56 protein-coding genes (2 of these 56 only partly in view) are annotated in these 55,328 nt (G+C 66.4%); 26 read left to right on the top strand and 30 right to left on the bottom strand.

Features of this window, described 5'->3' with window-relative positions:
- The 9 genes from rplB to rpsL all read right to left on the bottom strand — a co-directional run.
- Positions 1–315, bottom strand: partial view of a 50S ribosomal protein L2 gene (gene rplB / locus ACETII_RS09750; RefSeq protein ID WP_472787895.1) — the 5' portion only. The gene continues 525 nt to the left of window position 1, outside the view; the window shows 315 of its 840 coding nt (coding positions 1–315); its start codon is at positions 313–315; its stop codon lies off the left edge, out of view.
- 23 nt (positions 316–338) lie between these two features.
- Positions 339–635 (bottom strand): 50S ribosomal protein L23, encoded by a 297-nt coding sequence (locus ACETII_RS09745; RefSeq protein ID WP_363351051.1) that lies wholly within the window; start codon positions 633–635, stop codon positions 339–341.
- Complete coding sequence (gene rplD / locus ACETII_RS09740) at positions 632–1,252, bottom strand: 50S ribosomal protein L4 (protein ID WP_472787894.1); 621 nt, start codon at positions 1,250–1,252, stop codon at positions 632–634. Before rplD ends, ACETII_RS09745 begins: the two co-directional genes overlap by 4 nt.
- A gap of 3 nt (positions 1,253–1,255) precedes the next feature.
- Positions 1,256–1,984 (bottom strand): 50S ribosomal protein L3, encoded by a 729-nt coding sequence (rplC, locus tag ACETII_RS09735; RefSeq protein WP_363351282.1) that lies wholly within the window; start codon positions 1,982–1,984, stop codon positions 1,256–1,258.
- Positions 1,985–2,036: 52 nt separating this feature from the next.
- On the bottom strand, positions 2,037–2,345 hold the full coding sequence (gene rpsJ / locus ACETII_RS09730) for a 30S ribosomal protein S10 (RefSeq protein ID WP_003613511.1): 309 nt from the start codon (positions 2,343–2,345) through the stop codon (positions 2,037–2,039).
- 121 nt (positions 2,346–2,466) lie between these two features.
- Positions 2,467–3,657 (bottom strand): elongation factor Tu, encoded by a 1,191-nt coding sequence (tuf, locus tag ACETII_RS09725; RefSeq protein ID WP_363348256.1) that lies wholly within the window; start codon positions 3,655–3,657, stop codon positions 2,467–2,469.
- A 46-nt stretch (positions 3,658–3,703) separates the two neighbouring features.
- The gene (gene fusA, locus ACETII_RS09720; protein WP_363351046.1) at positions 3,704–5,779 is read right to left on the bottom strand and encodes an elongation factor G; all 2,076 of its coding nucleotides are present in this window, start codon (positions 5,777–5,779) and stop codon (positions 3,704–3,706) included.
- Positions 5,780–5,812: 33 nt separating this feature from the next.
- Positions 5,813–6,283, bottom strand: a complete 471-nt coding sequence (gene rpsG / locus ACETII_RS09715) for a 30S ribosomal protein S7 (protein ID WP_363351044.1) — start codon at positions 6,281–6,283, stop codon at positions 5,813–5,815.
- 119 nt (positions 6,284–6,402) lie between these two features.
- Positions 6,403–6,774, bottom strand: coding sequence for a 30S ribosomal protein S12 (gene rpsL / locus ACETII_RS09710; protein ID WP_026015930.1), 372 nt, complete (start codon positions 6,772–6,774; stop codon positions 6,403–6,405).
- Positions 6,775–7,386: 612 nt separating this feature from the next.
- Between rpsL and ACETII_RS09705 the strand changes: the two genes are divergently transcribed.
- A complete protein-coding gene (locus tag ACETII_RS09705) occupies positions 7,387–7,626 on the top strand; it encodes a YdcH family protein (protein WP_363351042.1) in 240 nt (79 codons plus the stop codon).
- Between the two features lie 64 nt (positions 7,627–7,690).
- Here the strand turns inward: ACETII_RS09705 and ACETII_RS09700 are convergent, their stop codons facing one another.
- Positions 7,691–8,437, bottom strand: coding sequence for a HugZ family pyridoxamine 5'-phosphate oxidase (locus ACETII_RS09700; protein WP_472787893.1), 747 nt, complete (start codon positions 8,435–8,437; stop codon positions 7,691–7,693).
- A 312-nt stretch (positions 8,438–8,749) separates the two neighbouring features.
- On the opposite strand from ACETII_RS09700, the gene ACETII_RS09695 reads away from it, so the two are divergent.
- The 6 genes from ACETII_RS09695 to ACETII_RS09670 all read left to right on the top strand — a co-directional run bounded on the left by ACETII_RS09695 (position 8,750) and on the right by ACETII_RS09670 (position 13,114).
- Entirely contained in the window at positions 8,750–9,448 is a 699-nt protein-coding gene (locus ACETII_RS09695; RefSeq protein WP_363351038.1) for a response regulator transcription factor, read from the top strand.
- Between the two features lie 12 nt (positions 9,449–9,460).
- Positions 9,461–11,356 (top strand): stimulus-sensing domain-containing protein, encoded by a 1,896-nt coding sequence (locus tag ACETII_RS09690; RefSeq protein WP_472787892.1) that lies wholly within the window; start codon positions 9,461–9,463, stop codon positions 11,354–11,356.
- Positions 11,353–11,832 carry an HPr kinase/phosphorylase gene (locus ACETII_RS09685; RefSeq protein WP_472787891.1) on the top strand — a complete coding sequence of 160 codons (480 nt, stop codon included), beginning with the start codon at positions 11,353–11,355 and terminating at the stop codon, positions 11,830–11,832. Before ACETII_RS09690 ends, ACETII_RS09685 begins: the two co-directional genes overlap by 4 nt.
- Positions 11,833–12,027: 195 nt before the next feature.
- Positions 12,028–12,429: a PTS sugar transporter subunit IIA gene (locus ACETII_RS09680; RefSeq protein ID WP_363351032.1), complete on the top strand. Its 402-nt coding sequence runs from the start codon at positions 12,028–12,030 to the stop codon at positions 12,427–12,429.
- Positions 12,430–12,436: 7 nt separating this feature from the next.
- The gene (locus tag ACETII_RS09675; protein ID WP_363351030.1) at positions 12,437–12,739 is read left to right on the top strand and encodes an HPr family phosphocarrier protein; all 303 of its coding nucleotides are present in this window, start codon (positions 12,437–12,439) and stop codon (positions 12,737–12,739) included.
- Positions 12,740–12,895: 156 nt separating this feature from the next.
- On the top strand, positions 12,896–13,114 hold the full coding sequence (locus ACETII_RS09670; RefSeq protein WP_472788145.1) for a TMEM175 family protein: 219 nt from the start codon (positions 12,896–12,898) through the stop codon (positions 13,112–13,114).
- Here ACETII_RS09670 and ACETII_RS09665 read toward each other — a convergent pair.
- The 3 genes from ACETII_RS09665 to ACETII_RS09655 are packed head-to-tail and all read right to left on the bottom strand — an operon-like array spanning position 13,089 to position 16,883.
- On the bottom strand, positions 13,089–15,320 hold the full coding sequence (locus ACETII_RS09665) for a xanthine dehydrogenase family protein molybdopterin-binding subunit (protein WP_472787890.1): 2,232 nt from the start codon (positions 15,318–15,320) through the stop codon (positions 13,089–13,091). The genes ACETII_RS09670 and ACETII_RS09665 overlap by 26 nt on opposite strands.
- A gap of 7 nt (positions 15,321–15,327) precedes the next feature.
- A complete protein-coding gene (locus ACETII_RS09660; protein WP_472787889.1) occupies positions 15,328–16,344 on the bottom strand; it encodes an FAD binding domain-containing protein in 1,017 nt (338 codons plus the stop codon).
- A complete protein-coding gene (locus tag ACETII_RS09655; protein ID WP_363351024.1) occupies positions 16,341–16,883 on the bottom strand; it encodes a (2Fe-2S)-binding protein in 543 nt (180 codons plus the stop codon). Before ACETII_RS09655 ends, ACETII_RS09660 begins: the two co-directional genes overlap by 4 nt.
- A gap of 175 nt (positions 16,884–17,058) precedes the next feature.
- Between ACETII_RS09655 and ACETII_RS09650 the strand changes: the two genes are divergently transcribed.
- From ACETII_RS09650 to smbP, 5 genes are all read left to right on the top strand, one after another.
- Positions 17,059–18,876: a glucan ABC transporter ATP-binding protein/ permease gene (locus ACETII_RS09650; protein WP_363351022.1), complete on the top strand. Its 1,818-nt coding sequence runs from the start codon at positions 17,059–17,061 to the stop codon at positions 18,874–18,876.
- A gap of 108 nt (positions 18,877–18,984) precedes the next feature.
- Positions 18,985–20,160, top strand: a complete 1,176-nt coding sequence (locus tag ACETII_RS09645) for a hypothetical protein (protein WP_472787888.1) — start codon at positions 18,985–18,987, stop codon at positions 20,158–20,160.
- A gap of 113 nt (positions 20,161–20,273) precedes the next feature.
- On the top strand, positions 20,274–20,540 hold the full coding sequence (locus tag ACETII_RS09640) for a hypothetical protein (RefSeq protein WP_472787887.1): 267 nt from the start codon (positions 20,274–20,276) through the stop codon (positions 20,538–20,540).
- Between the two features lie 180 nt (positions 20,541–20,720).
- Positions 20,721–21,941 carry a cytochrome-c peroxidase gene (locus ACETII_RS09635; RefSeq protein ID WP_472787886.1) on the top strand — a complete coding sequence of 407 codons (1,221 nt, stop codon included), beginning with the start codon at positions 20,721–20,723 and terminating at the stop codon, positions 21,939–21,941.
- A gap of 84 nt (positions 21,942–22,025) precedes the next feature.
- Positions 22,026–22,361 carry a small metal-binding protein SmbP gene (gene smbP / locus ACETII_RS09630; RefSeq protein ID WP_363351014.1) on the top strand — a complete coding sequence of 112 codons (336 nt, stop codon included), beginning with the start codon at positions 22,026–22,028 and terminating at the stop codon, positions 22,359–22,361.
- Positions 22,362–22,384: 23 nt separating this feature from the next.
- Here the strand turns inward: smbP and murI are convergent, their stop codons facing one another.
- On the bottom strand, positions 22,385–23,185 hold the full coding sequence (gene murI / locus ACETII_RS09625; protein ID WP_363351012.1) for a glutamate racemase: 801 nt from the start codon (positions 23,183–23,185) through the stop codon (positions 22,385–22,387).
- A gap of 155 nt (positions 23,186–23,340) precedes the next feature.
- Here murI and ACETII_RS09620 point away from each other — a divergent pair, with 155 nt between their 5' ends.
- From ACETII_RS09620 to truB, 7 genes are all read left to right on the top strand, one after another.
- The gene (locus ACETII_RS09620; RefSeq protein WP_363351010.1) at positions 23,341–24,381 is read left to right on the top strand and encodes a linear amide C-N hydrolase; all 1,041 of its coding nucleotides are present in this window, start codon (positions 23,341–23,343) and stop codon (positions 24,379–24,381) included.
- Between the two features lie 329 nt (positions 24,382–24,710).
- Positions 24,711–25,478 carry a ribosome maturation factor RimP gene (rimP, locus tag ACETII_RS09615; RefSeq protein ID WP_472787885.1) on the top strand — a complete coding sequence of 256 codons (768 nt, stop codon included), beginning with the start codon at positions 24,711–24,713 and terminating at the stop codon, positions 25,476–25,478.
- A 3-nt stretch (positions 25,479–25,481) separates the two neighbouring features.
- Complete coding sequence (gene nusA, locus ACETII_RS09610) at positions 25,482–27,080, top strand: transcription termination factor NusA (RefSeq protein WP_472787884.1); 1,599 nt, start codon at positions 25,482–25,484, stop codon at positions 27,078–27,080.
- Between the two features lie 4 nt (positions 27,081–27,084).
- Positions 27,085–27,831, top strand: coding sequence for an RNA-binding protein (locus ACETII_RS09605; RefSeq protein ID WP_363351004.1), 747 nt, complete (start codon positions 27,085–27,087; stop codon positions 27,829–27,831).
- A complete protein-coding gene (infB, locus tag ACETII_RS09600; RefSeq protein WP_363351002.1) occupies positions 27,824–30,427 on the top strand; it encodes a translation initiation factor IF-2 in 2,604 nt (867 codons plus the stop codon). Before ACETII_RS09605 ends, infB begins: the two co-directional genes overlap by 8 nt.
- Before the next feature lie 161 nt (positions 30,428–30,588).
- Entirely contained in the window at positions 30,589–31,011 is a 423-nt protein-coding gene (gene rbfA / locus ACETII_RS09595) for a 30S ribosome-binding factor RbfA (RefSeq protein ID WP_472787883.1), read from the top strand.
- Positions 31,012–31,017: 6 nt separating this feature from the next.
- A complete protein-coding gene (truB, locus tag ACETII_RS09590; RefSeq protein ID WP_472787882.1) occupies positions 31,018–31,920 on the top strand; it encodes a tRNA pseudouridine(55) synthase TruB in 903 nt (300 codons plus the stop codon).
- 18 nt (positions 31,921–31,938) lie between these two features.
- Here truB and ACETII_RS09585 read toward each other — a convergent pair whose 3' ends face one another.
- From ACETII_RS09585 to ACETII_RS09560, 6 genes are all read right to left on the bottom strand, one after another.
- Positions 31,939–32,667: a 4'-phosphopantetheinyl transferase family protein gene (locus tag ACETII_RS09585; protein ID WP_363350996.1), complete on the bottom strand. Its 729-nt coding sequence runs from the start codon at positions 32,665–32,667 to the stop codon at positions 31,939–31,941.
- Between the two features lie 5 nt (positions 32,668–32,672).
- A complete protein-coding gene (locus ACETII_RS09580) occupies positions 32,673–33,722 on the bottom strand; it encodes an NAD(P)/FAD-dependent oxidoreductase (protein WP_363350994.1) in 1,050 nt (349 codons plus the stop codon).
- Positions 33,723–33,947: 225 nt separating this feature from the next.
- Complete coding sequence (locus ACETII_RS09575) at positions 33,948–34,337, bottom strand: 2Fe-2S iron-sulfur cluster-binding protein (RefSeq protein ID WP_363350992.1); 390 nt, start codon at positions 34,335–34,337, stop codon at positions 33,948–33,950.
- A gap of 238 nt (positions 34,338–34,575) precedes the next feature.
- On the bottom strand, positions 34,576–35,481 hold the full coding sequence (locus ACETII_RS09570; RefSeq protein ID WP_363350990.1) for an MlaD family protein: 906 nt from the start codon (positions 35,479–35,481) through the stop codon (positions 34,576–34,578).
- 11 nt (positions 35,482–35,492) lie between these two features.
- Positions 35,493–36,302, bottom strand: coding sequence for an ABC transporter ATP-binding protein (locus ACETII_RS09565; RefSeq protein WP_363350988.1), 810 nt, complete (start codon positions 36,300–36,302; stop codon positions 35,493–35,495).
- Between the two features lie 11 nt (positions 36,303–36,313).
- On the bottom strand, positions 36,314–37,456 hold the full coding sequence (locus tag ACETII_RS09560; RefSeq protein ID WP_472787881.1) for an MlaE family lipid ABC transporter permease subunit: 1,143 nt from the start codon (positions 37,454–37,456) through the stop codon (positions 36,314–36,316).
- Positions 37,457–37,582: 126 nt separating this feature from the next.
- Here ACETII_RS09560 and dgcA point away from each other — a divergent pair, with 126 nt between their 5' ends.
- Positions 37,583–38,566 carry an N-acetyl-D-Glu racemase DgcA gene (gene dgcA / locus ACETII_RS09555; protein WP_472787880.1) on the top strand — a complete coding sequence of 328 codons (984 nt, stop codon included), beginning with the start codon at positions 37,583–37,585 and terminating at the stop codon, positions 38,564–38,566.
- Between the two features lie 13 nt (positions 38,567–38,579).
- Here the strand turns inward: dgcA and ACETII_RS09550 are convergent, their stop codons facing one another.
- Positions 38,580–38,915: a rhodanese-like domain-containing protein gene (locus ACETII_RS09550; protein WP_472787879.1), complete on the bottom strand. Its 336-nt coding sequence runs from the start codon at positions 38,913–38,915 to the stop codon at positions 38,580–38,582.
- A gap of 176 nt (positions 38,916–39,091) precedes the next feature.
- On the opposite strand from ACETII_RS09550, the gene ACETII_RS09545 reads away from it, so the two are divergent.
- Positions 39,092–40,897 carry a putative bifunctional diguanylate cyclase/phosphodiesterase gene (locus tag ACETII_RS09545; protein ID WP_472787878.1) on the top strand — a complete coding sequence of 602 codons (1,806 nt, stop codon included), beginning with the start codon at positions 39,092–39,094 and terminating at the stop codon, positions 40,895–40,897.
- 59 nt (positions 40,898–40,956) lie between these two features.
- Here the strand turns inward: ACETII_RS09545 and ppc are convergent, their stop codons facing one another.
- Positions 40,957–43,758 (bottom strand): phosphoenolpyruvate carboxylase, encoded by a 2,802-nt coding sequence (ppc, locus tag ACETII_RS09540; protein WP_472787877.1) that lies wholly within the window; start codon positions 43,756–43,758, stop codon positions 40,957–40,959.
- Between the two features lie 124 nt (positions 43,759–43,882).
- The gene (locus ACETII_RS09535; RefSeq protein WP_363350976.1) at positions 43,883–44,161 is read right to left on the bottom strand and encodes a hypothetical protein; all 279 of its coding nucleotides are present in this window, start codon (positions 44,159–44,161) and stop codon (positions 43,883–43,885) included.
- A gap of 170 nt (positions 44,162–44,331) precedes the next feature.
- Here ACETII_RS09535 and ACETII_RS09530 point away from each other — a divergent pair, with 170 nt between their 5' ends.
- On the top strand, positions 44,332–44,817 hold the full coding sequence (locus tag ACETII_RS09530) for a PTS sugar transporter subunit IIA (RefSeq protein ID WP_472787876.1): 486 nt from the start codon (positions 44,332–44,334) through the stop codon (positions 44,815–44,817).
- Positions 44,817–45,776: a biotin synthase BioB gene (gene bioB, locus ACETII_RS09525; protein ID WP_472787875.1), complete on the top strand. Its 960-nt coding sequence runs from the start codon at positions 44,817–44,819 to the stop codon at positions 45,774–45,776. Before ACETII_RS09530 ends, bioB begins: the two co-directional genes overlap by 1 nt.
- Here the strand turns inward: bioB and ACETII_RS09520 are convergent.
- A complete protein-coding gene (locus ACETII_RS09520) occupies positions 45,754–46,155 on the bottom strand; it encodes a hypothetical protein (protein ID WP_363350970.1) in 402 nt (133 codons plus the stop codon). The two genes, bioB and ACETII_RS09520, sit on opposite strands and share 23 nt — an antisense overlap.
- 90 nt (positions 46,156–46,245) lie before the next feature.
- Here ACETII_RS09520 and ACETII_RS09515 point away from each other — a divergent pair, with 90 nt between their 5' ends.
- Positions 46,246–47,088, top strand: coding sequence for a shikimate dehydrogenase (locus ACETII_RS09515; protein WP_472787874.1), 843 nt, complete (start codon positions 46,246–46,248; stop codon positions 47,086–47,088).
- Positions 47,089–47,153: 65 nt separating this feature from the next.
- Here ACETII_RS09515 and ACETII_RS09510 read toward each other — a convergent pair whose 3' ends face one another.
- Positions 47,154–47,648 (bottom strand): phasin family protein, encoded by a 495-nt coding sequence (locus ACETII_RS09510; RefSeq protein WP_363350966.1) that lies wholly within the window; start codon positions 47,646–47,648, stop codon positions 47,154–47,156.
- Positions 47,649–47,689: 41 nt separating this feature from the next.
- Positions 47,690–48,049: a phasin gene (locus ACETII_RS09505; protein WP_363350964.1), complete on the bottom strand. Its 360-nt coding sequence runs from the start codon at positions 48,047–48,049 to the stop codon at positions 47,690–47,692.
- Positions 48,050–48,329: 280 nt separating this feature from the next.
- Between ACETII_RS09505 and ACETII_RS09500 the strand changes: the two genes are divergently transcribed.
- Positions 48,330–50,978: a sensor histidine kinase gene (locus ACETII_RS09500; RefSeq protein WP_472787873.1), complete on the top strand. Its 2,649-nt coding sequence runs from the start codon at positions 48,330–48,332 to the stop codon at positions 50,976–50,978.
- A gap of 132 nt (positions 50,979–51,110) precedes the next feature.
- Here ACETII_RS09500 and ACETII_RS09495 read toward each other — a convergent pair whose 3' ends face one another.
- From ACETII_RS09495 to ACETII_RS09480, 4 genes are all read right to left on the bottom strand, one after another.
- A complete protein-coding gene (locus ACETII_RS09495) occupies positions 51,111–51,311 on the bottom strand; it encodes a DUF433 domain-containing protein (protein ID WP_363350960.1) in 201 nt (66 codons plus the stop codon).
- Between the two features lie 119 nt (positions 51,312–51,430).
- Positions 51,431–53,059 carry a CTP synthase gene (locus tag ACETII_RS09490; RefSeq protein WP_472787872.1) on the bottom strand — a complete coding sequence of 543 codons (1,629 nt, stop codon included), beginning with the start codon at positions 53,057–53,059 and terminating at the stop codon, positions 51,431–51,433.
- A 107-nt stretch (positions 53,060–53,166) separates the two neighbouring features.
- Positions 53,167–53,850, bottom strand: coding sequence for a preprotein translocase subunit SecG (gene secG / locus ACETII_RS09485; RefSeq protein ID WP_472787871.1), 684 nt, complete (start codon positions 53,848–53,850; stop codon positions 53,167–53,169).
- Between the two features lie 231 nt (positions 53,851–54,081).
- Positions 54,082–54,582 (bottom strand): hypothetical protein, encoded by a 501-nt coding sequence (locus ACETII_RS09480; protein WP_472787870.1) that lies wholly within the window; start codon positions 54,580–54,582, stop codon positions 54,082–54,084.
- A gap of 218 nt (positions 54,583–54,800) precedes the next feature.
- Between ACETII_RS09480 and leuB the strand changes: the two genes are divergently transcribed.
- Positions 54,801–55,328 carry the start of a 3-isopropylmalate dehydrogenase gene (gene leuB / locus ACETII_RS09475; protein WP_472787869.1) on the top strand. 582 nt of this gene lie beyond the right edge of the window, so the window shows 528 of its 1,110 coding nt (coding positions 1–528); its start codon is at positions 54,801–54,803; its stop codon lies beyond the right edge, outside the window.

The following is a 55,328-nucleotide window of genomic DNA, read 5'->3' as shown; positions in this document are numbered from 1 at the left end:
GAGGATGTAGGCCAGCGTGTCGTCCGCATAGCGGATCAGCGCGATGAAGGCCGTGCGGTTCGGGTCATATTCCAGCCGCTCCACCTTGCCGACGACGTCGAGCTTGCGCCGCTTGAAGTCGACGAGGCGATAGGCCTGCTTGTGGCCGCCGCCGCGGAAACGGACCGTCACGCGGCCCATATTGTTGCGGCCGCCCTTGGAGGTCTTCCCCTCGGTCAGGGATTTGACCGGCTTGCCCTTGTAAAGGTCGCTGCGGTCGACGATGACGAGCTGGCGAAGGCTCGGCGTGACCGGCTTGAATGTCTTCAGCGCCATTGTTCTGTCCTCACGCCTTCTCTTTACAGTCCGGTCGTCACGTCGATCTTGTGGCCCTCGGCGAGCGTGACGACGGCTTTCTTTACGTCGCTCTGCTGGCCGCGGACGCCGCGGAACGCCTTCACCTTGCCCTTACGGACCAGGGTGTTCACGGACTCGACCTTCACGTCGAAAAGACCCTCGACCGCCGCCTTGATCTGCGGCTTGGTCGCGGTCTTGGCGACCTTGAAGACCACCTTGTTGTTCTCAGAGGCGAGCGTCGCTTTCTCGGTGACGACCGGGGCGACGATCACGTCGTAATGGCGCACGTCCTTGCTCATTTCAGGCGCGCCTCCAGCGCGTCCACCGCGGCGCGGGTCAAGACCAGCTTCTCGCGACGAATGATGTCGTAAACATTGACGCCCTCGACCGGCAATACGTCGATCTGCGGGATGTTGCGGGCGGCGAGCGCGAAATTGTCCTGCGGCGCGCCGCCGACAATGATGATCGCGTTCGACAGGCCGGACTTGGCGAAGCCTCCGGCGAGAATCTTCGTCTTCGGCTCGGCGAGCTCCGCCTTTTCCCAGACGATGATGCCGCCGTCCTTGGCCTTCGCCGAAAGCGCGTGCTTCAGCGCGAGCTGACGCACCTTCTTCGGCAGGTCGTGCTCATGGCTGCGCACCTGCGGACCGAAGGCGCGGCCGCCGCCGCGGAACTGCGGGACGCGGGCGGAGCCGTGACGGGCGCCGCCGGTGCCCTTCTGCTTATACATCTTCTTGCCGGTGCGGGCGATGTCCGCACGGTTCTTGACCGCATGGGTGCCGGCGCGGCGCTTGGCGAGCTGCCAGCGGATCATCCGGTGGATGAGGTCCGCACGCGGCTCGAGGCCGAAGATGTCATCGGAAAGTTCGATCGAACCGGCCGCCTGGCCGTCGAACGACGTGACGTCGATCTTCACGGCTCAGTCCTCCTTCTTTTCTTCTTGAGCGGGGGCCGCTTCGGCCTGGCCGGCCTCGGCGAGGCGGAACTTGCCCGGCTGCGGCGCGTCCTTGGGGAGCGCGCGCTTGACGGCGTCGCGCACATAGATCCAGCCGCCGGCGGTGCCCGGAACGGCGCCTTCGACGAGCAGCAGGCCGCGCTCGACGTCGGTCTGCACCACGCGCAGATTCTGCGTGGTCACGCGCTCCACGCCCATGTGGCCGGCCATTTTCTTATTCTTGAAGGTCTTGCCGGGGTCCTGACGGCCGCCGGTCGAACCATGCGAACGATGCGAGATCGACACGCCGTGCGACGCGCGCAGGCCGCCGAATCCCCAGCGCTTCATCGGACCGGCGAAGCCCTTGCCGGTCGAGGTGCCGGTGACGTCGACGAACTGGCCGACGACGAAGTGATCGGCGGTGATCTCGGCGCCAACCGGCAGCAGCTCGTCCTCGTTCACGCGGAACTCGGTGAGTCTCAGCTTGGGTTCGACCTTCGCCGCGGCGAAGCGCGTGCGCTCGGCCTTGGAGACATTCTTCACTTTGGCGCGGCCGATACCGAGCTGAACGGCGGTGTAGCCGTTCTTCTCCTTGGTGCGCTGAGCGACGACTTGGCAGCCGTCCAGCTTCAGCACCGTGACCGGCACATGCTCGCCCGCCTCTGTGAAGACGCGGGTCATTCCGACCTTTTGCGCGATGACGCCCGACCGCATGTTCATTATTCCTTCGCGAGGCGGCTGCCTGGGGGGCCGCCCAAATCCGTTCTTAGAGCTTGATCTCGACGTCGACGCCCGCGGCGAGATCGAGCTTCATCAGCGCGTCCACCGTCTGCGGGGTGGGATCGACGATGTCGAGAACGCGCTTATGGGTTCTGATCTCGAACTGCTCGCGCGACTTCTTGTCGATATGAGGCGAGCGGTTCACCGTGAACTTCTCAATCTTGGTCGGCAGCGGGATCGGGCCACGGACCTGGGCGCCGGTGCGCTTCGCCGTGGAGACGATCTCCTTCGTCGACGTGTCGAGAATCCGGTGATCGAACGCCTTCAAGCGAATCCGGATATTTTGACCGTTCATTGTCTCGTCCTTTGGGACCGCGAGCCTGCTTCAGCCCGCCTTCATGCGCCGCGCGCAGTGAGAAGCGCGCGGCCTTGTTCACAAGAGCGAGCCGAAACGACCCGCGGTCCAGATTCGCTTCTTACTCGATGATGCTGGCGACGACGCCCGCGCCGACCGTGCGGCCGCCTTCGCGGATGGCGAAGCGCAGCTTCTCCTCCATGGCGATCGGCACGATCAGGCTCACTTCCATCGTGACGTTGTCGCCCGGCATCACCATCTCAACGCCCTCGGGGAGCGTCACGATGCCGGTCACGTCCGTCGTGCGGAAGTAGAACTGCGGACGATAGTTGGTGAAGAACGGCGTGTGGCGGCCGCCCTCTTCCTTCGTCAGAATATAGGCCTCGGCCTTGAACTTGGTGTGCGGCTTCACCGAACCCGGCTTGCACAGCACCTGGCCGCGCTCCACGTCCTCGCGCTTCGTGCCGCGCAGCAGGCAGCCGACGTTGTCGCCCGCCTCGCCCTGATCGAGCAGCTTGCGGAACATCTCGACGCCCGTCACCGTCGTCTTCGTCGTCGGACGAATGCCGACGATCTCGACTTCCTCGCCGACCTTGACCACGCCGCGCTCGATGCGGCCCGTCACCACCGTGCCGCGGCCCGAAATCGAGAACACGTCTTCAACCGGCATCAGGAACGGCTGATCCTTCGGACGCTCCGGCTGCGGAATATAGCGGTCGACTTCCTGCATCAGCTTCAGGATCGCGTCATGGCCGATCTCGGGGGTCTTGCCCTCGAGCGCCGCCAGCGCCGATCCCTTGACGATCGGAATGTCGTCGCCGGGGAACTCGTACTTGGACAGCAGCTCCCGCACTTCGAGCTCGACGAGCTCGAGAAGCTCCGGATCGTCGACCATGTCGACCTTGTTCAGGAACACCACCAGCGCCGGCACGCCGACCTGGCGGGCGAGCAGAATGTGCTCGCGGGTCTGCGGCATCGGGCCGTCGGCGGCGGACACGACGAGGATCGCGCCGTCCATCTGCGCCGCGCCGGTGATCATGTTCTTCACATAGTCGGCGTGGCCGGGGCAGTCGACGTGGGCGTAGTGGCGGTTCTGCGTCTCATATTCGACGTGCGCCGTCGAAATCGTGATGCCGCGCGCCTTCTCTTCCGGAGCCTTGTCGATCTGGTCATAGGCCGTAAACGTCGCGCCGCCCGTCTCCGCCAGAACCTTGGTGATCGCCGCCGTCAAAGACGTCTTGCCATGATCGACGTGGCCGATCGTCCCGATGTTGCAGTGCGGCTTCGTGCGTGAGAATTTTTCCTTGGCCATGGCCGTGCTCCTTCAGAGAGTTCGCTTACCGTTCGCGTTCGCGGGATCAGGCGTATTTCGCCTGCACCTTCTTCGACTCCGCTTCCGGCACCTGTTCATAGTGATCGAATTGCATCGTATAGCTGGCGCGGCCCTGCGTGCCGGAGCGCAGCTGGTTGACGTAGCCGAACATGTTGGCGAGCGGCACCATGGCGTTGATCACCACGGCGTTGGCGCGCATGTCCTGGCCCTGGATCTGGCCGCGACGCGAGTTCAAATCGCCGATGACGAAGCCGGTGTATTCTTCCGGCGTCACCACCTCGACCTTCATGATCGGCTCGAGCAGCACCGAACCGCCCTTGGTGAGCGCCTCGCGGGTCGCCGCGCGGGAGGCGATTTCGAAGGCGAGAACCGAAGAGTCGACGTCGTGGAAGGCGCCATCGATGAGGGTCGCCTTGAGATCGACGACCGGGAAGCCGGCGAGGATGCCCGAGCTCGTCACCGACGCAATGCCCTTGTCGACGCCGGGGATATATTCCTTCGGCACCGCGCCGCCGACGATCTTCGACTCGAACTCATTGCCCTTGCCGGCTTCGTTCGGCTCGTAAATGATCTTGACGCGGGCGAACTGACCGGTGCCGCCGGTCTGCTTCTTGTGCGTGTAGTCGATCTCGACCTTCTTGCCGAGACGCTCGCGATAGGCGACCTGCGGCGCGCCGATGTTGGCGTCGACCTTGTAGGTGCGCTTCAGAATGTCGACCTTGATGTCGAGATGCAGTTCGCCCATGCCCTTGAGGATGGTCTGGCCGCTCTCCTGGTCGGTCGAGACGCGGAAGGACGGATCTTCGGCCGCGAGCTTCTGCAGCGCGATGCCGAGCTTCTCCTGATCGGCCTTCGACTTCGGCTCGATGGCGATCTCGATGACCGGCTCCGGGAACTCCATGCGCTCGAGAATGACGGGCTTCTGCTGGTCGCAGAGCGTGTCGCCCGTGCGGGTCTCCTTGAGGCCGGCGAGCGCGACGATGTCGCCCGCATAGGCTTCCTTAATGTCCTCGCGGTTGTTGGCGTGCATGAGCAGCATGCGGCCGATGCGCTCCTTCTTCTCCTTCGTGGAGTTCAGGACGGTCGTGCCCGATTCGATCTTGCCCGAATAGACGCGCGCGAAGGTGATGGTGCCGACGAAGGGGTCGTCCATGATCTTGAAGGCGAGCATGGAGAAGGGCTCGGCGTCGGAGGGGTTGCGCACCATCTCCTCGCCCGTGTCCATGTTGACGCCCTTGATCGCCTCGCGATCGACCGGCGACGGCAGATAATGAACCACCGCGTCGAGCAGCGGCTGCACGCCCTTGTTCTTGAAGGCCGAGCCGCAGAACACCGGATGGAAGGCGACGGTGCGAACCGCCTTGCGGATGAGCTTGTGAAGCGTCTCCTCGTCCGGCTCCTGGCCGTCGAGATAGGCGGACATGGCGTCGTCGTCGAGTTCGACCGCCGCCTCGATCAGCGCGGTGCGATATTCCTTCGCCTTGTCGAGAAGGTCGGCCGGAATTTCTTCGTCATGGTATTTCGCGCCGAGCCCTTCGTCTTCCCAGACGACCGCCTTCATGCGGACGAGGTCGATGACGCCCTTGAAATTGTTCTCGGCGCCGATCGGGAGCTGCACGCAAACGGGCTTGCCGCCGACGCGCGTCTTGATGTCGTCGACGCAACGGAAAAAGTCGGCGCCGATCTTGTCCATCTTGTTGACGAAGACGATGCGCGGCACGCCATATTTATCGGCCTGGCGCCAAACGGTTTCCGTCTGCGGCTCGACGCCCTGATTGCCGTCGAGAACGCAGACAGCGCCGTCGAGCACGCGCAGCGAACGCTCGACTTCGATCGTGAAATCGACGTGGCCGGGAGTGTCGATGATATTGAGGCGCTTGCCGTTCCAGAAGGTGGTCGTCGCGGCCGAGGTGATCGTGATGCCGCGCTCCTGCTCCTGCTCCATCCAGTCCATCGTCGCGGCGCCCTCATGCACCTCGCCGATTTTGTGGCTCTTGCCGGAGTAATAGAGGATGCGCTCCGTCGTCGTCGTCTTGCCGGCGTCGATATGCGCCATGATGCCGAAGTTGCGGTAGTCCTCGATCGGATGCGAGCGGGCCATAACGAATGTCCTCGTGAGAGCTTTGACGACGCCTTACCAGCGGTAATGCGAGAAGGCGCGGTTGGCTTCCGCCATGCGATGGGTGTCTTCGCGTTTCTTCACCGCGGCGCCGCGGTTGTTGGAGGCGTCGAGCAGTTCGGCCGACAGACGGTCGACCATGGTCTTGTCGTTACGGGCGCGGGCGGCGGTGATGATCCAGCGGATCGCCAGCGCCTGGCGGCGCTCGGTGCGCACTTCGACCGGGACCTGATAGGTGGCGCCGCCGACGCGGCGGGAGCGCACCTCGATCGCCGGCGCGACATTGTCCAGCGCCTGCTTGAAGACCGCCAGCGGATCGCTCTTGGCCTTCGCCTCGACCTGATCGAGGGCGCCGTAAACGATCGCCTCGGCGACCGACTTCTTGCCGTCGTACATGATCGAGTTCATGAACTTCGCGAGCACCACATCGCCAAACTTGGCGTCTTCGATGACTTCGCGCTTCTCGGCCCGGTGACGTCTCGACATGACCTAATCTCTCTTTTTCACCGTCATGGCCGGCTCGTCCCGGCCATCCGCTGATCGTGTTTCGTAAGACCCCGGTTCTCGCTTCGCTCCGCCGGAGACGATCGCCGCTCAGGCGGCGATCACTTCGGACGCTTGGCGCCGTATTTCGAACGGCGCTGCTTGCGGTCCTTGACGCCCTGCGTGTCGAGCACGCCGCGCAGAATGTGGTAGCGAACGCCCGGAAGGTCCTTCACGCGGCCGCCGCGGATCATGACAACCGAGTGCTCCTGAAGGTTGTGCCCTTCGCCCGGAATATAGCCGATCACCTCGAAGCCATTGGTCAGGCGCACCTTGGCGACCTTGCGAAGCGCCGAGTTCGGCTTCTTCGGCGTCGTCGTGTAGACGCGGGTGCACACGCCGCGCTTCTGCGGGCAGGCGCCGAGATGGCGGGCCTTCTCGCGATACGTCTTCGGGTGACGCGGCTTGCGGATCAACTGGCTGATCGTCGGCATCAAAAAGTCCTTCGCTTCGCTCTAATCGCGAATGGCGGATGTTCGGGTTGACCCGCCGGCGCGCCGCTTAAGACGCGCAAACGAGCGAAGCGCCGATGGCCGCAAGGGCCAGGGCGCTCCTGACGCAGAGGACCCCGAGCGTGACCCGGGATCGTGCCTTCCTGTCCGACGCCGCAAGGCGACGGTATGAATACCAATCCGGCTAGGCCGGCTTTGCTTGGCGGTCACAGGCAAGGCGACAGCGTATAAGTTCGAAGGGTCGCGAGCGCGGCGCTCACCGACGGCGTGAACTTACGGCCTGTCGAAAGTGCGCGGAACCTAATCGCGCCTTCGCAACGCGTCAAGCGCAGATTGAACACCGGCGCGAGAAAAATGCCGAAGAAAAATTAGGCGCCCCGCGCGGTCCGCCGCTGCGGCCCGCGGACGGCGGCGCCGCGCGGCCGAGTTCGAGGCGGTTTCGGCCTCGCTTCGAGGGACGAGCGCGGCTGCGCTTGCGCGCTTTGGTCGCAGAGTCCGAGGACTCGGTTCCCTTTGCGAAAACCGGTAAAAGGCTTCAGCGGCGCCAGCGCGCCGACAATGATTCCAGAAACGATAGAGGGAGAAAAATCCATCATGAGCCATGTCGCGCATGAACTGCACGAAGAATTCCCCGAAAAGGCCCAGGCCATCCATGCGCTGAAGGCGAGCAACGCGCATTTCGCGCGCATCGCCGAGGAATATCACACGCTGAACCGCTCGATCCATCGTATGGAGACCAACGTCGAACCCGTCGACGACGCGACCATCGAGGACCTGAAGAAAAAGCGCCTCTCGCTCAAGGACGAGATCGCGGGCTTCCTCACCGAGGCCTAAGGGCGCGCCTGGCCCCTTTCGACGCGCAATCGGCAGGGGCCGCGGCTTTCCAGCAGCAAGTCAATCAGGACGCGGCGGCGAAACGCGCCAGTTCGGCGAGCGCCGCCTCGGGCGTTTTCACAGCCGCGTTGAAGACGAGCCGGGCCGTGGCGTCGGCGCTGGCGAGATCGATCCCCTCGGGGTCGAGGCCGGTCGCCCGCCACTGTCCCGCTTTCCCGCCCGCAAGCTTCGCCCCACATTCCGCGACAACGCGGGCGTGGTCGGCGTTGAGCTTTGCCAAGGTCTCATTTTCGGCGGCCAGGAGCGCCTCGGCCCCGGAGAGGTCGGTCAGCAGATAGCTCGGCCCGAAATCCGCCGCGCGGGCGAATCCGCCATTGAGATGCACCGCCTCGATCTCCGCCCGCCAGAAGGAAAAGTCAGGAAAGTCGGCGTAAAGCTGCGCCTTGGGATTGCGGCGCAGGAAGCGGGCGCGGGCGTCCGGGTTCTCTGTGCGGGCGGCCGTCGCGACGAGGGTCAGGCGCGGATGGGTCATGGGGTCGCCCTTGCCGCCCTGGGCGAGCAGCAGCGACAACCGATTGTCGCGCTCGAGATGGCGCGTATGCTGGGCGAGCCGCGACAGCAGCAGGATCGGCGCGCCGTCGTGATCCGTGGCGATCGCGGTCAATGTGGCGAAAGGCGCGCCGCTCGCCGTCAAAGTCGCCAGGGTCGCCGTGCGGATCGACCGCAAAAGTCGCTTGGATTCCGCCAAAGGATCGAAGTCCGGATCCTGCCGGGGGTCGCGCAGGGGCGGCCCGTCATTGGCTATCGTCATGATTTTGCCTGCATTCCTGTCTCAAAGCGGCATCGGGGTCGCAATAGCGGCCGAATGTGTATATAAGAGAGGCATGAGGCTGTCGCAGGCAGGCATGCCTCTTTGATGCGCATCAGGCGTTCTTGGCCGCTTGAAGGGCCACATTTCAGCCGCGATGGGCCGGGACTTTACGGGCGACGGAGGCCCGAAAGTCGTCGGGCGACATAACAGGCCTCGCGCCCGGATCGGGGCTTCTTCCGGGCGCTTCGAGGGCAAAAATGTTCCGCGGGTCGCCAGCCGCGCCTATCGCCGCCAACAAAGCAAAGGGTGATCATGCCGACCATCGCTCTCGTCGACGACGATCGCAACATTTTGACCTCGGTCTCCATCGCGCTCGAGGGCGAAGGCTACCGCGTGCAGACCTACACCGACGGCGCTCAGGCGCTCGACGGATTGCGCGCCAATCCGCCGGATCTCGCGATCTTCGACATCAAGATGCCGCGCATGGACGGGATGGAGCTTCTGCGCCGTCTGCGGCAAAAATCCGATATTCCGGTGATTTTCCTCACCTCCAAGGACGAGGAAATCGACGAATTGTTCGGCCTCAAGATGGGCGCGGACGACTTCATCCATAAGCCCTTCTCCCAGCGCCTGCTGGTGGAGCGCGTCAAGGCGATCCTCCGCCGCGCCAACCCCAAGGAGGCGGCCGCCCAGAAGGAGACGGAAGCCAAGGTCCTGGAGCGCGGCGCGCTGGTGATGGACCCCGAACGCCACACCTGCACCTGGCGGGGCGACCCGGTCGTGCTGACCGTGACCGAATTCCTGATCCTCCAGTCGCTCGCCCAGCGTCCCGGCGTGGTGAAGAGCCGCAACGCCCTCATGGACGCCGCTTATGACGACCAGGTCTATGTCGACGACCGCACCATCGACAGCCACATCAAGCGGCTGCGCAAGAAGTTCAAGGTCGTCGACTCGGATTTCGAGATGATCGAGACGCTTTACGGCGTCGGCTACCGCTTCAAGGAAACGTAACGGCCTTTGCCCATGGGCGCATCCGAGAGCGGCGAATTGCTGGCGGAGGACGCGGCGGAGGCTCCCGTCGCCGACGCGGCGGCGGCGCGCGTCGTCGACGCCCCCGTCCGGCCGTCGTCGCGGCGGACGCGGCCGCTCGGCGTACGCCTGCGCCGGCTGTTGCATACCGCGCAGTCGCATCTCTCGTCGTCGCTGACGCGCCGCATCGTCGTCCTCAATCTCGGCGGCCTCGTCGCCTTGCTCGGCGGCTTTCTCTATCTCAACCAGTTTCGCGAAGGCCTGATCGACGCGCGGGTGCAGAGCCTGCAGACTCAGGGCGAGATCATTGCAGCCGCCGTGGCGGCCTCCGCGACCGTGGACACCGACGCCATCACCATCGACCCCGAAAAGCTCCTGAAGCTTGCGCCGGGTGAAAGCGCCAGCGCCGGAGAGGACCAGCTGGCGCTCGAATTTTCGTTGAACCCCGAGCGCGTTGGACCGCTTCTGCGCCGGCTCGTCTCGCCGACGCGGCTGCGCGCGCGCATCTATGACCGCGACGGCTATCTGCTGCTCGACTCGCGCTCGGTCTCGGGGCGCACGAATATTCTGCGCTTCGACCTGCCGCCGGCGGGCCAGGGCGCGACCATCGACGCCTCGTCCTTTCTGCAGAAGACGCTGGACGCGATGCGCCGATTGACGCGCCGGCCGGAGCTGCCGCTCTACGAAGACATCGGCATGGGCAACGGCAAGACCTATCCAGAGGTCGAGAGCGCGCTCGAGGGCCGGGCGCATTCCGTCGTGCGCGCCAACGCCAAGGGCGAAACCATCATATCCGTCGCCGTGCCCGTGCAGCGGTTTCGCTCCGTGCGCGGGGCGCTGCTGCTCTCCACCATGGGCGGCGACATCGACGCCGTCATCGCCACCGAACGCTGGGGGATCATCCGCATCTTCCTCGTCTCGGCCGGCGTGATGCTGCTGCTGTCGCTCTTCTTCACCAACACCATCACCGAACCCATGCGCCGCCTTGCGGAGGCCGCGGAGCGGGTGCGCCGAGGCGCCAAGTCGCGCCACGAAATTCCGGATTTTTCCGATCGGCCCGACGAGATCGGGCATCTTTCGGCGGCGTTGCGCGACATGACGACGGCGCTTTACAACCGCATCGAAGCGATCGAACATTTCGCCGCCGACGTGGCGCATGAACTGAAAAATCCGCTCACCTCCCTGCGCAGCGCCGTCGAGACCCTGCCAATCGCCAAGACGGACTCCGCGCGCGACCGGCTGCTCGCCATCATCAAGCATGACGTCGGCCGGCTGGACCGTCTCATCAGCGACATCTCCGACGCCTCGCGCCTCGACGCCGAACTGGCCCGCGCCGACATGCAGGACGTCGATCTCTCCAAGGCGCTCATCACGGTGGTGGAGATCGCCCGCGCCGTCGAGCGCGGCGACGGCGTGGGCGTCGAGCTGACCATCCGCCATTCTTCCAATGAGGCGCCGCGGTCGCGCTGGCGCGTGCTGGGCAATGACTCACGCCTTGGCCAGGTGTTCAACAATCTCATCGACAACGCCCGCTCCTTCTCCAAACCGGGGGACAAAGTGCGCGTCTCGCTCTGGCCGGAGCGCGCCAAGGGACCGGGCGGCGCCGCCCTTGAAGGCTATGAGATCATCGTCGACGACGACGGGCCGGGCATCCCGGCAGGCGCCTTCGAGCGCATTTTCGAGCGCTTCTACACCGACCGGCCCGAACAGGGCTTCGGCCAGAATTCGGGCCTCGGTCTCGCCATATCCCGGCAGATCATCGAGGCGCACGGCGGCCGCATACGCGCGCTCAATCGCACCCTCGCCCATCCCGACGGCGCCGACGAGCCGGAGCCCGGCGACACGGTTCTGGGGGCGCGGTTCGTCGTCTGGCTCCCGGCGGCGCGATGATGGCGCAAGCGCCAGGCGCCCCTCCCCCCGCCGCCTATCTCCACGCCAATGCGCTGGCGCTCGGCGAAAAGGGGCTGCTGCTGCGCGGCCCCTCGGGCGCTGGCAAGAGCGCCCTCACCCTCGCCCTGATTGCGCGGTTTGAGGCGTCGGGCGCCTTTGCGCGGCTCGTCGGGGACGACCGGGTGCGGGTCGAGTCGCACGGCGGGCGGCTCGTCGCGCGGCCGCATCCGGCCATCGCCGGGCTGATCGAGGTTAGAGGCGTCGGCCCTGTCCGAGTTCCCTTCGAGAAGGCCTGCCGCCTCAGCGCCCTTGTCGACGTCGGCCGTCCCGGCGAGACGCCGGCGCGCTTCCCCGAAGAGGCTGAAAAAAAAGTCGTGCTGCAGGGCGTCGCCCTGCCGCGCCTTTACGTCCAAGGCTGCGACGACGCCGCTCTTGCGCGAATCGTCGTTTTCCTTCAAAGCGTTGACACAAATTGAAGCGTGGTCGCGCTTTTTGCTTGCCAATTTCGCGGCGACGCACAAAATGTCGGCCCTGGCGAGCGCCCGATAAAATAGGCATGGGCGGGTCGGCTCAGCTTGTATATGCTGCCGTCGGGGGCGAAAAGCCGCGGCGGGATGAGCAACAGAACCGCTTCGCGCAGCGCGAGACGTCTTCATGAGTGGTAGGGTCTGATGATCGGAATGGTCTTGGTGACCCATGGCCACCTCGCCACGGAGTTTCGCTCCGCGCTCGAACACGTCGTCGGGCCGCAGAAGCAGCTTGTCTCCATTTCCATCGGACCAGAAGACGACATGGAGCGCCGCCGGGCCGACATTCTCGAAGCGATCCACAAGGCCGACAGCGGCGACGGCGTGGTGCTGCTCACCGACATGTTCGGCGGCACCCCTTCCAATCTGGCCATTTCGGTGATGAACGGCGGCAAGGTCGAAGTTCTCGCCGGGGTGAATCTGCCGATGCTGATCAAGTTGGCGTCGGTGCGGGATACGGCTACGCTCGAGCAGGCGGTGCTCCAGGCTCAGGACGCCGGGCGAAAGTATGTCTATATCGCCAGCCGCGTTCTCAACCCGAAGTGATTTCACGATGACCGAAGCGCAGGAGCGGGGGGCCGACACGGCCGTTTCCCGCGAACTTCCGATTATCAATCGCAAGGGCCTGCACGCCCGCGCCACCGCCAAATTCGTCCAGTGCTGCGAGAAGTTCGACGCCGAGATCACCGTCGCCAAGGACGGCGAGACGGTCGGCGGCAGCTCGATCATGGGCATTCTGACGCTGGGCGCCGGCCAGGGCTCGACGATCACCGTGACCGCCAGCGGCCCCCAGGCCAGAGAAGCGCTCGACGCCCTCGACGCGCTCGTCGCCAATCGCTTCGGCGAAGACGAATAAGTCAAATCCTGCCGGCCGCTTCAATTTGGTCTGCGGTCATCTCTTATCGGCGTGGGACGGCTGCGCCGCTCTCCGCGCAAGCGAGAACCCGATGGGAACGAACAGGCTGGAAGCCGTCAGTGACGGCGTCTCGGCGATCGTCATCACCATCATGCGCTGGAGCTGAAAGTTCCGAACGGAGAAGACGTCAGGGCGCTCGTTGCGCTGTGGCCGGCGTTTTCGAGCTACGCGCTCAGCTTTATCTACATCGGCGTTTACTGGAACAATCATCATCACCTATTGAAAGCCGGCGCATCGAAAAGCAGGTCGAGACGGCCGAGCGCGAGAAGTAGCGCCGCGCGCGAGAGCTTCAAAGCCGCAGTTTATCTAGCGTGATCGGCAAGTCGCGCACGCGCTTTCCCGTCGCGTGGTAGACCGCGTTGGCGATCGCGGCGGCGACGCCGACAACGCCAATCTCGCCGACGCCCTTGATCCCGAGCGGATTGGCGTCATGCGCTTCCTCTACGAAGATGACGTCTATGTCGCGGATATCGGCGTTCACCGGCACGTGATACTCGGCGATGTTGGCGTTCATGATGCGGCCAAATCTGTGATCGATCAGCGTCTCCTCGTGCAACGCCATGCCGATCCCCCAGACTACGCTGCCCGATATCTGGCTCTTCGCGGTCTTCGCGTTCAAGATGCGCCCGGCGGCGATCGCGCTGACGACCCGCGTGACGCGGATGACGCCAAGCTGCTCGTCGACTCTCACCTCCACAAAAATCGCCGAGTGCGTGTTATGCGCGCGCGCCGCGTCATCGCGGGGCTCGGTGGCTTTTTCCTGCTCGACGCGGTCGACGCCGCTGTGGCGCATGATGTCAGCGATCAGGGCCGAATGCGACGGCTCGCCCGTCGTCACGAGCTTGCCGTCGATCAGCGCAACCTCGCTGTCCGCCGCCGTCGCAAATGGCGAGTCCGGCATCCGCTTCGCAAGCCGCAACAGTTCCGCGCGGATGGCGCCCGCCGTCGTCGCAATGCCGTTCGACACCGAGGCGGCGATCCACGAACCGCCCTCGACAGGCGATTGGGGGAGGCTCGAATCCCCGAGCTTCACGCTGACGCTGTCGAGAGGCGACCCAAGCATGTCGGCCGCGACCTGCGCCATGATGGTATAGGTTCCGGTGCCGATGTCGGAGGTTGCGCAGGCGACTTCTGCATGGCCGTTCGCGCCGAGCGCGATGCGCACGGCGATTGGCATCTGCAGCGCCTCCCACATGCCGGTCGCCATGCCCCAGCCGATCAGCTCGCCGTCGTCCCGCATCGAACGCGGTTCCCGATTGCGCTTCTCCCAGCCAAAGGCTTCGGCTCCCTGGCGGTAGCATTCGCGCAGCGCCTTGCTGCTGAACGGTCGATCGTTATTCTGATCGCGATCGGAGTAGCACCGCAAGCGCAGCTCGAGCGGATCGATCTCGAGCGCGACGGCAAGTTCGTCCATGGCGGATTCGAGCGCGAACAACGCCGTCGGCGCGCTGGGCGCGCGCATGTCGCAAGGGGTCGGAAGATCCAGCCGCGCGAGCCGATGCGCGTATTTCGCATTCGGGCATTTGTACAGCAGGCCCGACCAGGCTGTTTCTTGCCGGTAGAAATCCTCGTATGTCGAGGTGATCGTCAGCGCGTCATGGGCGATGGCGGCGAGAGTTCCGTCGGCGTTTGCGCCCAGCTCGACGCTTTGGCGCATGGCGGGGCGGTAGCCCAGCACATACATTTGTTGCCGCGTCAACGCGACCCGGACCGACCGTCGCAGCGCGCGCGCCGCGAGGACCGCCAGCATGACCTGAAACTGCGGGCGCAGGCCCGAGCCGAACGCGCCGCCCACGAAGGGCGAGACGACGCGCAGGTCTTCCGGCCGCATCTCGAACACCTTGCACAAGTATTGCTGGACGTTCTGGACGCCTTGCGTCTTGTCATAGACGGTGAGCCTGCCGTCGCCCTCGTAAACGACTGTCGAGGCGAAAAGCTCCATCGGGTTGTGATGCTCGATCGGGACAAAGTAGTCCCCGGCGTGGCGGGTCGCCGCAGCGGCGAGCGCCTCGTCGGGCCGGCCGCGCTTCTTTGGCGGGGTGAAATGGGCGTCTTGCGACGAGTCCGACGGCGCCTTTAGCGGAATGGCGGCCGCGAGGTCGCGAAACATATCCGTCCGATGCGGCTCGCTTTCATAGTCCACCACGATCAATGAAGCCGCAAAGCGCGCAATCTCGGCCGTTTCGGCGACGACGAGCGCGATCGGCTGGCGATCGAACATGATCCGGTCGTCGAAAAGCGGCCGGAACGGCGCGCCCTCAGGCGACGTGGCGTCTTTATAGGCCTCGTCGTCGTCCGGCAGGCGCGGCCGGTTTTCGTGCGTGAAAACCGCGATGACGCCGGCGACGCGCAAGGCGGCTTCGCAATCGATGCGCAGGATGCGGCCCTTCGCGATCGTCGACGTCGCCACGCCGCCGTAGGCCAGCCCCGGCGCGTCGAATTCCGCCGCATATTTTGCAGCCCCCGTCACTTTCGCGAAGCCGTCGACACGGGATGTGGGGGCGCCGATGTAATGGGTCATGGGGTGCTCAGCTGATTCTCTTGGACGACTGCGATTGCGGCGCGCCGCGTGCGGCCTGGCTCAGCGCGCGCAGGATGCAACGGCGCGCGAGATCGAGCTTGAAGTCGTTGCGCCCGTAGCCTTTGGCGCCGCGCAGCAACACGTCCGCCGCGCGCGCGAAGACGGCCGCGTCGGCGGGTTGGCCCCGCAGGGCCCTTTCGGCTTCCGGATCGCGCCAGGGCTTGTGGGCGACGCCGCCCAGCGCCATACGTCCCTCCACGACGACGCCGCCGTCGAGTTCGAGCCCGACCGCCACCGAGACCAATGCGAAAGCGTAGGAGAGCCGGTCGCGGATTTTCAGATAAGTGTAGTGCGTCGGGAAGCCTTTTGGGGGCAACTCTACGCCGGTGATGATCTCGCCTGGCTCGAGGGTCGAGTCGCGCTCCGGCGCATCGCCCGGCAGGCGGTGGAAATCGGCGAACGGGATCGCCCGGTCTCCAGACAGGCTCGCGACGCGCACAGTCGCCTCCAACAGCGCGAGCGCCACGCACATGTCGGATGGGTGCGTGGCGATGCAGGCGTCGCTGGCGCCGAGAATCGCATGCATGCGATTTTGCCCGCCGATCGCCGAACAGCCGCTTCCCGGCGCGCGCTTGTTGCAGGGCGTCGCCGTGTCGTAGAAATAATGGCAGCGCGTGCGTTGCAGGAGGTTGCCGCCCGTCGACGCCATATTGCGCAATTGTTGCGACGCGCCCGACAGGATGGCGCTGGCGAGGACCGGATAGCGTTGCTCGATGAGCGGATGGCAGGCAAGATCGGTATTGGGGACGAGCGCCCCGATCCGCAGGCCCCCGCCGGGCGTGTTCTCGACCTGCTTCAACGGCAGCCGCGTAATGTCGATGACGGTCGTCGGTCGTTCGACGTCCATCTTCATGAGATCGATGAGATTGGTGCCGCCGGCGACGAATTTCGCGGTTGGATCGGCGGCGATCAACCGGACGGCGTCCGCCACGTCGGTCGAGCGCGCGTAGCGGAAGGGGATCACGATCGCCTCATCACGTCTTCGATCGCCGCGACGATATGGGGATAGGCGCCGCAGCGGCAGATGTTGCCGCTCATCAGTTCGCGAATGTCGTCGGCGGTCTTGGCCCTGCCCTCCGCGAGCAACCCCACGGCCGAGCAGATCTGTCCGGGCGTACAGTAGCCGCATTGAAAGGCGTCATGGTCGATGAAGGCCTGCTGCACGGGATGCAGTGCGCCATTCGTCGCAAGACCCTCGATCGTCGTGACCTCCGCCCCGTCGAGCATCACCGCGAAAGTGAGGCAGGAATTGATGCGCCGCCCGTCGACCAGCACGGTGCAGGCGCCGCACTGGCCCTGATCGCAGCCCTTCTTCGTTCCGGTGAGATCGAGATGCTCGCGCAACAGATCGAGCAACGACGTGCGGGGATCGAGCGTGACCGAGTAGGGCAAGCCATTGACGTTCAGACGCACCGGGACGCCGCCCGTCGCGGCGGGGCGCGCCGCGGCGGGCGGCGGCGCATCGACCTGCTGCAAATCAGAGGACACGCCCTCGACCGGCATTGGCGTTCCTTTCGAAGCTTCATCTATGTGGCGAAAGAACCGGGTTCCGCCTTAAAACGTGGCCGCATCGTAACCATCCGGGCCCGGCGAAGTTCCGCGGCGTCCGCAAAGTTCTTGCGCGGCGCCGCCTACGCCTGTAAGCGCCTTTCGTCGGGCGCAACGGCGGACAAGAGCGATGTCGGTCCTCAAGATCTATGGGCGGGTTCTCGGCCTCTTGCGCCCGCAGGCGCGGCTGTCGCTCATTCTCGTCGCCGCCAATCTCTCTCTCGCCATCGCACAATTCGCCGAGCCGACGCTGTTCGGGCGGATCATCGACCGGATGACCCAAGCCCAGGCGCCGGGACAGACCCTGACCTGGAGCGATCTTCTGCCGCTGCTTCTGGCGTGGGCGGGCTTCGGGCTGTTTTCGATCGGCGGCGCCATTCTCGTCAGCCTCAACGCCGACCGCCTCGCCCATCGACGCCGGCTCGCGGTTCTGTCGGATTATTTCGAGCATGTGCTCAATCTGCCGCTGACCTACCACACCGGCGTCCATTCCGGACGGCTGCTGAGGACGATGCTCGAAGGGTCCTCGGCCATGTTCGGCCTGTGGCTGTCCTTCTTTCGCGAGAACTGCGCCTCCTTCGTCGCGCTCTTCATTCTCTTGCCGGCGACGCTCCTTCTCAATTGGCGATTGGGCGGCTTGCTGATGCTGCTCGTCGCCGTCTTTTATGTCGCGACGAGCTATGTGCTGCGCCGCACCGAGGCCCTGCAGGGCGCGGTCGAGCGCCACAACTCCTCTCTCGCCGAACGCGCCTCCGACGCGCTCGGCAATATCCCCGTCGTTCAGAGCTTCACGCGCATCGAGAGCGAGTCCCATGCGCTCAAGCGCATCATCGATGATCTGCTCGCCGCGCAAATGCCGGTCTTGTCCTGGTGGGCGCTCGTCGCGGTGGCGAGCCGCGCCTCGGCGACGCTGACCATCCTGTCGATCTTCCTGCTCGGGACCTGGCTGCATCTCCATGGCCAGGCGTCGATCGGCGAGATCGTCACCTTCACCAATTTCGCCACCATGCTCATCGGCCGGCTGGAGCAGGTCGTCGGCTTCGTCAATGTGCTGTTTCAGCAGTCGGCGAAGATCGCCGAGTTCTTCGCCGTGCTCGATACGCAGCCTTCCGTCGCCGACCGGCCCGACGCGCGCGACGCCGGCCGCCTCGCGGGAGCGGTCGCCTTCGAGAACGTCACTTATTCGTATGACGGGCGCCGCAAGGCCGTGAAGAACGTGAGCTTCAAGGCCAAGCCCGGCCAGACCATCGCGCTCGTCGGCGCGACGGGGTCGGGCAAGTCGACCACGCTCGGCCTGCTGCATCGCGTCTTCGACCCGGACGAGGGCGCCGTGACGATCGACGGCGTCGACATCCGCGCTTTCACGCTGGTGTCGCTACGTCGCAACATCGGCGTGGTTTTTCAGGAGCCGATGCTTTTCGCCCGCACGATCGAAGAGAATTTGCGCATCGGCGATCCCGACGCGACCGACGCCGACATTGCGCGGGCGCTGGAGCTGGCGCAGGCCTCCGATTTCGTCCTGCGCCAGAGCGACGGCCGCGAGACGCTCGTCGGCGAGCGCGGCCGCTCGCTCTCGGGCGGCGAACGCCAGCGCCTCTCCATCGCCCGCGCTTTGCTCAAGGACCCGCCGATCCTCGTCTTCGACGAAGCGACCTCCGCCCTCGACGCCACGACCGAGCGCCAGATCCAGAAGGCGCTGGAGGCGGCGACCCGGGGCCGCACCACCTTCGTCATCGCCCATCGCCTCGCCACCGTGCGCAACGCCGATCACATTCTGGTCTTCGACCAGGGCGAGATCGTCGAAGCCGGCTCCTTCGACGCCCTCGTCGCCAAAGGCGGCCGCTTCGCGACGCTGGCGGCGGCGCAATTCATGACCGAGCCGACGACGCCGGCGGCGGGTCTCGAAGGGCTGATCGAGCCGACGGCGCCGCAGGCCCGGGCGGGTTGATCCAGCCCAGGCCTTGCCAAGCGCCAGCGATGGCGGGAGACTGCATAAGCTCTGACTGGCCGGCAGGTCTGGACGCCCGCCCGCCTGCGGCGGCGAGGAAACGACGCGATGGCGACTCTCGCGGAAGTCCAACTGCAGCGCCTCAAGGCCGAGCGTCCGCCGACCTTCCCGTCGAATGCGAGCGGCGCCGACCGGGTTCAGGCGCTCGCCGCCGTGCTTCGACCCAATCTGCCCGAGAATTTCCGGGCGCGGATCGACAGCGGATTCGTCGCAATCGGCGAAGTGGGCCGGCCTGACCCCGACGCGGAAACGGCGCGCTTCGAGGACGGCAGCAACGCCATCATCGTCACGAGCGGGATGATGCACTTCGTTTATGCAGTGACGCGCGCGATGAGCGGCGTGGCGACGTTCACCAGCAATGGCGCTCCGACGACGCCCCAGGCCACATCCGTCGAAGAGGCGGTCGCGCTCATTGCGGACGTATTCAAAATGTGGCGGCGCCATTGCCAACCGACGCTGATCGACCTCTGGCGCAAGAAGGGGCCGATCGAACATGCGCGCTTCCCGGTTGCGCCGCAGATACTCGCGATCGCCGAGGATCTGGCCTCCTCGGCCGAACTGTTCATGATCGCGCACGAATTGGCGCACGCCTGTTTCAATCTGGGCCTCACCAAACCGCGTCTCGCCAATGAGGAGACGAGCGCGGACATGCTCGGGCTGGGCTTCTACGCCCAGCCGGCGAGCCAGCTTGTCGGGGTCAGAACCGCCTTTGCCGGCGCCGTGCTGGCGGTGAGGATCATCGCCGCGCTGGAACGCTCTGGCGCACGCTTCTCAGCCGCCTATCCGCCTTGCGACGCGCGCGTCCAAAACATGCTGCAGGAACTCCGCGCCTTCAGCCCCAGCCAGCAATTCTACGACGAAGCGTCGACGATCTTGGTCGCTCATCTCGACATGATGGACGACGTCGACCGTCGGCTGGGGAAGCCGGACCAACCCCGGCTCGACCGGCTCTGGCAGGCGCGGGTCAGGATGATCGCAGTACTGCAGGAGATCGGCTGCGGCCGACAAGCGCCCGGCCGGTTTCCTGAGATGTGGGAGCTGACCCAAAGGGATCTGACGGCCGCGGAACAGACCGAACTCGCCGCGACTCTGGTGCGCTATCTTGAAGAACCCGACCCCGACTGCGTGTTCCTGCCGCAAGACATGCGCGGCGCGATGCTGGGGGGCCTCGGCAAGGGGGTTGCGCTGCTGTCGGAACCGGCGCGGGCGCTCTTCGCGCTCTGATCGCTGTCCGCTGGGCCGGCGCGCAGCGGCGACGGAGCCCTTCTCTGACGCCGCTCTTGCGCGGCGCCCGTTTCCGGGGAAGAGTGAGACATTTTCAGCTGGGAGCGCTCCCCATGGTTTTTCTCGGATATCTCATTGCGTTTCTTGGCGTTGTGCTCATTTTCATCGGCGTCGTCGCCGCCGCGCTAAAGGTCGGCGCGGAGCGAGGCGCGGGGATGGTCAAGGCCGAGGATACGCTCGCCAAGGTTCTGGGCGCCCTGCCCAAGGTGATCGAGGCGCTCGCCAAGGCGCCGAAATGGCTGGCGATGATCCTCGTGGGTCTCTTCATGGTGTGGTTTGGCTCTGCGCTCGCCTCGGGCGGCTGGCCTTTCGGCCGATAGGCTGAAAACGCCTCTGCGCAGCATTTGCCGGGCGCTGAACCTCTCGCGCTTACTGCGACAATGGGCAGCGCCTTCCCTGGAAGGAATGTAAGAAAGTCAAATTGACCTTGAGGCTTGCCGCTCCGTAAATTCGGGCTCAACCGCCGCAAGCGGCGTTTAAGGTTGAGAAATGAGCGGCTTATGCCCCAGACTGCACGCCCGGCGCGTCTCGTTTTATCGCTTGTCCTGACCCTGCTCGCCTCCAACGCCCTCGCGCTGGAAGCGCCGCAGACGGCGTCCGACGAGGGGGGGCTCACGCCGCTGGAGCGGCTGGGCAAGCGCATTTTCGAGGATAAGTCGCTGTCGCGCCCGGCCGGGGTCGCCTGCGCCTCCTGTCACGACGCCGCGACCGCCTTTCAGGGCGCCAACGGGTCGCCCGTCCCCGCCGTGGCGCGCGGCTCGAAGCCCGAGTCGCTCGGCAAGCGCAATACGCCTTCGATCATGTACGCCTCCTTCGCGCCGCCCTTCGGCTTCATCGACGAAAAGAACGAAGAGACGGGCAAGGTCGAGAAGATTCCCGCGGGCGGACAGTTCCTCGACGGAAGGGCGAGCGACCTGCTCGCGCAATTCGAAGGCCCGCTGCTCGACCCCCTCGAAATGAACGCGCCTTCCAAGCGCTTCGCCGTGGAGACGATCCGCGACGGCGTCTATGCGCCGCTCGCCCGCGAGGTCTATGGCGACAAGCTCTTCGATGAGCCCGACGCCGCCTTCGAAAAGCTCGCCCAGGCCGTCGTCGCCTATGAATCGAGCCCGCGCTTCCATCCTTTCGCGTCGAAATTCGACGATTTTCTGCGCGGCAAGGCGGAATTGACGCCGCTCGAAAAGAAGGGCTTCGCGCTCTTCAAGGACCCCAAGAAAGGCAATTGCCTCGCCTGCCACGCCGGCGCGGAAGAGTCGCGCGCGCCGCAGGACTGGCTCTTCACCGACTTCACTTACGACGCGCTCGGCGGTCCGAAGAATGCGGCGATCGCCGCGACGGCGACGACGCCCGATCTCGGGCTGTGCAAGCGCCCCGGCCTCGACAAGTTCGCGCCCGCGGGCTTCGACGTCGCAAGCGTCTGCGGCGCTTTCAAAGTGCCGACCCTGCGCAATATCGCCGTCACCGGCCCCTATCTGCACAATGGCGTCTTCACGAAGCTGCGCGACGTCGTCGCCTTCTACGCGACGCGCGACACCGATCCGAAGCGCTGGTACGGCAAGGCCGAGAAATTCGACGATCTGCCGGCGGATTATCGCGGGAACGTCAATACTGACGAAGCGCCCTATGACCGCAAGCTCGGCGAGAAGCCGCGCCTCTCCGAAAAGGACATAGACGCATTGGTCGCTTTCCTGGAAACGCTGACGGACAAGCCGAAACCTTGAGTCTCGGCGGGATTGCCCGCCCTCGACCGCTGACTATCTCCCTTCTGCGAGGAGGCCGCTCGCTCGTCCGTTTGGGAGAATGACATGAATCGCAGGACTTTGATGGCGCTCATGGGCGCTGCGCTCCTTGCGCGCCCGGGCCTTTCAGTCGCTCAGGAAAACCACGTCGCCGAGGCGATCTCCCACGCGCGCGAGGCCGTCGGCCAGGGCCTCGACGGCAAGGCGGATGGGTTGACGGACCACGCCAAACAGGCGCTCGAACACGCCGAGGCGGCGCAGAAGGAAAAATCCAACCGCCATGTCCGCGCCGGGATCGTGCATTTGAAACAGGCGATCAAGCAAGGCGAGAAGAACCGGGCGACGGCCGCCACCCGACATGCGAAAGCCGCGCTCGCGCATCTGGAGCAGGCCCCGCGCTGAGCGGCCACAGGGCCGCGCGTCGATCACCCTGCGACGAGCCCGAAGCGGGCGAGCGTCGCGCGCAGCTGCGCGTCCGGCGTCTTGCCGCTGGTGAAAACCGCGCGCGCCTGACCCGTTCCCGCGAAAGGCTCGTCGAAACCGCGCTCGCGCAGCACCTGGTCCGCGCGCCGGGCGATGGCGGGGGCCGGATCGATCCAGTCCACCGGCCAGGGCGCGAGCCGCCGAAAATCGTCGACGAGCAGCGGATAGTGGGTGCAGGCGAGAACGACCGCGTCGGTCCGCCGTCCATCCGATTGGACGAAGCAGGGCGCAATCTCCGCGGCGATGTCTTCGTCACAGACTCCCTGCCCCTGCATCTGGCTTTCGGCGATGCGCGCCAGCGTCCCCGAGCCGACGAGCGTCACGCGGCAATGCGCGGCGAATTGCGCGATGAGATTTTGCGTATAATCGCGCGCCACCGTGCCGGGCGTGCCGAGCACCGAAATGAGATGCGACCGCGAGCGCTCCGCCGCGGGTTTGATCGCCGGCACCGTGCCGACGAAGGGGAGTTGCGGCCAGTGGTCGCGCAGATCGGGAAGCACCAGCGTCGAGGCGGTGTTGCAGGCGATGACGACAAGATCGGGCGCATGGCCGGCGATGAGCGTCTCCATTACCGCCCTGACCCGCTGCACGAGATCCCCCTCCTTCCAGGAGCCATAGGGAAATCCCGCGTCGTCGGCGCAATAGACGTAATCGGCCCCCGGCCGCAGCTTGATGATCTCGGAAAAAACCGTGAGGCCCCCGAGGCCGGAGTCGAAAACGAGAATTTTGGGCGGTCGGGTCATCTGGCGTTGTGCGAAAAGGCGCGGGAATCGCGCAGGGAGGATAGGACGCGTTTTCGCGGGCAAGATCAAACGCGCGTGAAACGACTTAGGCGTGGCCATCCTCTGTGGCGGGTTGTAACAATGAACGCGCCAACCTTTCATGAATGAGGATTGTCATGAAGAAAAGCATTTTCAGCCTGCTTTTGGGAACGTCATTGGCTCTTTCCGACGTCGCGGCGCAGGCCTGCACGCGCATCGTGTACGACACCGGCGATGGGTCCTATATCGTCGGACGCACCATGGACTGGATGGTGGATCCCGCCACCGATCTCTGGGCCTTTCCGCGCGGCATGAGCCGGGACGGCTCCGCGGGGCCGGGCTCGATCAAATGGTCCGCCAAGCACGGTTCGGTGATCAGCTCCTTCTACAATCTCGCCACGGTCGATGGAATCAACGACGCCGGGCTCGTCGCCAATGTGCTCTATCTCGTCGAAGCCGATTACGGCGACGCCGCGGCCTCCAGGAAGCCGAAGCTCTCCATCGGCGCCTGGGCGCAATATGCGCTCGACAATTTCGCGACGGTCGCCGACGCGGTGACGGCGCTGAAGAAGGAGCCTTTCGTTCTCGTCGCGCCGGACCTGCCGGGGGGAAAAAAGGCCGCCGGCCATCTTTCGCTCGCCGACGCCGCCGGCGACAGCGCCATTTTCGAATATCTCGGCGGCAAGCTCGTCATTCATCACGGGCCGCAATATCGGGTCATGACCAATTCGCCGTCCTACGATCATCAGCTCGCGATCACCGCCTATTGGAATACGGTCGGCGGGCTGGAATTCCTCCCCGGCACGGCGCGCGCCTCGGACCGTTTTGCGCGCGTCAGCTGGAATCTTTACGCCGCGCCGAAGGAAAAGGACCCGCGGCTCGCAACCGCCACCGTCTTCTCGCTGATCCGCGCCGTCTCCGTCCCGCTCGGCATCAGCGACCCCAAAGAGCCCAACATCGCCTCGACGATCTGGCGCACGGTCTCGGACTCCAGGGCCAAGCGCTATTATTTCGAATCGTCGTACAGCCCCTCGATCTTCTGGGTCGATCTCGACAAGCTGAAGCTCGACGCCGGCGCGAAGCCCATGAAGCTCGATCTCAAGGGGCATCCCATCCTCGCCGACGAGGTGTCGGATAAATTCGCGCCCGCCGAGCCCTTCAAGTTCATCGGGCAGTGACAGGCTAAAGGGGAAAGGGTCGCGGCCGCGAGTCTGAGGCGCAGGTCGGGGATGAGGCATAAGCGTCTAATTAAAGGAATGAAAAGCCCCTCTTGCCGAGGAGCCGCCGAAGGCGGCGTTTCGAAGCGCGAGGGGCGATGGCGCGTTCTTCTGGGGCCTGCGCCGCGACCCTACGTCGCCGCTTTTCCTTGCCCTCCCCCGCCCCTCTGGTGTATAAGGCGTCAAATTCCATCTCATAACGATCATCCAGGGTGGTCGCCGTTGAGAGTGGGGCCCCGCCGGGGACCCGCTCTTTTTTGTTTGGCTCACCCGAACCGCAGGACCGAAGCTTGACCGAAAACGCCGCCCCCATCGACGCCGCCCTGGACGAGCCCCGCCTCGTCGGCGAGACGGGCGTCGCCGCGCGCGTGGCGCATCTGGCCGAGCCGGTGCTCGCGCAGCTGGGCTTCCGCCTGGTGCGCGTCAGGCTCATGCAGCAGAACGGCCAGACCCTGCAGATCATGGCCGAGCGTCCGGACGGGACCATGACCATCGACGATTGCGAGGCGGCGAGCCAGGCGCTGTCGCCGGAACTCGACGTCGCCGACGTCATTACAAACGAATATCGGCTGGAGGTTTCCTCTCCCGGCGTCGACCGCCCGCTCGTCCGCGTCTCGGATTTCGCCCGCGCCATCGGCCATGAGGCGCGCATCGAGCTCACGCATCCGCTCGAATCCGGGCGCAAGCGCTTCCGCGGCCTCATTCGGGGCGTCGAGGGCGAAGGCCGCGGCGCCAAGCTGTCGCTCGAGCGCACCGATGCGCGCTCGGATGAAGAGAAGCTCGTCGTGCTGCCGCTCGCCGACCTCGACGAAGGCAAGCTGATGCTCACCGAGGCGCTCATCCGCGAGTCGCTGCGCGCCGGCAAGCTTCAGCAGGCCGCCGAGGACGAGGAGGTCCCGGGCGAAGACGAAGCAGAACGCCCGCGCCGGGGGCCGGGCCGTTTCCGCGGTCCGCAGAAAGGCAAAGCCAAGCCGCTGGTCCCCGCCGGCGTGCAGACGCACTTCAAGAAAGGTCCGGGGCCCGCGAAGCCCCGCGCCCCCCGCTCTCAGGGAGACTGAGCCATGGCCGTCAGCGCCAACAGACTCGAGATTTTGCAGATTGCCGACGCCGTCGCGCGCGAAAAGTCGATCGACCGCAACATTGTGATCGCCTCCATGGAGGACGCGCTGCAGAAGGCGGCGCGCTCGCGCTACGGCCAGGAAACGGAGGTGCGCGCCGAGATCAATCCGCGCACCGGCGAAGTCCGCTTCTCGCGCCTGCTGCTCGTCGTCGACAAGGTCGAAAACGACGCGACGCAGATTTCGATCGAGGACGCGCGCAAGCGCAATCCGGCGGCGCTGTCCGGCGACTGGATTTCCGAAACCCTGCCGCCCTTCGACTTCGGCCGCATCGCCGCGCAATCGGCGAAGCAGATCATCGTGCAGAAGGTGCGCGAGGCGGAGCGCGACCGCCAGTATGAAGAATACAAGGACCGGATCGGCGAGATCGTCAACGGCGTGGTCAAGCGCGTCGAATACGGCAATGTGATCATCGATCTCGGCCGCGGCGAGGGCGTCATCCGCCGCGACGAGATGATCCCGCGCGAAATGTTCCGCCCCGGCGATCGCGTGCGCGCCTATGTCTACGACGTGCGCCGCGAGCAGCGCGGCCCCCAGATCTTCCTGTCGCGCACCCATCCGCAGTTCATGGCGAAACTGTTCAGGCAGGAAGTGCCGGAAATCTACGACGGCGTGATCGAGGTGAAGTCGGTCGCCCGCGATCCGGGCTCGCGCGCCAAGATCGCCGTCATCTCGCGCGATTCCTCAATCGACCCCGTCGGCGCCTGCGTCGGCATGCGCGGGTCGCGCGTGCAGGCGGTCGTGCAGGAACTGCAGGGCGAACGCATCGACATCATCCCCTGGTCCGCGGACGCCGCGACCTTCATCGTCAACGCGCTGCAGCCCGCTGAAGTGGTGAAGGTGGTTTTGGACGAAGACTCCTCCCGCATCGAAGTGGTGGTGCCGGACGATCAGCTGTCGCTCGCCATCGGCCGGCGCGGCCAGAACGTGCGTCTGGCCTCGCAGCTTACCGGCTGGGACATCGACATTCTGACGGAGGCCGAGGAATCCGAGCGCCGTCAGCGCGAATTCGAGGAGCGCACCCGCGTCTTCATGAGCGCGATCGACGTCGACGAGGTCGTGGGCCGCCTGCTGGCCTCGGAAGGCTTCCGCTCCGTCGAGGAGCTCGCCTATGTCGAGCTACCGGAACTCGCCTCGATCGAAGGCTTCGACGAGGAGACCGCCGGCGAGATTCAGGCCCGCGCCCGCAATTATCTCGAGCGGCTCGAGGCGGAGAACGAAGCGCGCCGCGTGGCGCTCGGCGTTTCCGACGAATTGCGCGAGATCGAAGGCCTCACCAGCGCCATGATGGTCAAGCTGGGCGAGAACGACGTGAAGACCATCGAGGATTTCGCCGGCTGCGTGCCCGACGATCTCGTCGGATGGACCGAAAAGAAGGATGGCGAGACCACCAAGCACGCGGGCTTTTTCGACGGGATCGACCTGTCGCGCGAAGAGGCCGAGGCGATGATCATGGCCGCGCGCGTGCGCGCCGGCTGGATCGAGGCGCCGGCGGCCGAGGAATCCGAAGCGGCCGAAGCGACCGCGGCGGAGGGCGAATAGGACGGTGACGGCCGTGGCGGCGAATGAGCGCGAGAGCGAGCGGACCTGCATCGTCACGCGGCGGCGCGAGCCGCCGGAGGGGCTGATCCGCTTCGTGCGCGGCCCCGACGGCGTCGTCGCGCCGGATATTCGCGCTCGTCTGCCCGGCCGCGGCGTCTGGGTCGGCGCCCGGGCGGCGCTCGTCGCCGAGGCGGCAAAAAAGCGCATGTTCGCGCGCGGACTGAAGGAGCAGGTGGAGACGCCGCCCGAACTCGTCCAGGACGTGGACCGGCTGCTCGAGGCCGATTGTCTGCAGATGCTCGCCCTGGCCAATAAGGCGGGCGTGGTGACCGCGGGTTTCAACAAGGTCGAGGATTTATTGGCGAAAGGCGGGGCCGCGATTCTGGTTGAAGCGGCCGACGGCGGCGCCGACGGCAAGCGCAAGCTGCGTCAGGGCGCGCGCCGGGCGAGCGCGGGAAAACAGGAAAACGATGGCGTTTTGCCCATCGTCGGCTTATTTACCTCGAGCCAATTGGATTTGGCTTTAGGGCGCACAAATGTGATACATGCTGCGCTCGCCCCCGGCGGGCCGAGCGCGGGTTTTCTGGCGCGCTGCCGCCGACTGGCGGCTTACCGGGGCGTGGCGCTCGACGGCGCGCCCCTTGTGGCGCAGGCGATGCGGGATGGGCAGCCGGACGCCGAGGGGCGTGCGGACGAGGCGATGAATTCAAGCGGGTCGGAAGCGGCCGAGGATCGGAAGCTGGATGAGTGAGAGCGAGAATAGCGACAAAACCCTGACCGTCGCGCCGTCGAAGACGCTGCATCTGAAGCAGCGGCCGGCCGGCGAGCAGGGCACGGTGCGCCAGAGCTTCTCCCATGGCCGCCAGAAGGTGGTCGTGGTCGAGAAGGTCAAGCGCCGCGCGCCTGGCCATGAAGCGCCCAAGGCTGCGACTGCGCCCGCCCAGCCGGCGTCGCCCGCCGTCGCGCCGCCTTCGCCCGCTCCGAGGCCTGAACGTCCCGCGCCAGCGCCGCGCAGCGGCTCCGGCGTCGTGTTGCGCGCGCTGACCGACGAAGAGCGCGAGGCCCGCGCCCGCGCGCTGGTCGACGCCCGCTCCCGCGAGGAGGAAGAGCGCCGCCACGCCGAGGCCGAGGCAAGGGTTCGCGCCGAACGCGAGGAGCGCGAGCGCGCCGAACGCGTCGCCGCCGAAGCGCGCAAGCGCGAGGAAGAGGATCGCCTCGCACGCGAAGCCGAATCGAAACGCAAGGCCGAGGAAGAAGCGCGCCGCCGCCTGCCGCAGGAGCCAAGCGTTCCGAGCCCGGCCGCCGCCGCCAGGCCCGCGGCCGCGCCCCCCAGAGCCGCCGGGCCAGCTGGCCGCGCGCCGCAGGCCGAGGGGCCGGCCAAACGGCCGCCCGTGCGCACCATCGGCGCGCCGCCCGCGCCGCCGCGCCCCACGCCCCCGCGCGCCGGCGAGATGAAGAATCGCGGCCGTCTCACCGTCACCACCGCGACGAGCGACGAGGGTGAGGAGCGCACGCGTTCCGTCGCCTCCTTCAAGCGCCGCCAGCAGCGCCTTTTCCGCGGCCAGGTGGAGCAGAAGGAAAAGATTTCGCGCGAGGTCGTGCTGCCCGAGACGATCACGATCCAGGAACTCGCCAACCGCATGTCGGAGCGCGCCGTCGACGTCATCCGCCTGCTGATGAAGCAGGGCGAGATGCACAAGATCAACGACGTCATCGACGCCGACACGGCGCAGCTCGTCGCCGAGGAGATGGGCCACACGGTCAAGCGCGTCGCCGAGTCGGATGTCGAGGAGGGCCTCTTCGACACGCCGGACGTCGAGGGCGATCTCGAGCCGCGTCCGCCGGTCGTCACCATTATGGGCCACGTCGACCACGGCAAGACCTCGCTGCTCGACGCGATCCGCCAGGCCAATGTCGTGGCCGGCGAAGCGGGCGGCATCACCCAGCACATCGGCGCCTATCAGGTGACCTCGCCCGGCGGACAGCCGATCACCTTCATCGACACGCCCGGCCACGCGGCCTTCACCGCCATGCGCGCCCGCGGCGCCAAGGTGACGGACATCGTCGTTCTGGTCGTCGCGGCCGACGACGGCGTCATGCCGCAGACGATCGAGGCGATCAATCACGCCCGCGCCGCGGGCGTGCCGCTGATCGTTGCGATCAACAAGATCGACAAGCCGGACGCCAAGCCCGAGCGCGTGCGCACGGAGCTGCTGCAATACGAGGTGCAGGTCGAAAGCATGGGCGGCGAGACGCTCGAAGTCGACGTCTCCGCCAAGCAGAAGACCAATCTCGACAAGCTGCTCGACGCCATCTCGCTGCAGGCCGAAGTGCTCGACCTCAAGGCCAACGCCGACCGCGCCGCCGAGGGCACGGTGATCGAGGCGCGCCTCGACAAGGGCCGCGGCCCGGTCGCCACCATGCTGGTCCAGCGCGGCACGCTGCATGTCGGCGACATCATCGTCGCGGGCACGCAATGGGGCCGCGTCCGCGCGCTCCTGGACGACAAGGGCGCGACGCGGCAGGAGGCGGGACCGAGCTTCCCCGTCGAGATTCTCGGCTTCAACGGCACGCCCGAGGCGGGCGACCGCGTCGCGGTCGTCGAGTCCGAGGCGCGCGCCCGCGAGATCACCGAATATCGCGAGCGCCTGAAGCGCGACAAGCTCGCCGCCCGCGGCGGTTCGGCGCGTGGCACGCTCTCGGACATGATGAGCCAGCTCAAGACCGCGGGCCGCAAGGAGTTCCCGCTCGTCATCAAGGGCGACGTTCAGGGCTCGGTCGAGGCGATCGCCGCGGCGCTGGAGAAGCTCGGCACGGACGAAGTCGGCGCCCGCGTGGTGCACGCCGGCGTCGGCGGCATCTCGGAATCCGATATTGCGCTGGCCGAAGCCTCGCATGCGGCGGTCATCGGCTTCAACGTGCGCGCCCATAAGGAAGCGCGCGAGGCGGCCGAACGCGCCGGCATCGAGATTCGCTATTACAACATCATCTACAATCTCGTGGATGACGTGAAGGCGGCCATGTCGGGCCTGCTCGCGCCGACGTTGCGCGAGACCATGCTCGGCAATGCGCAGATCCTCGAGGTCTTCGACATTTCCAAGGTCGGCAAGGTCGCAGGCTGCCGCGTCACCGACGGCACGGTCGAGCGCGGCGCGAATGTCCGCCTCATCCGCGACAATGTCGTGGTGCACGAGGGCAAGCTCTCGACGCTCAAGCGCTTCAAGGACGAGGTCAAGGAGGTCGTCGCCGGCCAGGAATGCGGCATGGCCTTCGAGAACTACCAGGACATGCGCGCGGGCGACGTCATCGAGTGCTACCGCGTCGAGGAAATCAAGCGGACGCTTTGACCCCCGCTTCCTTGCGTCTTGGCCGGGCTCGTCCCGGCCAGCGACGCCGGGCGGCGGGAAGCTGCGAGCGCCGATGCGGCGCCTCTCGAGTTTAAACCATCGAAACGGGAACGCCCGCGTCGAGCGCGGGCGCGACGTGTTGCCAACAGCGTAGTTGCCTTATGTCTCGATCCCATCATTCAGCCGGCTCCGCGCCGTCGCAGCGCATGTTGCGGGTCGGCGAACTCGTGCGCCACGCCGTCGCGCAGCTGCTGTCGCGCGGCGACGTCAGCGATCCGGTGCTGGACAAGCATGTCGTCACCGTCTCGCGGGTGAAGATGAGCCCCGACCTCAAACTCGCGACCATCTATGTGATGCCGCTCGGCGGCAAAGACGAGCCGGATGTGTTGGCGGCGCTCGACCGCCACAAGAAATTTCTGCGCGGCGAGATCGCGCATGAAGTCAATCTCAAATTCGCGCCGGAAATCCGTTTCCGCATCGACGACAGTTTCGACACGGTCTCGCGCATCGACGCGATCCTCGCTTCCGAACGCGTGAAGCGCGACCTCGAAGCCGAGGATGACGACGCGCCGGACAACGCCTGAGAGACAATGAGTCAGAAAAAATCCAATCGCGCCGTCGTCGACGGCTGGGTGGTGCTCGACAAGCCTGTCGGGATGACCTCGACCCAGGCCGTCTCTCGCCTCAAGCGCATCTACAACGCCCAGAAGGCCGGCCACGCCGGCACGCTCGATCCGCTCGCGTCTGGCATTCTGCCGGTGGCCTTCGGCGAAGCGACCAAGACCGTGCCCTTCGTTCAGGACGGCGAAAAGGCCTATCGCTTCACCGTGCGCTGGGGCGCCGAAACCAATACGGACGATTCCGACGGCGAGATCGCGCGCGTGAGCGAGAAGCGGCCGGAGCGCGCCGACATCGAGCGGCTGCTGCCGCAGTTCATCGGCGACATCCTGCAGACGCCGCCGCAGTTCTCGGCGATCAAGATCGCCGGCGAACGCGCCTATGACCTCGCCCGCGGCGGCGCGCAGGTGGAGTTGAAGGCGCGTGCGGTGACCATCCATGCGCTGACGATCGAGTCGTTTTCTGCCGAGGAGACGGTCTTCGTCATGGAATGCGGCAAGGGCGCTTATGTGCGCGCCATCGCCCGCGATCTCGGCCGACTGCTGACGTGCTACGGCCACGTCACCGCGTTGAGGCGCACGCGGGTCGGGCCCTTTCTGGAAGAGGACTCCTTCACGCTGGACGAAATCGAGACGCAGGGCATGGCCGCCGACGCGCTGCTTTCGGTCGAGGCGGGCCTGTCGGAACTGCCTTGCGTCGTCGTCGATCGCGACACGGCCGCACGCCTGCGGCGCGGCGGCTCGGTGATCCTGCGCGGCCGCGACGCGCCGCACGGGGGGGTGGTCTACGCCGCCTGCGGCGGCGCGCCTGTCGCCTTCGGCGAAGTCGTCGAGGGCGCGCTCGTTCCCTCGCGCGTCTTCAACCTGCCGTTCTGAACCGAGCGGCCCGGACCTTCATCCCAACCCTGTCGCCGCGCCCGGGGAGAGAGCGACGGGCTCGCCGAGCAGCGTCGCGATGTTCGTCTCGGAGAGGCTCGGACGCCAGTCGGCGCAGCGGCCCGCGAGCGCGAAATGATGCGCGCCGCGCCGCCAATGCGCGAGGCGCCAATCGTCCCCGGCGGCGACGTCGCGCATCGTCACGCCCGGCGGATCGAGCGAAATGACGAAACTGTTGAGCGGGCGGGAAAGCCCCTCGCCGGTCGCCTTCACAACCGCTTCCTTGAGCGTCCAGATCGCAAAAAAGGCGTCGCGCCGGGCCTCGCCCTCGAGCGCGCGCAGCAAGGCGGCTTCTTCCGGGGCGAAGAATCGCTCCGCAAGCTTCATGCTTTCGGCGCGCCGATGGGCGGGCTCGACGTCGACGCCGATCTCGACCCCCTCGGCCAGCGCCACGGCGACCATGCCGCGCGTATGGGTCATGCTGAAACGCAGATCCTGCGGCGGATCGACGAGGAAAGGCTTGCCGCGCTCGGCCGCCGCAAAGCGCCAGTCCTGCGGCGCCCCGCCCGCGCGTCGGGACAGTTCCGCGCGCAGCAGCGCATGGGCGCCGATATAGGCCTGACGGTCTTCCTCGAAGGCGAAGCGCCCCGCCCGCGCGCGCTCCTCTTCGTTCAGCAAGGCGGCGAGCCGCGGCCAGTGCTCCGGGGCGGCGCCCCGCAAATCGAGCGATTGGACCGCAACGTCCACGGGCGTCAGGACACTCCGAGCTTCTTCTGCAGATTGGTCGACGAGGTCGTGTATTGGAACAGCAGCTTCTTCTCGGGATAGATGTAGCGGTGCGCCTTCTGCGCCGCCAGCGCGCCCTCGTGGAAGCCCGAGAGAATGAGCTTGAGCTTGCCCGGATAATAATTGATGTCGCCCACGGCGAAGATGCCGGGGTGGCTCGTCTCGAATTTCTCGGTGTCGACCGGGATGAGATTCTCGTTGAGCTGGAGGCCCCATTCGGCGACGGGGCCGAGTTTCATGGTGAGGCCGAAGAAGGGCATCATGCGGTGGCAGGAGAGCTTTTCCTCGACGCCGTCATTGCCCTTCAGCGTCACGCTGGAGAGCTGGCCGTCGGCGCCCTCGACCGTGGTGATCTGGCCGAGCCGGAAGGAAATCTTGCCTTCTTTCACGAGGTCCTGCATCGCCGAGACGGAATGCGGCGCGGCGCGGAAGGCGTCGCGGCGGTGGACGAGGGTCAGGCTCTTGGCGACCGGCTGCAGATTGAGGGTCCAGTCGAGCGCCGAATCGCCGCCGCCGACGATGACGACGTCCCTGTCCCGGAAATCCTCCATGCGGCGGACGGCGTAGAAGACGGACTTGCCCTCATATTGCTCGATCGTCGGGATCGGCGGCTTCTTGGGCTGGAACGAGCCGCCGCCGGCCGCGATCACCACCACCTTGGCGAGGAAGACCTTGCCGGCGTCGGTCGTGAGACGGAAGGACGGCTTCTCGGGCGTGCCGAGCGAGGTGAGCGTCTCGACCATTTCGTTGAAATGGAAGGTCGGATTGAAGGGCTCGATCTGCTTGAGCAGATTGTCCGTCAGCTCCTGGCCGGAGACGATCGGCAGGCCGGGAATGTCGTAGATCGGCTTCTCGGGGTAAAGCTCGGAGCATTGGCCGCCCGCGCGCGGCAGAATGTCGATGACATGACATTTGATGTCCAGCAGACCCAGTTCGAACACCGCGAAAAGTCCGGCAGGCCCGGCCCCGACGATGACGACATCGGTTTCGATCGCGGGAGGGTTCAGCTGGTTCATGTCCTAAATCCTCAATGTCTCACGGGCGGCGCGAGCCGCGCAGCCCTGCAACGCGGGACGCCTGGACGATCAAAAGGGCCGGACCGAGAAAGCGGGGAGGATCGTCGGATGCGGCCAGCCGGCCGGCGGACGCATGATCCGCCGCCTCGTGACGTTCGTCTATAGCATTCGTCGGGCGATGCAACACCAAAGCGCTGCGGCGTGGCGCCGCCCTCGCGCTCGCCTTTAGCCCTGCTGGGCGGGCGTCACGACGACGAGGCCGTCGAGTTCGGGCCGCACGGTGATCTGGCAGCACAGGCGGGAGTTGGGCTTCACGTCGAAGGCGAAGTCGAGCATGTCCTCTTCCATCTGCGAGGGCTTGCCGGCCTTCTCGGTCCACTTTTCATCGACATAGACATGGCAGGTGGCGCAGGCGCAGGCGCCGCCGCATTCCGCGGCGATTTCCGGGATGTCGTTGCGGCGGGCGGTCTCCATGACCGTCGAGCCGACCTCGCCCTCGACGGTGCGGGCCTGGCCGGTGGAATCGACGAAGGTGATCTTGACCTTGGTCGGCGCGCCGCCGCCGGGTTCGGCGCCATATCGGGTGGCGGTGTCGTCGAAGCTCATCTTCACCATGACGCGCGTCTCTTCCCTCAATTCCCGGCGGCGCTTGCGCAGCTCTTTTAACCGCAGCGCCGTCGCCCGTTCCGTCGGGCTCGGCCGAATGTTCGTGTACTTGCCGCGCTCGATTAGCACCCGACCGTGTGCCGCGCTAGCCCCCTTGAGCAAACGCCTCGGGGGCGCAAATTTCAGGGCTGGCCCAGCGTCGCCGAGACCAGCGCGCGGCCGCCGTTCCTGCGTGAAACGCGCCGTTTCAACGGCCGCCCGACGGCGTCGCCGGCTGCGACGGGCCCCAGATGAATTGAGACGGGTCGCGCTCGATGGATTTGATCGCCTGATCGAGCGTATCGACCGCCTTTCTGGCGTCGACCGCGAGCTGCTCATATTGGCGCAGGCCGCTTGCGGAGAAATGCTTGAGATTGGCCGAGGCCCCGGCGATGTTGCCGGTGATGGTCTTGAGCTGCTTGGGATCGATCGCCTTGATCGTCTGTTCCCCGGCGGCGAGAAACTTGTCGAGCCGCGCCGCGACCGGCTTCAACGCATGGGCCGTCTCCGACGCGTCCTTGATGAAGGACGAAATCTGCGCCGAGTTGTCGGCGAGCGTCTTGGTGAAAGCCTCGGCGTTTTTGAGCGTGCCGCGGATCGAGTCCTTGTTGTCGTCGAGCAGCCTGTCGAGCTTGACCAAAACCTCCGCCGCCTTGGTCGAGAGCTCGTTGACGTTGCCGAGGAGGTTCTGGATCTCCGAGCGCTCCGCCTGGATCTGCGGATAGCGCTGACCTTTTTGCGCGACGAGCGCCGCCGCTTTCTCCGTGCCGCCGACAAGCAGCACGTCGGCGACCCCCGTGAAGCCGCGCGTCTCGAGCCTCGCGCGCGTGTCTGTTTTCACCGGCGTGAGTTCGTTGATCTTGACGAGAACGTCGACCTTGCTCGGGTCCGTCGCCGAAATGGCGAGATGCGTCACCTCGCCGACCTTGACGCCGTTGAACAAGACCGAGGAGCCGCGCGAGAGGCCCGACACCGACCCGGTGAAGACAATCTGATAGATGTCCTGCTTGCCGCTCTGGCCCGACCCCGAGAACCAGTAGACGAAGCCGAAGGCGGCGAAGATCACGGCCAGCGTGAAGGCGCCGATCAGGGCGTAATTGGCGCGGGTTTCCATCCGTCTTCCTCTTAGTCCAGAAGCGAGCCGGCGAGCCTGCCGCCGCGAACCCCGTGGAAATAGGCCCTCAGCCAGGGGTGATCCGACTTCAGTAAAGTCCCGAGGGCGCCTTCTGCAATGACCCTGCCGTCGGCGAGCGCCGCTACGCGGTCGCAGATCGAATACAGGCTGTCGAGGTCATGCGTCACCATGAACACGGTCAGGCCGAGCGTCTCCTGCAGCGTGGCGATCAGATCGTCGAACTCCGCCGCCCCGATCGGGTCGAGGCCCGACGTCGGCTCGTCCAGGAAGACCAATTCGGGATCGAGCGCGAGCGCCCGCGCCAGCGCCGCGCGCTTGACCATGCCGCCCGACAATTCCGACGGAAATTTGTCCGCGGCGTCGGGCTTGAGGCCGACGAGCGCGATCTTGAGCATGGCGAGCTCGTCCATCAACCCCTGCGAGATGTCGCGCGTCTCCCGCATGGGCACCTGAATGTTCTGTTTGACCGTGAGGCCGGAGAACAGCGCGCCGTTCTGGAACAAGACGCCCCAGCGCTGCTCGAGCGCCCGCCGCTCGGGCGCGGAGAGCGCGTCGCGGTCCTTGCCGAAAATGCGGATCTCGCCCGCCCGCTTCGGGACGAGTCCCAGAATGGCGCGGGTGAGCACCGATTTGCCCTGGCCGGAGCCGCCGACGAAGCCCAGCACCTCGCCGCGGCGGACGTCGAGATCGAGGCCGTTCATGACGAGCTTGTCCCCGAAGCCGACGACGAGCCCGCGCACGCTGATGATCGGCGCGCCGCGCGCCGCCGCGTCTATCGCTTTGTCCTCGACGGCCGTCATCGTCCCTTCCCTCAGTAGTTGATCCCCGCGAAAAACACGGCGAAGAGCCCATCGAGCAAAATGACCATGAAGATCGACTTGACGACCGACGACGTGACCTGCCGCCCGAGCGATTCCGCCGAGCCCTCCGTCGCGAGCCCGTCCATGGCCGCAATGAGGCCGATGACCAGCGCCATGAAGGGCGCCTTGATGATCCCGACCATGAAAGTGTGAAACGCGATGGCGTCCTTGAGCAGGGAGACGAAAGCCGCCGGGCTGATGCCTCCATAGGCCCAGGAAACGAGCATGCCGCCGAACAGCGCCGCGATGTCGGCGACGAAGGTGAGCAGCGGCAGCGACAGGATGAGCGCCAAGACCCGCGGCGCGATCAGCACTTCGATCGGCGATAAGCCCATGACTCTGAGCGCGTCGATCTCTTCGCGCATCTTCATCGAACCGATTTCGGCGGTGATGGCCGAACCCGAGCGGCCGGCGATCATGATGGAGGTGAGCAGCACGCCCATTTCGCGCAGCACGAGAATGCCGATGAGGCTCACCGTGTAGCTCGACGCGCCGAATTTCAGCAGCTGGAAAATGCCCTGCTGGGCGACGATGCCGCCGACGAGGAGATTGATCAAAATGATGATCGGCGCGCTGCGCAGCCCGATCAACTCCATATGCACGACGAGCGAGGTCATGCGGAAATGCCGCGGGTTCAAGGCGACATAGGCCATGGCGGCGACGAATTCTCCAAGAAACGCCATGCCCCGGTAGAATTCCGAAAAGCCCTCCACGACCGACAGGCCGAGGTCGGCGAGCAGCGCGACGATCGCCGGCGGGCCGTGGCGCGGCGGCGGCCCGAAGTCGCGCCAGGCCGCCTGTTCCAGCATGACGCCATGCTCCGCCCGCGCATGCTCGACCGCAACGCCGACATTTTCGCGCGCCAGCATGCGCCGGGCCCGGTTGATCAGCCAGGCGCCGGCGGTGTCGAGACGCGTGACGCCGGCGAGGTCGAGCGTGACGAAACCAGCGCTTTGGCTGAGATCGACGATTTCCTGCGCCTTCTGTTCAAGCCGATGCGAGGCCGCAAGCGTCCAGTCGCCGAGCAGCGTCAGACGCGCGCCGCCCTCGAGGGGCTTCACGTCTGGCGGCGTCGGTGCGGCGTCGAGAGCCATCGGACCTCATCAAGAGAGTTGCAGTCGGCGAAGCCTTGTAAGCGGTCTTAACTTCGTGACATGCGGTCGACAAGCGCGCCGGCGCACAGCGTGGTAAATCGAAGCTTGGAGAACGCGGAGCGACATATGCGGATCGAACTCGAAGCAGCCGTCGAGGCTTTTCCCATCGCCGGGCGATTCGTCATTTCCCGCGGGGCCAAGACCGAGGCGACGGTCGTCGTCGCCCGCCTGCGCGCCGGCGACGCGGTCGGACGCGGCGAATGCGTGCCCTATTCACGATACGGCGAAAGCGTCGAAAGCGTGACGGCCCAGATTGAGCGCGTGCGCGGCCAGATCGAATCGGGCGCGGGACGGGTAGCTTTGCAGCGTCTCCTGGCGCCGGGCGCGGCGCGCAACGCCCTCGACTGCGCCCTGTGGGACCTCGAGGCCAAAATGACCGGCAGGCGCGCCCATCAAACGGCGGGCTTCGCACGGCTTGTCCCGCTCACGACGGCTTACACGCTGTCGGTCGGGTCGCCCGACGACATGCGCGCCGCCGCGATGAAGGCGGCCGATCGTCCGCTCCTGAAAGTAAAGCTCGCCGGAGAAGGCGACGACGCCCGCCTTGCCGCCGTGCGCGCCGGCGCGCCGCATGCGCGGCTGATCGTCGACGCCAATGAGGCCTGGACCGAAGAAACGCTCGTCAGCCAGCTCCAGGCCTGCGCGCGCCACGGCGTCGCGCTCGTGGAGCAGCCCCTGCCCGCCGGGCAGGACGACATGCTCGCCCGGATCGCCCGCCCGATCCCGATCTGCGCCGACGAGAGCGCCCATGACGTCGCCTCGCTCGACGCCCTGCGCGGCCGCTATGACGCCGTGAACGTCAAGCTGGATAAGACCGGCGGGCTGACCGAGGCGCTGGCCATGGCGCAGGCGGCGCAGAAAATGGGGTTCGAGATCATGGCGGGCTGCATGGTGGGCACGTCGCTCGCCATGGCGCCGGCCGTTCTCATCGGCCAGATGGCCGCCTTCGTCGACCTCGACGGCCCGCTGCTGCTCGCCAGGGATCGGGAGCCGGGCCTGGTCTACGAGGGCTCGACGTTGACGCCGCCGCCGCCGGCGCTCTGGGGCTGATAGCCCTGTCCGATCACATGCCCTGCACGACCGGTTCGCCGGCGTTGAGCCAGGCGAGAATGCCGCCGCCGAAATGAGTGTTGGCGTCGCGCCGCCCGGCGAGCCGGGCCTGCTCCATGGCCGTCACCGACCGGCGCCCGGAGCGGCAATAGATCACGACCTTCTGCCCGTCGCCGGCGACCGGCAGGGCGGCGGGGTTGAACCGCGACAGCGGATTGAACAAAGCCCCGGCGATATGGCCGGCCGCGAATTCGTCCGCCTCCCGAACGTCGACGAGGAGGATCGAGCCATTTGCAAGCCCGGCCTTGAGCTCGTCGAGGCCGATGTCGTTGAAGGCGGAGGCGTTCATGGGCTTTCTCTCCAGCTGTTGGTCTTGCGATGTCATTCGCATGCGGGCGGCGGTTCCGTCCAGAGCGGCGTGGGGAAGCAGAGGCCGGACGCCGTCGTCGCGTCGCGTGTGAACGCCGCATTTACGTTTGACCGCCAGAGTGACGCCTCACCGTCGAGCTGAAGGCCTTCGTTCCCATGCAATTGCGCCATCTCGCCAGTCGCGGTCTGGAGGGGTCGACCCCCGCCGGCCGTGCGCCTCTGGCTGCGGCCCATCCGCCCGCAACGTCGGCCCCCCTCCCTCCGCCGGCGCCCTTCCCCGCGCCGGGTCCGGACGCGGGCCTGATCCTCTCCTCGATCGGGGAGCTGGCCTACCATTGGGACATCGGCCCCGACCGGCTCAGTTGGGGCCCAAATCGACGGGAAACGCTCGGCCTGGTCGCGGACGCGGATATCGATCTCGGCCACGCCTATGGCGAGCTGGTCGCCCCCGAGAGCGCCCTCTCGCGCTATGACGCCGTCATGCAGTCGACGCAGCGGGACGGGGGCGCGGGCGTGCCCTATCAGATCGTCTATGGGCTCGCAGCGCCCCGCCATCTGGGACCGGCGCCCATCGTCTGGGTCGAGGACACGGGGCGCTGGTTCGCCGGCCAGGACGGCAAGCCCGCCTACGCCCATGGCGTGCTGCGCGTGGTCACCGAACGCCACGAGGCGGAGCGCAGGGCGGCGCTCGGCGCGCAGATCGATTCGCTGACGGGCCTTCTCAACCGCGCCCAGTTCGCCGAACATCTCGACAGCGCCCTGCAGCGCAGCGAAGCGAGCCGCAAGCCCTTCGCGGTGCTGCTCGTGGCCCTGGAGAATCTGTTCGCGCTGAACCGCACCTATGGTTACGACGCGGGCGACGAGGTCATTGCAGGGCTCGCCAGACGCCTGCGCGAGAATGTCCGCGCCACCGACGTCGTCGCGCGTCACGCCGGCAATAAATTCGCCCTGCTGCTCGACGCCTGCGACACGGAAGAGACGCTCTCCGCCGCCCATCGGCTGATCGGCGTCGTGAAGGACGCGCCTTTCGAAACGTCGGCGGGCCCCATTCCCGCAACGATCCGCATCGGGGGCGTCATCGCGCCGCGCGAGGGGCGCAGCCCGCAGGCCCTGTTCCGGCACGCCGAGGAAGCGCTCGACGTCGCGCGCCAGGGCGCCGGCAAGCGCTTCGTCGCCTATTCGGCGTCGCTCGCCCGCCAGGACGCGCGGCTCCGCGCGCTGCGCGTCGCCGACAACATCGTGTCCGCCTTGAGCGACAAGCGCGTCGAACTCGCCTTCCAACCGATCGTTGACGCCGCCACGGGCGGGGTCGCTTTCCATGAGGCGCTGCTGCGCGTGCGCCTGCCGGACGGCGCCTCGATCTCCCCCGCGACGCTGCTGCCCGTGGCCGAAAAAGCCGGACTCGTCCAGCTTCTCGATCAGCGCGTCATGGAGCTTGCGCTCGAGCGGCTCGCCGCCGAACCGGATCTGCGCGTTTCCGTCAATTGCTCGATGGCGACTCTGCTCGACGCCGAGTGGCCGGAGCGCCTGGCGCAGGCGGCGGCGGCGAACCCCGCTCTCAAGGACCGGCTGATCGTTGAAATCACCGAGACGGCGATGATCGAGGATTTCGAGGCGACGCGGTCGCGGATCGCCGCCTGCAAGCGCCTCGGCGTGAAAGTCGCGATGGACGATTTCGGCGCGGGCCACACCTCCTTCCGCAATCTACGCGACCTCGCCTTCGACATCGTCAAGATCGACGGCGCCTTCATCCGCAATATCGCAACCTCCGAAGACGACCGCTTCTTCGTGAAGACCCTCATCGATCTCGCAAACCATCTCTCGCTGAAGGTCGTCGCGGAATGGGTCGAAGACGACGCCACGGCGCGCATCCTGCGCGCGTGGGGCGTCGATTATCTTCAAGGCGCGTTCTTCGGCTGCGCCGAGACGCGCCCGCCGGCGGACGGACGCGCGCGCGCGTGACGCGCGGCGATTGAAGACGCATCTAGCGCCCGTTGGACGCTGGGCCCGCCCGACGTTTGTCACCCGGTATTGCGCAGGCCCGCCGACACGCCATTGATCGACATCAAAATCCCCTCGCGAATCTCCGCATCCGTCATGCCGGCGCGGTGGCGGCGGATGAGCTCGGCCTGAATGTAATTGAGCGGCGCAATATAGGGGAAGCGATGTTTGATCGAGCGCGCGAGCGTCGGATTGTCGGCGAGCCGCTCCTTCGTGCCGAGGATTTTTTCGAGCGCGTCCACCGAGCGGGCGTGTTCCGCTTCGATCATGCTGAAGATGCGCTCGGCCAGCGCCCGGTCCTCGACGAGATCGGCGTAGCGGCGCGCAATCTCTAAATCGGTCTTCGACAGGATCATGTCGATATTGGAGAGCAGCGAGCGGAAGAAGGGCCACTCGCGCGCCATGCGGCGCAACAGTTCGAGCCGCGCCTTCCCGTCGCGCGCCAGATAGCCGGCGATGGCCGAACCGAAGCCGAACCAGCCCGGCAGCGCGACGCGCGCCTGCGCCCAGGAGAAGCTCCACGGGATGGCCCGCAAATCCTCGATCTTGCGCGAGGGTTTGCGCGAGGCCGGGCGCGAGCCGATGTTGAGCGAGGCGATTTCCGTGATCGGCGTCGAGGCGAAATAATAATCGACGAAGCCTTCCGTCTCATAAACCAGCCCGCGATAAGCCGCCATGCCGGCGCGCGACAATTCTTCGGCAATCTCCAGAAATTCCGGCGGCGGCGCCTTGTGCTGGGAGAGCAGCGTCGCTTCCAGCGTCGCGGCGACGAGCAGCTCGAGATTGACGTGGCCGATCTGCGGATTGGCGTATTTCGCCGCGATCACTTCGCCCTGTTCGGTCAACCGGATCTGGCCGTTCACCGTGCCGGGCGGCTGGGCGAGAATGGCGTCATAGCTCGGCCCGCCGCCGCGCCCGACCGTGCCGCCGCGCCCGTGGAACAGGCGCATGGCGATATTGGGCATGGAGGCGAAGAATTCGGCGAGCGCCGTGGAGGCGCGATAAAGCTCCCAGATGCTCGTCAGAATGCCGCCGTCCTTGTTGGAGTCCGAATAGCCCAGCATGATGTCCTGCTGCGCGCCGGAATTGACGACGAGGCGCTGCACGCCCGGCAGGGCGTAGAAGGCGCGCATGATCGGGGCGGCGTTACGCAGATCGCCGATGGTCTCGAACAGCGGCACGATGATGAGATCGGCCGCCACCGCTTCCCCGTCGCGCGGGTCGAGCGTGCCGCGCATCAAGCCGCATTCCTTTTGCAGCAGCAGCACTTCGAGAAGATCGCTGACCGTCTCCGTGTGGCTCACGATGTAATGGCGGATCGCCTCGTCGCCATAGAGGCGGCGCATCTCCACGGCGCGCTCGAAGATCGCCAGTTCGCTCATCGTGCGGTCGCTGTAGACCTTCTCCGGGAGGCGCACGGGGCGCGGATCGGAGAGAAGGCGCATCAACAGCTGCTGTTTCTCGACCTCGGCGAGCGCCGCATAATCTTCGGCGATGCGCGCGGCGGCGAGCAGCTCGGAGATCGTCTCCTCGTGGCGGTCCGAGCTCTGGCGCAGATCGAGCGTCGCGAGATGGAAGCCGAAGACCTCGACCGCGCGGATGAGCGGCTCGAGCCGCTGCGAGGCGATCACGTCGCTGTGGTGGATGCGTAGCGATTCATCGATCGTCACGAGATCGGCGAGCAGCGCCCAGGAATTGGCGTAAGGCGCGCCCGGCGCGATGGCGTGGCGCATAGCCTGCCCGCCGGTGAGCTTTTCCAGCGTGCCGGCGAGGCGCGAATAGACGCCGATCAGCGCGCGCCGGTAGGGCTCGTTGTCGCGGTGCGGATTGTCGTCGCCGGACCGCGCGGCGAGCTCCTCCAGCGCCCGCGTGGCGCCGCCGTAGCGCCGCGAGATCGAGAGCTCCGCGCCGAGTTCATGGACCTCGACGAGATAATAGCGCAGCGCCGTCTCGCACTGCATGCGCAGCGCCGTCGCGAGCGAGTCGGCGGTGACATTGGGATTGCCGTCGCGGTCGCCGCCGACCCAGGCGCCCATGCGCAGGAAAGGCGGGACGCGCAGGCCGTCGAGCTTGGCCTCGATTTCGGCGTAGAGCCTCGGAATCTCGCGCAGGAAGGTCGAACGGTAGTAGCTCAAGGAGTTTTCGATTTCATCGCGCACGGTGAGGCGCGACTCGCGCAAGAGCTCGGTCTGCCACAATTGCATGACGCGGGCGCGCAGCTGCATCTCGTTTTGCGCGCGCTCGGACTTGCTCTTGAGCTGCTCGCGGGCGGCGAGCAAAGTGAAGATGGCGCGCTCGGTGTCGAGCAGGCTCTTGCGGCGCACTTCGGTGGGATGCGCCGTGAGCACGGGCGATATCCAGCCGCGCGACAGCGCCGCCGCGATCTTGCCGGGCCCGACGGCCGCCTTGCGCAAATGGGCGAAGGAGCGCGAAAGGCTCGGCTCGTCGAGGACGCCGCCCTCGGCGAGCGCCCGCGCCCGCTCTTTTAGCGGATGCAGATCTTCGGCGATGTTCGCAAGGTGTGAGAAGTAGCTGAAGGCGCGGATGACGGCCGTCGCCTCCTTGGCGGTAAGCGAGCGCAAGAGCGCGTCGAGCTTGGCTGCGGCGTCCTGGTCCTTGTTGCGGCTCGCCGCGACGGAGAGGCGGCGGATCGTCTCGATCCGCTCATAGGCCTCGCTTCCTTCGTGCTCGCGAACGGCGTCGCCCAGCAGCCGGCCGAGGAGACGGATATCCTCGTTGAGCGGCAGATCGCTCTTCGCCTCGGGCTCGGCCGGAGCCAAAACCTGGGTCGGCGCTTCTTTCAATTGTGCGTCGCGCTGCATGTCGAACCTATGAAATCAAAGCGCCCGCCCCCGCGGCCCGGTGAAGCCTATAGCAGGCCTCGAGGCCATTGACGATCTTGGCGCCGAAGAGGCGCAGAGGCGCCGTCCGGCGCCCCTTGCGGCGTCAGAAAAAGTTGAACGGGTCGGTGTGATATTTCCTGAAGTCGGTGGGCGTCAGCTCGTGACGGCAGGCCCGCGTCAGCTGGGGCATATGGCGTTTCAGACAGTTCTCCATCTCGAAGATGAAGACGGTGTTGCCGCCGCAGAAGCGGTCGGCGTCATAGGCGCAGGCGTCCTGCTCCTCCGCCATGTCCTCGGCCGTGTTTCCCGCCCAGGTGTTCACGGCGCGGGCCGGAGCTGATCCGCAGATCAGGAAAGCTAATCCGAGAGCGACGATCTTCATCTTCCGGCCTTTGCGTCCGTCCGCGGGCTTGGCCGAATGTGCGTCCGGATCGCGGCTTTGGCAAGCCGTAGCGCCGCGCCCCTTGTTCGAAACCCCCGCCCCCCTTATAGACCTTGCGCGGCCAGAAAACGTCAATCGCCCGCGCTTTCCGCGCGCCAATCGGTCACGCCATGCTCGACACTGTGGAAATCGCCCTCTTCGCGGGGCTCGGGGTTCTCTTCGCCATCGGCCTCATCGTCCTTTCGCGTTGGTCGAAGACGCGGCCGGCGCTGCTCGCGGCCTATGCGCTCATCGCGGTCTGCTTCCTTTATGTCGGCTTCGCCATCCGCGCCGAAAACTACGAGATGTGGATCGGCTTCGAGATGACCGCCGTCGCCTTTTTCGGCACGCTCGCCGGCATGTCGATCGTCGGCTCGCCCTGGTTCGTGGTCGCGGGCTTCGCCCTGCATGCGGCCTGGACGCTTTACGAGCATTATGTGGGCGCCGGCCAGGCTTTCGCTCCCGCCCCCTTCGTCGTCGCGACCGTCGGCTTCGACGTGGCGGTCGCGCTCTATGTCGCCTATATGACGTTGCGCGGCAATCAGGCTGACGCGGCCGGGGCCGCTCCCGCGCGCAAGCTCGCGGCGCGCTCGCAGAACCGCAAGGGAGCCGCGTGATGAACGCCCCCGCCGACTTCAACATCCGCCACGACTGGACGGTCGACGAAATCGTCGGCGTCCACAATCTGCCGCTGCTCGATCTCATCGCCCAGGCCAACGCCGCGCATCGCCGCTATCATGACGTCAACGACGTGCAGAAGGCGGCGCTTCTCTCGATCAAGACCGGCGGCTGCCCGGAAGACTGCTCCTATTGCCCGCAGTCGGCGCATCACCGCGAGGTGAAGCTCGACCGCGTCGATCTCATGTCGACGTCGGACGTTCTCGTCGCCGCCAGGACGGCGAAGGAGGCGGGGGCGGACCGTTTCTGCATGGGCGCGGCCTGGCGCTCCGCCCCGAAGGACAAGCGCTTTGACGCGGTCGTCGAGATGGTGCGCGGCGTCCGTGAACTCGGCATGGAAGCCTGCGTCACGCTCGGCATGATCGACGACGCGCAGGCGAAGCGCCTCGTCGAGGCGGGCCTCACCGCTTATAACCACAATCTCGACACCGGCCCCGAATTCTATGGCGACATCATCACCACCCGCACCTATCAGGACCGCCTCGACACGCTGAAGGCGGTGCGCGCCGCGGGGCTCGAAATGTGCTGCGGCGGCATCATCGGCATGGGCGAGACCGTGCGCGACCGCGCCGGCATGCTGCAGGTTCTCGCGAGCTTCGACCCGCATCCCGAGAGCGTGCCGATCAATACGCTCGTCGCCGTCGAAGGCACGCCGCTCGCCGATCGCGACAAGGTTGATCCGCTCGATCTCGTGCGCATGATCGCCACGACCCGCATCGTCATGCCGCGCGCGCGGGTGCGTCTCTCCGCGGGACGCTCCTTCCTCACGCAAGAAGCGCAGATCCTCTGCCTCGTCGCCGGCGCCAATTCGATTTTCTACGGCGAGAAGCTGCTCACCACCAGCAACGCCGGCGTCAACGAGGACGACGCGCTCTTCACCGCGCTCGCGCCACGCTGAAGTCCAGCCGCCGCCCGCCGGGCTCCCGGCGGGGGAATTTATGCGGGTCGAGCCCGGCCGTTTCGGCGGCGTTGAGGATCAAGGGCTGCAAGAGGTCGCGCTCAGCCTCTTCGAGGAGCGCCCCTCCTGTCTCTTCGTCGAGTCGCATGAGATCGTCGAAGACGCTGACGAGCGCCTCTAGGATTCGCGCCTCGGGGGCGCGCGGCGGCAGCGCCTTCAGCGCCTCGAAATAGGCGCGGATGCGCGCGTCGACACGAGCCGTCGCCTCCGGCGTCGCGCCGGCCACGCCGCTGTCGCGGCAGCGCTCCCAATGCGCGGCGATCGAGTGCTCCGCGTCTTCGAGAAGCGCGTCCAACCGCCGGTTCCTTGCCGCATTCATTCCCGTTCGCCTCCAGGTAAACGCCCGCGCCTGCGGTTGACATATGGTAGGATTTCTCCGCAACCAATGGCCACAGACTAAGAGCACGCCGTGACGCACCGCCAAAAATTTATTCTCGCCGGCGTCATGGGCTGGCCCATCGCCCATTCGCGCAGCCCCAAGATCCATAATTACTGGTTTGCGCGCTATGGCGTCGAGGGCGCCTATGTCCCGCTCCCCGTCGAGCCCGGCAAACTCGAAACCGCCCTGCGGGCCTTGCCGGCGCTGGGTTTTTCCGGCTGCAACCTCACCATCCCGCACAAGGAGGCCGCGCTCGCCTTTCTCGACTCGGTCGACCCGGCGGCGCAACGAATCGGCGCCGTCAACTGCGTCGTCGTGGATAAAGCTGGCGCGCTCATCGGCCGGAATTATGACGGCTTCGGTTTCGTCGCCTCGCTCCAGGAGGGCGCGCCCCATTGGCGGGGGGAGGCCGGCCCCTGCGTCGTCATCGGCGCCGGCGGCGGCGCGCGGGCGATCGTCTGGGGGCTCATCGACGCGGGGGCGCGCGAAATCCGCCTGCTCAACCGCACCCGCGCCCGCGCCGACCGGCTGGCCCAGGACTTCGGCGCGCCCGTCGCGGCCTATGACTGGGAGGAGCGCCACGACGCGCTCGCCGGCGCCGCGCTTCTCGTCAACACCACGAGCCAGGGCATGGTCGGGCAGGAGCCGCTCGATCTCTCGCTTGCCGCCTTGCCGGCTTCGGCGGTCGTCGCCGACATCGTCTACGCCCCGCTGGAGACGCCGCTCCTCGCCGCAGCCCGGGCCAGGGGGGCGACGCCGGTCGACGGTCTCGGCATGCTGCTGCATCAGGCGCGGCCCGCCTTCCGCGACTGGACCGGAGTCGCGCCCGAGGTCACGCCCGAGCTGCGCGCGTTGATCGAGGCGACCCTCTAAAAAAAAGCGTCAGCGCCCCAACGGCCGCCGACGCCCGCAAAAAAAGCGAAATCTGTTCTTGCCGCTCAGGCCGCCTTGCGCACGTCGCAAAGCGGGGCGGCCGCGAAGCTCGCCAGGTTTTTCGCGACGTCCATCAGCTCTTGCGACTGACGGACGAAGGCTTCGAAGCGCTCGCTGGCGAAGCGCGACTGAATGTCGACGGCCTCCTCGAAGCTTTTCGCCTTGACGACCTGTTCCGCAAACTCGAGGAAAGCGGCGGCGTTCTCGGCCCAGAGCTCCAGCGACTTCTTCGACCAGGCGGACGTGTCGAATTCAAACGAGGCGGAGAAGGACTCCGCCGCGGATTCGGCCGCCTCCTCGATCACGGCGAGCGGCGCCGAGACGATGTCCACAATCTCCGGCTCCGGCGTCGGCGCGGGGGCCGCTGGGGAAGCGGCTTCGCTCAAGACCGGCTCTTGGGCGGGAATTTCGGCGCGCAGCGCCTCCTCCGGCGCCTCGGCAGGGGCCGCCTGCCCGGCGTCGAGGGGAATGCTTTTGTCAGCCTTGCTTTTCGTCGCCATCTTCCCGCTCCTCAAAGATTTCGAGTGAACAAACTGTCGGATCAGGACTTCAGGGTCGTCGAGCGCTGAAACGCGGCGCCGAGCTCCTTGGTCTGCTCCTGAATGGCCTCGAACTGCGACTTCACGAAGTCGGCCTGAAGCTGGAACACTTCCTGCGGGTCCTTCGCCTTGACGAGCTTTTGCGCGAGATCGAAAGCCGCATTCACATTGGCTTCTGCAAACGAAAAGGCCTTGGCCCCGACATCCTTCGCGCCCGGCGGCACGATGGGCAGTTCGGTCGTGGAGGTGAGCGCTTTCTGTGCGGCGCCGGCGAAGCCTTCGAAGGCCTTGCGCGCCTGCTCGACGCTCTTCTCGGCGAAGTCGCGAACCTCGTTTGGAACCTGATAGATTGGATCAACCATGAACGTCTCCTCATTTGGCTGCGCCCGCGGCCGGCGGGTGGGCCGGGCGGACAAGAGGACAATGCCTGATTTTTTGCTGCGCTGCAACATAAATTGTGCAGCGCAGTATAAGGCAGGTGAATGTTAGCAAAAAAATGACCTGAAAGCAGGCGGGGTCGGATGGACCGCGACGCGGCGACCGTTTAAGTTTGCGTTAAGCTCAAACTTGATCGCGTCTTTAGGAATTTTCGAGGCGGTCGGGCGCGGGCGCGTGTTCCCGTCGCAACAGCGAGCCGGCGTCATGGGCTCTTCGCAGGCAGAGGTCGAAGGAGAGGTGGCCGCCAGCCGCATCGCGGCCGATCCTGCTTTTTCGGCGCTGGACGCGTCGGGGGCCCCGATTTTCGCCGCCTGCGGAACTCCGCTTCGGATTGTCTATCTCAACGATTCGGCGCGCGCCGTCTTCGGCGCAGATGCGACGGCCCTGGCCGAGCGGCTGTTCGAAAGCGACGCGCCAAGCGCGAAGCGGCTGACGGATCTCGTCGAATCCGTGCGCCAGGGCGCCGCGTTGCGGCTGGAGCGCCTGCGGTTCAATTTCGGTCCCTCCCAGCAGACCGTCACCCTGCTGTGCCGAAAGCTTCCGACAGCCGCTGGCGCGCCCGATTTTCTCGTCCTTGCGGCGCTCGGGGTCCGGCCTGCTCCCCCGCCCGTCGACGCCCTAGCCCCTCAGACGCCCACAGCCGGCCACTCATCCCCCATCGGCGACAGCCGCGCGCTGCGCGAGCAACTGATGAGCCGCCATGGCGCCCGCGCGCCCCGCTTCCTTTGGAAAACGGACGCCGACGGCCGTTTCATCGACGTGACGCACGTGCTCGCCGACGTTGTCGGCCCGGAAAGCGCGGAGATCGTCGGCCGGGGAGTCGCGGACGTCGCCGCGGCTTTGGCGCTGGGCCGGGCTTTCGCCGCGGCGATTGCGGCGCGGAAGAGCTTTGCGGGGATCGAGGTCGCCTGGCCGCTCGCCGGCGCCGGCGCCCGCGCGCCGGTGACGCTCGGCGGACTGCCAACCAGCGACGCCGACCGCCGCTTCGCCGGCTTTCAGGGCTATGGCGTTCTTCATCTCGACCGGGCTTTCGTCGCGGACGCCGTCGCCCTCCCGCCTGTCGAGACGCGCGAGCCGCCGCAAGAGCCGGCGCCGGAGCCCGTCTATGCGGCCGACAATGTCGTGCCCTTGCGCCCCGTCCCTGCGCCACGCGAGGAGGCGCCGAGCGCCGCCCCGCCGCCGGACAGGGACGCGTTGACCGCCGCCGAGCGCATGAATTTCGAGGAGATCGCGCGCGCGCTCAAAAGCGGCGCCGCGGCGCCGGCGCTTGTCGAGGCCGAGGCCGGGGAGGCCGCGACCGCGCCCGTCGAGGAACCGCTCTCCGCTGTCGCGGTTCAGGAAATCGCCGCGGAGCTTGCCGCGCTGATCGGCGGCGAGCCGGCGCCCGCGCCGCCGCCCGCAGCCTCGACGGCGACCGGCGTGCTCGACTGCCTGCCGGTCGGCGTGCTCATCGCGCGCGGGGCCAAGACGCTCTTCGCCAATCGCACCTTGCTCGATTATCTCGGCTATGCCGACGCCGCCGCCTTCGAAGCGGACGGCGGGCTCGCCCGCATGTTTTTCGGCCGTCCGCCGGGCGACGCCGGCGCGCGGGCCGCGGCGGTGCAGTCGAGCGACGGCGAGGCGCTCGACGTCGACGTGCATCTGCAAAGCGTCGACTGGGAGGGCGCGCCGGCGACGCTCGTCACCCTGCGCCGCAACCGCAGCCGGCTCCCCGGCCCCGACGAAAGCGCGCTGGCGCTCGCCCGCGCGCGGGATGAAAAGCTCGCCCGCGCCCGCGCCGACAACAGCCTGCTGCGCGGCCTTCTCGAAACCAGCGGCGTCGCCGTCGCCGTGCTGAGCGAAGAGGGCCGCATCGAGAGCGCCACGGGCGCCTTCGCCGCGCTGTTCGAGGCCGAGAAGGGCGCGTTGGACGGCCTGCCGCTCACCGCGCTCTTATCGGCGGAGGATACGCGCAAGCTCGCCGCCTGCTTCCGCGCGGGCGAGCCGGACGCCGCTTTGCGCCTGTCGGCTCGGCTCGGCGGCGCATCCTTCGAGGCGACGCTGCGCCGTCTCGGCCCGGCGCAAAAGCCCTGCCTCACGCTGCGCGCCGAGGCGGCCGACGCCCGCGCCGAGGCGCTGCGGGCGGCGCGCGACGCGGCCGAACAGGCGAACGCCGCGAAATCCGATTTCCTGGCCCGCGTCAGTCACGAAATTCGCACGCCGCTCAACGCCATTCTCGGCTTCGCCGAAGTGATGATGCAGGAGCGCCTGGGCCCCATCGGCTCGGAGCGTTACAAGGAATATTTGAAGGACATGCACGCCTCGGGCGAGCATGTGCTGTCGCTCGTCAACGATCTTCTCGACCTCTCGAAAATCGAGGCGGGCAAGATGGAGCTGGAATTCGACCGCGTCGACGCCAACGCCGTCATCACGGAATGCGCCGCGATCATGCAGGCGCAGGCCAACAAGGCGCGCATCGTCATGCGCCTGTCGCTCTCCGAGCGCCTGCCGCCGGTGCGCGCCGACGCGCGCTCCTTGAAGCAGATCCTGCTCAATCTTCTCTCCAATGCGGTGAAGTTCAACGAGCCCGGCGGTCAGGTCATCGTCTCGAGCGCGCTCACCGACTCAGGCCATGTCGTGATCCGCGTGAAAGACACCGGCATCGGCATGAGCGACGAGGACGTGCAGACGGCGCTTGAGCCGTTCAAGCAGGTGGCGATCTCGCACAAAAGGCCCGGCACCGGCCTCGGCCTGCCGCTGACCAAGGCGCTGATCGAAGCGAACCAGGCGAGCTTCACGATCAGGAGCCGCAAGAACGAAGGCACGCTGATCGAAATCGCCTTCCCGCCGCCGCAGGTGCTGGCGGCGGAGTAACAGCCGCCATCGACCCTGCGGGGATCACCGATATGACCTCACCCGCCGTCTTCCCGTGCGCCGCCGGCACGCCGTCGGGCAAACGTGAAGAGTCAAGGCTCGGCCAAAACGCGGATTCTTACGCGGCCTGATTCAATCACGGAAAAATGCGTAACCGAGACACGCCGAAATATCCTCATGCGCCAGGGTCGGATAATTGCGCAGAATATCGGTCTCGCTCCAGCCGTCCGCCATCAAGCCGATGATAAACTCGACCGACAGGCGCGTGCCGCGCACGACTGGCTTGCCGGCGAGCACGTCGGGGTCGAGGGTGATACGGGGCTGGTCAGTCATGCGGACGGCCTCCTTCGGGCAGTATAGATCGTCCCACGCCCTCTCCCAATCGCCCATGGGGATGGCCGGGACAAGCCGGCTATGACGGGGACGTCATAGCTGACAAGGAATGCGGAGAGTTAAACCAACCGGCTCTGCGCCTTCGCCGCCGCGATGAAACTCGCAAACAGCGGATGCGGTTCGAAGGGCCGCGACTTCAGCTCGGGATGATATTGCACGCCGATGAACCAGGGATGGTCGGGGATTTCGACCGTTTCCGGCAGCAGGCCGTCGGGCGAGGTTCCGGCGAAGAGCAGGCCGCAGGACTCCAGCCGGTCGCGATAGCCGATGTTGACCTCGTAGCGATGGCGGTGGCGTTCGGAGATTTCCGTCGCGCCATAGATGCCGGCGATGCGCGAGCCGGGCTTCAACAGCGCCTGATAGGCGCCGAGGCGCATGGTGCCGCCGAGATCGCCGTCCGCCGCGCGCTTTTCGAGCTCATTGCCCTTGAGCCATTCGGTCATCAGGCCGACGACCGGCTCGCTGCAGGGGCCGAACTCCGTCGAATTGGCCGCCTCAATGCCGGCGAGCGCGCGCGCCGCCTCGATCACCGCCATCTGCATGCCGAAGCAGATGCCGAAATAGGGAACCTTGCGCTCGCGCGCGAAGCGGGCGGCGAGAATCTTGCCCTCGGCGCCGCGCTGGCCGAAGCCGCCCGGCACGAGAATGCCGTGCACATGTTCGAGATGCGCGGCCGGATCGCCGCCCTCGAATATCTCCGATTCGATCCAGTCGAGATTGACCTTCACGCGGTTGGCGAGGCCGCCATGCGCGAGAGCCTCGATGAGGCTCTTATAGGCGTCCTTCATCTCGGTGTATTTGCCGACGACGGCGATCGTGACTTCGCCTTCGGGATTCATGATCCGCTGCGTGACGGCGTTCCAGCGGCTCATGTCGGGCTTGGGCGCCGGCTCGATGCCGAAGGCCGCGAGCACCTGCGCATCGAGGCCGGCCGCATGATAGGCGCGCGGCACGTCGTAGATGTTCGCGGCGTCGCGCGCCTCGATCACCGCCTGCTCGCGGACGTTGCAGAACAGGCCGAGTTTGCGGCGCTCCTCACGCGGAATCTCGCGATCGGTGCGGCACAGCAGAATGTCCGGCTGAATGCCGATCGAGCGCAGCTCCTTCACCGAATGCTGCGTGGGCTTGGTTTTGAGTTCGCCGGCGCTCGGGATAAAGGGCAGGAGCGTCAGGTGAATATAGATGCAGTGATGCGGCGGCAGATCGTTCTTTAGCTGGCGGATCGCCTCGAAGAAGGGCAGGCCCTCGATGTCGCCGACCGTGCCGCCGATCTCGATCAGCGCGAAATCGACATTGTCATTGCCGTCGAGGACGAAGTCCTTGATGGCGTTCGTCACATGCGGAATGACCTGGATGGTCGCGCCGAGATAGTCGCCGCGCCGCTCCTTGTTGATGATGTCCTGATAGATGCGCCCGGTCGTGACATTGTCCTGCCGGTTGGCGGGGCGGCCGGTGAAGCGCTCATAGTGACCGAGGTCGAGATCGGTCTCGGCGCCGTCGTCGGTGACGAAGACCTCGCCATGCTGATAGGGGGACATGGTCCCCGGATCGATGTTGAGATAGGGGTCGAGCTTGCGGAGCCGGACGGTGTAGCCGCGCGCCTGCAGGAGCGCGCCGAGAACCGCCGACGCGAGACCCTTGCCAAGTGAGGAAACCACGCCGCCGGTGATGAAGATGTAGCGCGCCATGGGGCTTAACGCCTAACGCCTTTCGCTGGATTTGGATAGCGTTTAATGCGCCGGAGAAGGACTCTTCCCCAGCGCCGTTCTCGATGTGGAAAGGAGGGACCCGCCGCTTACTGCGTGGGCGACTTCCACTGGGTCGGCGCCGCGGGCTGCGCGGCGGGCGCCGCCGGGGCGGGAGCGGCCGGCGCGGCGTCGGCCTTCGGCGCGGCCTCCGGCTTGGGGGCCTCGGGCTTGGGCGCCTCGGCGGCCGGGGCCGGCGCGGCAGGCGCTTCGGCGGCAGGCGCCGCCTTGGGCGCTTCCGTCACGGGCTGAGCGTCGGCTTTCGGCGCGTCGGCCTTGGGGGCCTCCGCGGGAGCCTCCGCCTTCGGAGCGTCCGCCTTGGGAGCGTCCGCCTTGGGAGCCTCGCCGGGAGCGGTCGGGGAAGCGCCCTGCTGGCGCTTCTGCTGGGCGCGCTGGAGCTGGTCGAAGATCGAATCCTTGCCGGCCTCGGGCGTCTTCTCGCCGGGCTTGACCTCTTTGAACTTGACGTCGCCCTGGTCGATGGCCTTGGTCCAGTCGTCGCCGCCCTCGGTGTGGCGCTGCCAGGCCGGCAACACGGTCAAAGCGATGCTGGTCAAAAAGAAGATCGTCGCGAGAATGCCGGTGGCGCGGGTCAGGGCGTTGGCCTGGCCGCGACCCGTGAAGACGCCGCTGCCGCCCATGCCGAGCGCCCCGCCCTCGGACTTCTGATAGAGCACGAGAACGACGAGCGCCGTCACCACCATCAGGTGGATCGCGATAATGACCTGCTGCATTTCCGACCTTCTTCGCTAGCGGAGCCCAAGCCGTAGCCAAGCTCGACGCCAATCCCTGGCGGCGCTTCTACACCATGCGGGACGCGCACGGAAGGGGGCCGGGCGCTTACGAAAATGTTGACGGCGGAGCCGCCGGCGTCGCCGAAAGGAGCGCGCGTCCTGGAAGAGGCGGCGCGAGAAAAAAAAGCGGGCCCGCGAAGGCCCGCCCTGCGTAGAGCCGCGCGCGGCTTGTCAGTAGAAGTTGCCGTCCTGGCCCTTCCACTTGCCGCCGTCCTGGTCGAAGCGGGTCTCGTCCTTGAACTCGATGACCTTGCCCGGTTCGATATATTGCTTGTCCTTGATCATCTGGTTCTGGATCGTGGTCGAGTAATAGCTCGTATTGTCGGAGCAGCCGGGCTTCGGCGCGCCGCCCTCCGGCTTGCACTGAAGATTGGCGCCTTTCGGGAAGCGCACATTCGCCGTGAAATAGAATTCGTAGCCGGCGTGGCCGGCGCCCTCGACGTCGAGCGGCCAGAAGCGGGTGATGTCGAATTTCTCGACGACGGCGGTCTCGTCGAACTTCTTCTTGATCAGATTTTCGAAAACCTTGCGCGCGTCTTCGGGCTTCGGCTCGCAGTTGAAGACGCAGAAGGCCTTGGCGGGAACAGCCCCGGCAAAGGCCGCGAAGATGGCCAGCGCGCCGATCTTGAGAAGTTTCATGGTCGCAACGTCTCCCCTCTTGAATTTGCGCATGTCCGGGGCTCGTTTGGCGGCCGCGACTCTGGCGCAATTTCTTGTTCCTTGACCTTTTTCAAGCTGCACGGCTTCGCCGCTTCGGGCAAGGGAAAGGAGCCGCGCGAATTGTCGCACGGCCGCCCGCGCGTCCCTGCCCGCGCGCCCATGTTGCGCGGGGCTCCCCGCCGCTCTATTGACGGCGCTTCTGCTTTCCCGAACGCAACGAAGAGGGTTTCATGTCCGCCTACAAGATCCTGCTCCTGCCCGGCGACGGCATCGGTCCGGAAATCTCCGCCGAGGCCGAGAAGGTGATCGACTTTCTGGGTCGGGCGGGCGTCGCCTCTTTCGAGATCGAGCGCGGACTCGTCGGCGGGGCGGCCTATGACGTCCATGGCGTGGCGATCAGCGAAGGCGACATGGCGCTGGCGCAGGCCGCCGACGCCGTGCTGCTCGCCGCCGTCGGCGGCCCCAAATGGGACGGCGTGCCCTATGACGTGCGCCCCGAGGCGGGCCTCCTGCGCCTGCGCAAGGATCTCGGCCTCTTCGCCAATTTGCGTCCCGCGATCTGCTATCCGGCGCTCGCCGACGCCTCCTCGCTCAAGCGCGAATTGGTCGACGGGCTCGACATCATGATCGTGCGCGAATTGACGGGCGGCGTCTATTTCGGCGAACCCAAGGAGATCACCGATCTCGGCGACGGCCAGAAGCGCGCCGTCGACACGCAGGTTTACGAGACCTATGAGATCGAGCGCATCGGCCGCGTC

This window comes from Methylocystis sp. NC52PC (assembly GCF_055698645.1).
The sequence above is the reverse complement of the archived record's forward strand: the minus strand, read 5'-3'. Positions and strand labels throughout refer to the sequence as shown.

Coding starts and splice junctions, on each gene's coding strand:
- ACETII_RS09745 (WP_363351051.1), bottom strand. CDS start 635: ATGAGCAAGGACGTGCGCCATTACGACGTGATCGTCGCCCCGGTCGTC.
- rplC (WP_363351282.1), bottom strand. CDS start 1,984: ATGCGGTCGGGCGTCATCGCGCAAAAGGTCGGAATGACCCGCGTCTTC.
- rpsJ (WP_003613511.1), bottom strand. CDS start 2,345: ATGAACGGTCAAAATATCCGGATTCGCTTGAAGGCGTTCGATCACCGG.
- tuf (WP_363348256.1), bottom strand. CDS start 3,657: ATGGCCAAGGAAAAATTCTCACGCACGAAGCCGCACTGCAACATCGGG.
- fusA (WP_363351046.1), bottom strand. CDS start 5,779: ATGGCCCGCTCGCATCCGATCGAGGACTACCGCAACTTCGGCATCATG.
- rpsG (WP_363351044.1), bottom strand. CDS start 6,283: ATGTCGAGACGTCACCGGGCCGAGAAGCGCGAAGTCATCGAAGACGCC.
- rpsL (WP_026015930.1), bottom strand. CDS start 6,774: ATGCCGACGATCAGCCAGTTGATCCGCAAGCCGCGTCACCCGAAGACG.
- ACETII_RS09705 (WP_363351042.1), top strand. CDS start 7,387: ATGAGCCATGTCGCGCATGAACTGCACGAAGAATTCCCCGAAAAGGCC.
- ACETII_RS09700 (WP_472787893.1), bottom strand. CDS start 8,437: ATGACGATAGCCAATGACGGGCCGCCCCTGCGCGACCCCCGGCAGGAT.
- ACETII_RS09695 (WP_363351038.1), top strand. CDS start 8,750: ATGCCGACCATCGCTCTCGTCGACGACGATCGCAACATTTTGACCTCG.
- ACETII_RS09690 (WP_472787892.1), top strand. CDS start 9,461: ATGGGCGCATCCGAGAGCGGCGAATTGCTGGCGGAGGACGCGGCGGAG.
- ACETII_RS09685 (WP_472787891.1), top strand. CDS start 11,353: ATGATGGCGCAAGCGCCAGGCGCCCCTCCCCCCGCCGCCTATCTCCAC.
- ACETII_RS09680 (WP_363351032.1), top strand. CDS start 12,028: ATGATCGGAATGGTCTTGGTGACCCATGGCCACCTCGCCACGGAGTTT.
- ACETII_RS09675 (WP_363351030.1), top strand. CDS start 12,437: ATGACCGAAGCGCAGGAGCGGGGGGCCGACACGGCCGTTTCCCGCGAA.
- ACETII_RS09665 (WP_472787890.1), bottom strand. CDS start 15,320: ATGACCCATTACATCGGCGCCCCCACATCCCGTGTCGACGGCTTCGCG.
- ACETII_RS09655 (WP_363351024.1), bottom strand. CDS start 16,883: ATGCCGGTCGAGGGCGTGTCCTCTGATTTGCAGCAGGTCGATGCGCCG.
- ACETII_RS09650 (WP_363351022.1), top strand. CDS start 17,059: ATGTCGGTCCTCAAGATCTATGGGCGGGTTCTCGGCCTCTTGCGCCCG.
- ACETII_RS09645 (WP_472787888.1), top strand. CDS start 18,985: ATGGCGACTCTCGCGGAAGTCCAACTGCAGCGCCTCAAGGCCGAGCGT.
- ACETII_RS09640 (WP_472787887.1), top strand. CDS start 20,274: ATGGTTTTTCTCGGATATCTCATTGCGTTTCTTGGCGTTGTGCTCATT.
- ACETII_RS09635 (WP_472787886.1), top strand. CDS start 20,721: ATGCCCCAGACTGCACGCCCGGCGCGTCTCGTTTTATCGCTTGTCCTG.
- smbP (WP_363351014.1), top strand. CDS start 22,026: ATGAATCGCAGGACTTTGATGGCGCTCATGGGCGCTGCGCTCCTTGCG.
- murI (WP_363351012.1), bottom strand. CDS start 23,185: ATGACCCGACCGCCCAAAATTCTCGTTTTCGACTCCGGCCTCGGGGGC.
- ACETII_RS09620 (WP_363351010.1), top strand. CDS start 23,341: ATGAAGAAAAGCATTTTCAGCCTGCTTTTGGGAACGTCATTGGCTCTT.
- nusA (WP_472787884.1), top strand. CDS start 25,482: ATGGCCGTCAGCGCCAACAGACTCGAGATTTTGCAGATTGCCGACGCC.
- infB (WP_363351002.1), top strand. CDS start 27,824: ATGAGTGAGAGCGAGAATAGCGACAAAACCCTGACCGTCGCGCCGTCG.
- rbfA (WP_472787883.1), top strand. CDS start 30,589: ATGTCTCGATCCCATCATTCAGCCGGCTCCGCGCCGTCGCAGCGCATG.
- truB (WP_472787882.1), top strand. CDS start 31,018: ATGAGTCAGAAAAAATCCAATCGCGCCGTCGTCGACGGCTGGGTGGTG.
- ACETII_RS09580 (WP_363350994.1), bottom strand. CDS start 33,722: ATGAACCAGCTGAACCCTCCCGCGATCGAAACCGATGTCGTCATCGTC.
- ACETII_RS09575 (WP_363350992.1), bottom strand. CDS start 34,337: ATGGTGAAGATGAGCTTCGACGACACCGCCACCCGATATGGCGCCGAA.
- ACETII_RS09570 (WP_363350990.1), bottom strand. CDS start 35,481: ATGGAAACCCGCGCCAATTACGCCCTGATCGGCGCCTTCACGCTGGCC.
- ACETII_RS09565 (WP_363350988.1), bottom strand. CDS start 36,302: ATGACGGCCGTCGAGGACAAAGCGATAGACGCGGCGGCGCGCGGCGCG.
- ACETII_RS09560 (WP_472787881.1), bottom strand. CDS start 37,456: ATGGCTCTCGACGCCGCACCGACGCCGCCAGACGTGAAGCCCCTCGAG.
- dgcA (WP_472787880.1), top strand. CDS start 37,583: ATGCGGATCGAACTCGAAGCAGCCGTCGAGGCTTTTCCCATCGCCGGG.
- ACETII_RS09550 (WP_472787879.1), bottom strand. CDS start 38,915: ATGAACGCCTCCGCCTTCAACGACATCGGCCTCGACGAGCTCAAGGCC.
- ACETII_RS09545 (WP_472787878.1), top strand. CDS start 39,092: ATGCAATTGCGCCATCTCGCCAGTCGCGGTCTGGAGGGGTCGACCCCC.
- ppc (WP_472787877.1), bottom strand. CDS start 43,758: ATGCAGCGCGACGCACAATTGAAAGAAGCGCCGACCCAGGTTTTGGCT.
- ACETII_RS09535 (WP_363350976.1), bottom strand. CDS start 44,161: ATGAAGATCGTCGCTCTCGGATTAGCTTTCCTGATCTGCGGATCAGCT.
- ACETII_RS09530 (WP_472787876.1), top strand. CDS start 44,332: ATGCTCGACACTGTGGAAATCGCCCTCTTCGCGGGGCTCGGGGTTCTC.
- bioB (WP_472787875.1), top strand. CDS start 44,817: ATGAACGCCCCCGCCGACTTCAACATCCGCCACGACTGGACGGTCGAC.
- ACETII_RS09520 (WP_363350970.1), bottom strand. CDS start 46,155: ATGAATGCGGCAAGGAACCGGCGGTTGGACGCGCTTCTCGAAGACGCG.
- ACETII_RS09510 (WP_363350966.1), bottom strand. CDS start 47,648: ATGGCGACGAAAAGCAAGGCTGACAAAAGCATTCCCCTCGACGCCGGG.
- ACETII_RS09505 (WP_363350964.1), bottom strand. CDS start 48,049: ATGGTTGATCCAATCTATCAGGTTCCAAACGAGGTTCGCGACTTCGCC.
- ACETII_RS09500 (WP_472787873.1), top strand. CDS start 48,330: ATGGGCTCTTCGCAGGCAGAGGTCGAAGGAGAGGTGGCCGCCAGCCGC.
- ACETII_RS09495 (WP_363350960.1), bottom strand. CDS start 51,311: ATGACTGACCAGCCCCGTATCACCCTCGACCCCGACGTGCTCGCCGGC.
- ACETII_RS09490 (WP_472787872.1), bottom strand. CDS start 53,059: ATGGCGCGCTACATCTTCATCACCGGCGGCGTGGTTTCCTCACTTGGC.
- secG (WP_472787871.1), bottom strand. CDS start 53,850: ATGCAGCAGGTCATTATCGCGATCCACCTGATGGTGGTGACGGCGCTC.
- ACETII_RS09480 (WP_472787870.1), bottom strand. CDS start 54,582: ATGCGCAAATTCAAGAGGGGAGACGTTGCGACCATGAAACTTCTCAAG.